Below are 56301 nucleotides of genomic sequence, written 5' to 3'. Positions count from 1 at the left end.
CGAACTGCCCTGGGTACGGGCGGTGGCGGCGCACCGCTCCGACGAGGACGGCCGCGGGCCCGCGCTCGCCGCCCTGCGCCGGCTCGGCGAACTGGCCGTCCAGGCGTTCCCCGGCACGCTGCTGCCCAACGCGCTCGTCCGCGAACTCGCGGTGCTCGCCCGCCAGTCGGGGCTCGACGCGCCGCTGGTGGAGGAGTTGGCGGCGGACATCTTCGTCGGCAGGTTCACCCCGAAGTTCCTCGCGGCGGCGGGCGTCGCCGCGGAACTGCTCGGCGGCACGCTGTACGAGCGCTACTACGGCATCGACTACGCGGCGCTGCGCGGGCTCGCGACGGCGGACGCGGGGACGGACGCGGTGACGGACGCGGTGACGGACGCGGTGACGGACGCGGGGACGGCGCGGTTCGCCGAGCTGTGCACGGGGCGCGCCGGGCGGGGCCCGGCCCGGTCGGTCGCCGCCAGCGGCAAGGTCGTCGAGCAGGCCCAGATCCTCACCACCCACAACCTCGCCGTCCTGGTGGCCCGCGTCGGCATCCGTCCGAGCCCCGGCTGGGACGACCTCGCCCGCCGTGCCTTCACCACCGTCTGCCGCCGGACGGCCCGCGTCCACGGCAACCCGCGCCCGCTCGCCGCGATCAAGGACGCGGCGTACGCGTGGCGGCAGATGGTCTTCCACCTCTCGCTGTGCGCACCGGAGGAGCGGGCCCGGACCATCGCCGGCCTGGACGCGGAGGCCGCCCGCCACCCCGCGCACGTCGCCGCCCGCCTCGCCCCGGCCCTGACCGGCCTGCGCCAGGCCGCCGCCGGGGGCCCGCCGGACGAGGGGGCGGGCCGGGTGCTCCTCGGCTGGACGACGGGCCCGCACTGGCTGCGCGCCGACCCCCGCCTGCCCGACCCCCGCCCGCCCGTCGGCCACCTGCCGCCGTCCGCCGCCGTCCTCCCATGACGTCGGGGGCGGACGACCGCCCGCCGGAGCGGGGTTGTGGCACGGCCGTTCGTATCCGCCCCCTATGATCCCGGCCCGGGGGGAAGTGCGCCGAGCTGGTACGACACAGCCGTGTCCGCTCCCTTCGGCGACGCACGCCCGCGCCGCCGATTCGACGACCGGGAGACGAAGACTCGGTGATACTCACTCAACGCCCGCGCTGCGGGCTGCTGGCCGGCGCCTCGGCGCTCGCGCTGGCGCTGCTGCCCGCGGGCCTCGCCCCCGCCACGGCCGGCGCCGCACCGGCTGCCGCCGCACCGGCCGCCGCCGCCACGGTCGGTGACGGGTCCGGGCCCACGCCGGTGGACCTCGACACCACGCGCGCCTTCGCGGACACCTTCCGGCTGGACCCGTCCCAGGACACCGACCCGATGTACGGGCTGAACGTCGGGATCGACGCCCGGCAGTCGCCGCCGGCCGGGCAGCACGGGATCTCCTACACCCGGGTCTCCGGCCGCTGGGACACCTCGGTCGCGCCCGACCAGTGGTTCGTCCAGACCAGCCACCCGGACCACCCGAACAAGCTGCTGTTCGCCAAGGGCGTCTCCGCGGTCATGCTGGGCGCGCCGGCCGTCGCGGACGGCACCGGCCACTACACCGTCTCGACGGTGATCGACCCGGTCGTCGGCGACACCACCGGCAAGGACTGGGGCTCGATCGTGCTGAGCCGCAGCCACCGCGGCAACGGCTACGTCACCGGCGGCGACGTCGACCTCGGCCTGACCGTCGACTCGCGCGGCGACCTCGCCCTCTTCCACGGCGGGGGCGGCGAGACGCCCTTCTGGACCGGTTCGGTGGCACCCACGGCGCAGTACGCCGTCTCGCTCACCGTCTCCACCGGCGCCGACCGCGCCGTCACCCTGACGGTGAACGGCACCCCGTTCACCGTCTCCGCGCCGGCCGGGGTGACCCGCTGGCCGGGCAGCGAGTTCCTCTACCTCGGCGCCTACCTCTCCGACCCGAACCGCGTCACCACCTTCGGCGACGGCGCCGGCCGCGGCCTGAACGTCAGCCGGATCGACACCAGCGCCACCCGCAGCGCCAAGCCGCTCGTCGACACCTTCGACGGCGCGCCCAACGCCACCGCCGACTTCGGGCTCAACCAGGACCTCGGCGCCCGCCAGCCGAGCCTGATCTCCGCCGACTACACCGCCGTCTCCGGTGTCAAGGGCCTGGCGCTCGACCCGCCGGCGGGCTCGGTGCAGGTCAACAGCCCGGCCCAGCCGAACGTGCTGTCGTTCCCCAAGGGCACCTCGGCGGTGCGCCTGAACAAGCCGGCCACCTCGGACGTCCGGAGCGGCGCCTACACGGTGCACGCCGTCCTGACCCCGGTCGTCGGCGCCACCACCGGCCAGGACTGGGCCTCCCTCGCCGTCAGCAACGCCTCGGGCGGCACGGGCGCCGTGGACGCCGAGGACGTCGCGCTCGGCCTGCGCGTCCAGGCCGACGGCGGGCTGACGCTCTTCCAGGGCGGCACGCCGACCGCCCTGACCGCCGTCCCGGCGGCGGGCGCCTACGAGGTGTCGGTCGCGCTGGCGACCGGCGACAAGCAGCAGGCGACCGTGCGGGTCAACGGCGCCACGGTCTTCTCCGGCCGCACCGCCGCCCAACTGCCCCGCGACGGCTACGTCTCGCTCGGCGCCCACCACTCGGCGGCCGGCCGGGTCACCACGGTGGACGACCTGCGGGTCTCCACGCTGGGCGGGCTCGGCTACTACGGTTACTTCGACATCCGGGACCCGAACGAGCCGAACTACGGCGCCAACCACGCGCCGGAGGTGGCGCAGTGGACCAACTTCAACAACTACCTGCGCGACCAGGACCCCCGCCTGGAGTTCCTGGACCAGTGCCGGCCGGCCTCCTGCGTGATCGACCTCAACCAGGAGACGGTGATCCCGCGCTCGCCGGGTGACTGGCAGGTCACCCCGAACCCGAACGCCGCGCAGAACCTGCTCGATCTGGTGCGGCGCATCGGACCGAACATCGACAAGATCGCCGCCGTCGACGTGAGCGACGAGCCCTACTCCCACGGCCTGAACGAGGACCAGGTCAAGACGCAGGCCCAGCAGATCAGGGCCGCGTTCCCGGACAAGACGCTGATCATGAGCCTCGACCGGTGGAACGCCGAGCAGACCGCGCCGATCCCGCCCGAGGTCGACATCGTCGGCTTCGACTACTACTGCGTGGGCCGCGGCGAGATCCAGTGGCGGCTGGCGAACCTGAAGACCTTCCTCTCCTCGCCCGACCAGCACCTGATGCTCTTCCCGGAGTCCACCAACGAGTACCGCGTCGCCGACGGCTGCTACTCCGGCAAGACCGACGCGGACATCGCGGCGTACAACGCCGAGTACCGCGCGATCGCCGCGCAGGACCCCCGGGTCGTCTACCTGCAGAACTTCCGCTGGCTCGGCCCGGACCAGCCGACCAAGGTGCCGCTGACCGTCGCGGCCCAGCAGCGGATCGGCAGCGCCGTGGTCAACGCCACGCCCACGCCGGCACCCGCCTCGGTGGGCGTGTACCGGCCGTCGGACGCCGGCTTCGCCGAGGCCGCCCACAACGGCTGGTACACCGGCCGGACCGGGTTCGGCGGCGGTGGCGACGCCGTCCCGCTGACCGGCCACTGGAACGGTCCCGGCACCGACACCATCGGCGTCTACCACCCCGGCACCTCGACCTTCCAGCTGTCGAACGACAACGCCACCGTGGCCGCCACCTTCCCGTTCGGGGTCCCCGGTGACATCCCGCTGGTCGGCGACTGGAGCGGACAGGGACGGACCACGGTCGGCGTCTACCGGCCCAGCGACCAGTACTTCTACCTGTCCGACGACAACTCCACCATCACGTACCGGATCAAGCTGGGCAACGAGGGCTGGAAGCCGCTGGTCGGCGACTGGGACGGCAACGGCACCACCACCGTCGCCGTCTACGACCCGCAGACCCAGACCTTCTACCTGAACGACTCCAACCGGACGGAGCACCCGCGCCCGGGCGTCAGGTTCGGCAACCCCGGCGACATCCCGATCAAGGGCGACTGGGACGGCACCGGCAAGGAGACCATCGGCGTCTACCGGCCCGGCGACCAGAGCTTCTACGGGGCCGCCGAGAACTCCGACCTGGTGATCTACAGCAAGAAGTTCGGCAACCCGGGCGACGTCCCGCTGGTGGGCAACTGGGGCTGACGCCTCCCCGCCCGCGCGTCCGACAGGGCGCCCTCCCGACCGCCCCGCGGCGACCGGGAGGGCGCCCTCGCGCCGTCTGCGGGGCGAGGGTCAGCCGTGCCCCTCGCCGACGAACGATGACATGCGCGCATTTCGGTGGACCGTCGGGCTGCTCGCGCAGAGGTCGGGGACAATCGGATAGCGTGGCGCCATGGGCGCGCTGAGCAGGCGAGAACTCGCCGCGCTGGTCGATGAGGCGACGGTCGACACGTATGACGAGTACGAGCAGGTGTCGCGTCTGTTCGCCGCCATCGAGGAGAACCTGTCGTTGCCGTTCAGCACCCTGGTGCTGGGCGTCGAGGTGACCGTTCGCAAGGTCGACCTCGCGCGGGACGGAAGGATCGTCGCCCTGTGCACCCGCGGAGGGTTCCGGCAGACGATCGGGCTCCTGGACCTTCCCCTGCCGGACCCTGCGCCGGGCGGCGCGGAGTGGGTCGCGGCCTATCGCTACTACTGGGCGCAGTGAGTGTCCGGAACCTTCAAGACCGAGAGGGCCCGCATGACTGTCGTTGTACCGAGCGTGGACGAGGAGTCGTTGAGCGGCCTGATCGAGCGAAGTTCCGAACTGAAGGGCGAACTCGTCGCCTTCGCCCAGGGATCGCGCTTCGACCGGTGGTTGACACCTCTCCTCCTGGAGGCAGCAGGTCCTGAGCGGCGGCTGGACGAGGGTGCGGCGATCCGGATCACCGACAACTTCATCCTCCGGTACCGCCTGCCGGACGGTTCGACCGTGGTGGATCGATTCGTCGAGGGGCGAAGGGACTTGACCGACGCCGACCGGGCGATGCTGCTCGGCTGGCGTGACCCGGTCGAGGGCGTCTTCGAGGTCCGGCGCAAGGACGGGGATGCCGTCGTCCTGCTGAACCTGATTGACGACCTGGAGTACCGCACGTACTCGAACGTCGGGCGGGCGGCTTTCCGCGGAGTGTCCAAGGGAGGATTCCTCCTCGTCTGCCTGGTGCCCGTCCACCCGGCCGACGGGGCGTGGCTGATCTCCGGTGCGATGTCGTACTACCCGAAGTCCAGCGCCACCGAGATCGCCCAAGCCGCAGTCCAGTTGGCCGCCAACCACCCCGAACTGGTCTTCCGCAACCCCGAGAAGATCGAACAGGGATGGCACCGGCTGCGGGAGGACCGAGCCGCCTTCATCGAGTTCTGCGGCGGCGACGAACTGGTCCTCACCCCTGCCGAGGCCGAGCGCCGGGTCAACGCCTACTACCGGCACCGGCAGGAGGCCGCCGTCGCCGAACACCCGGGCCGGGCCCGAGGCGGGCGGCTGCCGGGCCTCGATCTGCCGGCCTTCGAACTGCCCCGGGAACTCGCGGACTCGGACACCATCGGCGTCATCCACGACGAGGTCGACGGGCTCAACTTCTACGCCGACTACGGGATGCTGCGCGACCTCTTCGCCGACCCGGCTCTCGCGGGCCGCAGGCGGTACCAGGAGGTGCTACGCGCTTACCTGCGCGAGGAGTCGATCGCGCCACTGCCGATCCGTCGCTTGGCCGCCGCTCACCCGGAGACGGTCGACGCGGTGTTCCGGAAGCTGCTGCGCAAGCCCGGCTTCACCTGGAGCGAGCACGGAGAGGCCCTGCTGCGCCGGCGCAAGCCTTGGTACTACGCACAAGAGCCCCGCCCCGGCGTCTCCGTGATCGGCGAGCGCCTCAGCGAGCTCGCCGCCGGCACCGGACGGCGGAAGTCCACCAGGGCACGGCGCGTACCGCACCGGCACGACCACTGACCGAGCTGTTCGCCTCAGCTGCGTTCTGCGCCTCGACGCCGGCCGGTTCCGAGGATCGGGAGCCGGGCCGGTGTCCGGAATACCGGGGAGGCGGTGAACCGCGGGGCGCCGGTCAGCCGTGCCCCTCGCCGAGCATGATCCGCGCGATCAGCTCCCGGCGGCTGCCCACGCCGGTCTTGGTGAACACCGACTTCAGGTGGTCCTGCACCGTGTACGGCGTCATCGCGAGCAGCCGGGACACGTCCCGGGTGTCGCCGCCGCGCACCAGCAGCAGTGCCACCTCCTGCTCACGGGCGGTCAGCCCGAACGCGGCCAGGTGGAGCGGCATCACCTCGGCCGGTGTGGCGGGCGAGGCCACCACCGTCACCGCGTTCGCCGCCCCGTCGCTCCCGCGCAGGGCGGAACCGTGCAGCAGGTACCAACGGTCGTCCCGGGTCCGCACCCGTACGGGCATCTGCGGTGCGGGCAGCCCGTGCGCCACCCGGCGGGCCTGCTCGGCGGCCATCGCCACGCTGGTCGGGACGGCGAGCGAGGACGGCGTCGGGTCGGCCAGCCGGGCGAGCAGTTCCTCGGCCGGCCCGGACAGGGCCTGCAGCCGGTTGTGCCGGTCGAGCACCAGTACGGCCGGCCCGGGATCCGCCTCCACCGGCGCCCCGGCCGGTACGTGACACTGCCTCAGCGCCTGGCCCAGATGGCGGGCGGCCGCATCGGCGAGCTTCCGCTGGCCCTCCAGGTACGGGCCGCGGTCCGGGGCCCGCAGGAACGCCGCGCATCCCCACATGCCGCCCGCCGCGTCGAACACCGCCCGCAGCTCGTCCCCGAACCCGGCGGGCGCCACCTGCTCCCGGAACCGCACGCTCTCCCGCAGGAGTCCGTGCGTCGCCCGGCTCAGCGTCTCGGCCTGCACCCCGCTGCGCCGGATCTTGGGAAAGGTCGCGACGTCGTCCGCCCACACCTCGAGGCGTACGGCGTGCTCGAACTCGTCGAGGGTGAGGTCCTCGCTCTGCACCGAGTTCACCAGCCCGGTGGCGGGGTCCGCGGTGTGCCAGCACACCGCGTCGAACTCCAGCGCCGGGCGCAGCAGTTCATCCGCCCGCCGGAAGACTTCCGGCGCCGTCAGCCCCGCCCCCGCGAGTTCTCGTATCCCCTCGACCGCCGCCCGACCCGCCACCCCACGCCGCCCCATCCGGCGAAGCTAACACGCACCCGGCCCCCGCCCCCACGCCCCGAACGGCGGGGGTGCGTCTCCTCCTACGGGCGGCCCGGCGGTCCCGTCCGGTCACTTGACCAGGCGGGACCAGTCGGCCGGCTGGGCGGGGTCGAGCTGGCGGAGCTGGTCGAGGACCTTCGGGTCCTGGGCGTCGAGCCAGTCGGCGACCTGGCGGAAGGAGACGCAGCGGACGCCCTCGCGCTTGCAGACGTTCTTCATCACGTCCTCGATGGCCTGCATGTAGATGCCGCCGTTCCAGGACTCGAAGTGGTTGCCGATGAAGAGCGGGGCGCGGCTGCCGTTGTAGACGCGTTCGAAGCCGGCCAGGTAGCTCTCGCGGGTCTCCTTCTCCCAGGTGTCGTACTTCTTGGGGTCGCCGTTGGTGGTGTTCCCGGACTGGTTGGCCAGGAAGTTGAAGTCCATCGAGAGGCTCTGGGTCGACCTGCCGGGGTAGGGGAGCATCTGCAGCGGGAAGTTCCAGATGCCCTCCTTCTTCACCGGCCAGACCTGGAACTCGCCCGGGGAGCTGGCGTCGTAGCGGAAGCCCGCGGCCTTCTCGGCCGGCAGCAGGTTCTTCTGGCCCTCCAGGCAGGGGGCGCGGCCGCCGACCAGTTCCTTGGTGTAGTCGAAGGGGAGGGGCGGGACGTCCTTGAAGCCGGTGTTGGTCTTCCAGTTGGTGACGAAGGAGACGGCCTGGTCGAGCTCGCTCTTCCACTCCTCGGTGCTCCACTCGCCGCCGCCCTTGGCGTTGCAGAAGTGCCCGTTGAAGTGGGTGCCGATCTCGTTGCCGTCCTGCCAGGCGAGGCGCAGCTGTTCCAGGGTGTCCTTGATGTGGGGGTCGGTGGCGTAGTCGATGGAGGCGTCGCCGGGCTTGTGCTGCGGTGGCTTGTAGAGCGTGCTCTTGGACTTGGGGAGGGTGTAGAGGCCGCTCAGGAAGAAGGTCATCCGGGCGTTGTTCTCGACGCCGAGTTTGCGGAAGCGGGAGAACATGCGATCGTCGCCCTCCAGCGCGCCGTCCCAGGAGAAGACGACGAACTGCGGCGGCTTCTCGCCGGGCTTGAGCTTCTCGGGTGTGGGCTGCTTGGGCTGCGGGCCGGTGTAGGAGGTGGAGCCGTCGCCGAGCACCTTGACCTGGCCGTCCCAGGTGGGGGAGGGCGGTGGCGGGGCGGGGGTGTCGGTCGTGGCACTCGGGGCCGGGGTGGACGGGGTGGTGCCGGTGGCGGCCGTGGGTCTGCCCTGCGTGTCGGAGCATCCCGTCGCCAGGGCGGAGGCCCCGAGGACCCCCATCGCCAGCAGGATGGCCGAGCCGCGAGCAGTCCGCACCGGACCCCATTTCTCTGATCTTCGATCAGGCGGTGTTCAGAAGACGATCGATGGAAGTGATCATCAGAACACTTTTGATCGACCTCTGTCGAGGCGGAGCCGGTGCGGCTGCGGCGGGGGAGGGGTTCGGGGGCAACTCCCTTGTGTCAGGCGGCGGATGGCGTGACGAGGGGCTCCGGCGGAAGGTGTCGGCGGCCGCGAGGGTCCAGGGCGTGCCTGACGACCCGAGTCGATCAGGCGGCGTCCGGGTGGAGGGCGTCGAGGACGAGGGCGAGGCCGAAGGCGAACTCGTCGGCGTAGTCGTAGCCGGGTTTGAGGACGTGTTCGGTGGCCAGCTCGGCCAGGTGGGGGTAGGCGCCGGAGGGCATCCCGCTCAGGATGGCCCCCGCGACCTCGGCCGACTCCGCCCCGCCCTTGAACGGCAGGCCGACCTCCTGGAGCACGAAGCCGTACAGGTAGCTGTCGATCAGCGAGACCGCGTGTGCGGTCATCGGCACGGAGAATCCGCCGGTGCGCAGCGCGCCGATGACGGCGTCGTGGTGGCGCAGCGTCGCCGGGCCGGGCCGGGTGCGGGAGTCCATGAGGCCGATCGCCCACGGGTGGCGCAGGAGGGCGGCACGCGCGGAGATCGCGCGCCGACGCATGGCGCTCTTCCAGTCGGTGTCGTGCGGTGGGAGCTCGATCTCGCCGAACACCGCGTCCACCATGCCGTCGAGGATGTCCTCCCGGCCTGCCACATGGTGGTAGAGCGACATCGCCTCGACCCCCAGCGGCCCGGCGACGGCCCGCATGGTGAGCGCGGCGGACCCCTTCTCGTCCGCCACCTCCACCGCCGCCCGGATCACGCGCTCACGACTCAGCGGCGCGCGGGCCGGTGTCCCGCGCCGACCCTTGCCTCCCTCGGGCATGCGGCCCCTCCTCCAGCTCCATTGACTGCCTTACGGTGTAAGGCTAACGTACCTTACAACGTAAGGTTGCCTGTCCGCGAAGGGGCTGCGCCATGGGCAAGGATCACGTGGAGAAGGTCTGCATCATCGGGGCTTCGGGGAAGCTGGGGCAGTACATGGTCGGACACGCGCTGGAACGCGGCTACGAGGTGGTCGGCGTCTGCCGGGAGCGCAGCGTGCCGAAGCTGGCCGCGTTCGAAGGGCGGATCACCGTCGTCCCCGGGGCGACGAACGACCCGGAGGTGATCCGCCGGGCGGTCGCCGGGTGCGACGGGGTGCTGACGGTGCTGGTGCCCTGGGGCGTGCGGCAGTACGCGTCGGGTACGGCGCAGGCGGTCCTCGACCACGCCCGGCCGGGCGCGCGCCTGGTGTTCTCCTGCGGCTGGCACATCACCCGCGACGGCAAGGACCGGTACTCGCGGATGTTCACCCTGGGCCTGCGGATCGCCACCGTGCTGGGCAGGCTCGTCCGCGCGGTCGAGATCGACGACCAGGTGGAGGCGTGCCGACGGGTGTTCGCCAGTGACACCCGGTGGACGGTGGTGCGCGGCAGCGACCTGGAGGAGGGGCCGAGCCAGGGCCTGCCGGTATGGGGCCGGCACGTGGGTGACCCGGTGCTGGCGAGCAATCTGACGCGCCGGGTGGACTTCGCGCTGTTCATGGTGGAGGCGCTGACCACGGAGGCTCTCGTCCGGGAGGCCCCAGCGATCGTCGGCCGCCTGGCCCCCAGCGCGCTCGCCCACGCCGGCGGCAGGTGACCGGCGCTCCGCGGCCCGGACGAGCCGATCGCCGCGGAGCGCCGAGGTCGGTGACGGTGGGGCACATCGGCCCCCGGTCGGTCCCCATACCCCGAACGAACCCCCGAGCCGTGCGGCGCGGGGGTTCGTGGCGTCGGGGGGCATTGACACGAGCCTCCTGCGGTTGAATGCTAAGCAAGCGCTTAGTCAATGATCCGCTTCCCCGAGGAGCCGCCCGATGGCCGAGACCCCCGTCGACCCGCCAGGCCTGGACCTGGCCCGCCTCCGGGCCCACCTGGACCGCGAGCTGCCCGGCGTCCTCCAGGGCCAGGGCCAGGGCCGGGGCCGGGGCGAGGGCCAGGACCGGGGGCCGTTGCGGGCCGACCTCATCGAAGGGGGCCGCTCGAACCTCACGTACGTGCTGAGCGACGGCTCCTCCCGCGCGGTCCTCCGGCGCCCGCCGCTCGGGCACGTCCTCGCCACCGCGCACGACATGGGCCGCGAGTACCGGGTGATGACCGCACTGCACGGAACCGGGGTCCCCGTCCCCCGCACCCTGCTGCTCGACCCGGACACCGACACCCTCGGCGCCCCCTGGTACCTGATGGAGTACGTCCCCGGCACCGCCCACCGGGACGCCGCCCCGCTCGCCGCCCTCGGCGCACAGCGGGTGCACGCGCTCGGGCGCAGGCTGGTCGACACCCTCGCCACCCTGCACGGGATCGACCCCGCCGCCGTCGGCCTCGCCGACTTCGGCCGCCCGGAGGGCTACCTGGAGCGCCAGCTGCGCCGCTGGTCGAAGCAGTTGGAAGCCTCCCGCAGCCGCGACCTGCCCGACCTCGACCGCCTGCGCGCCGGGCTCGCCGAGCGGCTGCCGGTTTCGCCCGCGCCCGCGCTGGTGCACGGCGACTACCGGCTCGACAACGTCCTGGTCGACGCGGACGACACCATCGCCGCCGTCCTGGACTGGGAGATGTCCACCCTCGGCGACCCGCTCACCGACGTCGGCCTGCTGGTGATGTACACAGAACTCGCCGGCGTCGGCGGCGGCATCATCCCCTCCGCCATGACCGCCCCCGGCTTCCCGAAGCCCGATGAGATCGTCTCCTCCTATGCCGACGCGACCGGCCGCCGGGCGGAGGACCTCGACTGGTACGTCGCCTTCGCCTCGTTCAAGCTCGCCGCCGTCGCCGAGGGCATCCACTTCCGCTTCCGGCAGGGCCGCACCCTGGGCGCCGGCTTCGAGCGCGCCGGCGAGATGGCCCCGATCCTCGCCCGGTACGGCCTGAGCACCCTCAAGGAGAGCTGAGAACCCGATGGACTTCGCCTACGACGCCCGGACGAACGAGCTCCGCGAGCAGCTGCTCGCCTTCATGGACGAGCACGTGTACCCCGCCGAGCCCGTCCTCGCCGCCCAGCTCGCCGCCCGACTCGCCGATCCGGCCCAGCTCGCCGACCCGGCCCGAATCGCCGACCCGGCCCGCGACCGGTGGGCCGTCCCCCCGGTCGTCGCCGACCTCCAGGCCGAGGCCCGCAAGCAGGGGCTCTGGAATCTCTTCTTTGTGGACAAGCACAGCCTCCCCGGCGGGCTCGGCGCCGGCCTGACCAACCTCCAGTACGCCCCGCTCGCCGAAATCACCGGCCGCAGCATCCAGTTGGCCCCGCCCGCGCTCAACTGCGCGGCGCCCGACACCGGCAACATGGAGTTGCTCGCCCAGTTCGGCAGCGCCGAGCAGCGCGAGCGCTGGCTGCGCCCGCTGCTGGACGGCGAGATCCGCTCGGCCTTCGCGATGACCGAGCCCGAGGTGGCCTCCTCGGACGCCACCAACATCGCCACCCGGATCGAGCGGGACGGCGAGGAGTACGTCGTCAACGGCCGCAAGTGGTACATCACCGGGGCGATGAACCCCGACTGCCGGATCCTCATCGTGATGGGCAAGACCGACCCGGCCGCCGAACCCCACCGGCAGCAGAGCATGGTGCTCGTCCCGCGCGACACCCCGGGCGTGACCGTGCGGCGCGGCATGACGGTCTTCGGGTACGACGACGCCGATCACGGCGGCCACGCCGAGGTGCTGTTCGAGGACGTCCGCGTCCCGGTGGAGAACCTGATCGGCGAGGAGGGTACGGGCTTCGCCATCGCCCAGGCCCGGCTCGGCCCCGGCCGCATCCACCACTGCATGCGCGCCATCGGCATCGCCGAGCGGGCGCTGGAACTGATGTGCCGCCGGGCCGAGGAGCGGGTGGCGTTCGGGAAGCCGCTGGCCGAGCAGGGCGTGGTGCAGGACTGGATCGCCGAGTCCCGGGTGCGGATCGAGCAGTTGCGGCTGCTGGTGCTGAAGACCGCCTGGCTGATGGACACCGTCGGCAACCGCGGTGCGCACACCGAGATCCAGGCGATCAAGATCGCCACCCCGCGCACCGTCGAGTGGATCCTCGACAAGGCCGTCCAGGCCCACGGCGCCGCCGGCGTCAGCCAGGACACCCCGCTCGCCCAGCTCTGGGCCGGCAACCGCACCCTGCGGCTGGCCGACGGCCCCGACGAGGTGCACAAGCGCTCGCTGGCCAGGAGGGAACTGCGCAAGTACCGGCGCTGACCCGTAGGGGTGTCATACCCGGGTATTCAGGGACGTGTTGGCCCTCTGGTATGACGGCCGCGGCCCGTTCCCGACCGTAGTGTCCTGCGTGTTCGATCGATCGGAGCACGGAGGACATGATGGGCATTCCGGGACGGGCCGTGGCGGCGGTGGTGCTGGCGGCGGCAACGGCGGTGGGCACGATCGGTACGGCCGTGGGAGCGGTCGCGCCGGGGGACGCGAGCCCCGGGCGGCAGGCCCGGGCCTGGCTGCCCGAGCCCAGCGGGCCGTACCCGATCGGGACCACCGCGCTGCACCTCACCGACACCGGACGGGAGGACCCCTGGCACCCCGGGCAGCGGCGCGAGCTGATGATCAGCCTCTGGTACCCGACCTCCCACCCGGCCTCCGGCGACGAGCGGGCCCCGTACATGGAGCCCGCCGCCGGCCGGCACTTCGACGGCCCGGACGGCGTCGGCCTGCTCAACTACGGCACCGAGCCCGGCCGCACCGACTGGTCGGCCATCCGCACCCACGCGCGCAAGGACGCCCCGGCACTGCCCGGCGGCCCGCGCCCGGTCGTGCTGTACTCGCCCGGTCTCGGCGACCCGCGCACCTGGGGGACGGCGCTGGTCGAGGACCTCGCCTCGCGCGGCTACGTGGTGGTCACCGTCGACCACACCTACGAGGCCTCCGAAGTCGCCTTCCCCGGCGGCGACCTGGCCACCTCGGTGCTCCCCGGCATGCTCGGTCGGCCGGGCCTGGACATCGGCGCGGTGCTGCGCAAGGCGATGGACACCCGGGTCGCCGACACCCGCTTCGTCCTGGACCGGCTCGCCGGCCTGGGCGGGCGGCCGGGCCTGCCCGCCGGGGTGGCCGGGGCCCTCGATCTCGACCGGATCGGCATGGTCGGCCAGTCGGCGGGCGGCTTCACCGCGCTCCAGGCCATGCACGACGACCCGCGGATCGCGGCCGGGATCAACATGGACGGGCAGATGCACTTCCCCGGCCCCGACGGCCACACCGGCGTCCTCCTGCCCAGCGTCGCCGAGGACGGTCTGAACCGGCCGTTCCTGCTGATGGGCACCGGCGGCGAGGACTCCGGCGGCTACCGCGACCAGCCCGGCTGGAACGCCCTGTGGCAGCACAGCACCGGCTGGCACGCCGACGTCACCCTCACCGGCTCCCGCCACGGCTCGTACACCGACGCCCAGCCGCTGCTGCCGCAGCTCGCCCGCCAGGGCGTGCTCAGCGCCGAGCAGCTGCGCAAGGACGTCGGCGACATCCGCCCCGGCCGTGCCGAACTCGCCACCCGCTCCTACGTGGCGTCCTTCTTCGACCGCTGGCTGCGCGGCCAGGACGACCACCTGCTGGACGGGCCCTCGGCCCGCTTCCCCGAGGTGGCGTACGAGCGGTAGCGGGCCGGGGGAGCGGGCGGAGTTCCCGCGCCGCCCCCCTTCCGGACGGGCCGAGGGGAAAGGCCCACGCGGCGCCGAATTGCCGTCAGGGAGCCTCGCCGCACGGCCGCTCGCGGATTTCGAAGCGGCATTTCCCGTCGTATTCAGTGAATGGCTACGCGCGTTGATCCCCTTTCATCAATGTTGCTTGACCTGCTTGGACGCGCTTCTTAATCGTTCCTTACCCAACGCCGTTGACCGGTGTTCATCAGCTCTGCTTTCCTTCTTGCCACGCAGGCGGCAAAAGCCGACGGACAGTCAATTCCGGGTGTGCGAATGAATTCGACCGGAACCCGACCCGACGGAATCCGCCGCCGGCTCTTCCCCCACAAAGGGATCGTCCCCGGCCCCCGCGGCCGCGGACGATCGGCAGAAGAGAGGCACCCTCACCCATGGGTCACTCCCCCAGGACCGGACGCGCGAGGTACGCGGCGCTCACCGGAATAGCGTCGCTCGCGCTCGCCTTCGCCGGCTTGGCCGGCGCGGCCGGTCCGGCCTCCGCGCAGGACATCTCCGGCTCGCAGGGCAGCACCACCAACGAGTTCAACCCCTGGAGCCCGCAGAACGGCCACCCCTACCGGCACGGCGCGGTTCCCGGCATGTCCCAGCACGAGAACTACAAGAAGTGGCTCGCCGCCCACAACCAGGCCGCGGCGACCGGCCAGCAGACGCTGTCGTACGGCGGCGGCGTCGACGGGATCGGCGTGCAGAGCGGGCACTCCAAGGTCTACCTGGTCTTCTACGGCAACCAGTGGGGCACCCAGACCTCCGACGCCGGCGGCAACGCGAAGTTCTCCAACGACTCGGCCGGCGCCGCCGGTGCCACCCAGCAGATGTTCAAGGGCATCGGCACCAACGGCGAGACCTGGTCGGCCGACCTCACCCAGTGGTGCGACGGCCCCACCGTCGCCACCGGTGCCGTGAGCTGCCCGTCCGGCGCCAACTTCATCCCGTACCAGAGCGGCGGCGTCCTGTCCGGCGTCTGGTACGACAACGCGGCCGCCTCGCCGAGCCAGGCCAGCGGCAACCAGCTCGCCCAGGAGGCCGTCAAGGCCGCCGGACACTTCGGCAACACCACCGCCGCCGCCAACCGGGACGCGTACTACATCGTCCTGTCGCCGCACGGCACCAACCCGGACGACTACCAGAACCCGACCACCGGGTACTGCGCCTGGCACGACTGGAACGGTGACACCACCCTCACCGGCGGTGCGGCGAGCTCGCCCTACGGCGACATCGCCTTCTCCAACCAGCCGTACAACATCGACGCGGGCTCCAACTGCGGCGTCGGCTTCGTCAACTCGCCCGGCACGCTGGACGGCTGGACGATGACCCTCGGCCACGAGTGGCACGAGATGATGTCCGACCAGAACCCGGCCGGAGGCTGGACCAACCACGTCTCCGGCAGCAGCTACAACGGCCAGGAGAACTCCGACGAGTGCGCCTGGATCCAGCCCGGCAGCACCGGCGGCGCCGCCAACATCTCCTTCGGGGCATTCGGCAGCTACGCCGAGCAGGCCAGCTGGTCCAACGACACCAACTCCTGCGCGATCTCGCACGCCATCCTGACCCACGGCAACACGGTCACCGTCACCAACCCGGGCAACCAGAGCGGCACCGTCGGCACCGCGGCGAGCCTGCAGATCGGCGCCACCGACTCGGCCACCGGCCAGACGCTGGGCTACTCGGCCACCGGCCTGCCGGCCGGCCTGTCGATCAACTCCTCGACCGGCCTGATCTCCGGCACCCCGACCGCCGCCGGCACCTCCAGCGTCACGGTCACCGCCACCGACACCACCGGCGCCGCCGGCAGCACCACCTTCACCTGGACCGAGTCCACGAGCGGGGGCGGCGGCACCGCCGTCACCAACGGCACCTTCGAGACCGGCAGCCTGACCGGCTGGACCACCGCCGGCAGCACCTCCGCCACCGCCTCCGCCGCCCACAGCGGCGGCTACGGCGCCATGGTCGGCTCCACCGGCCCGACCGGGGACTCCTCGATCGCCCAGACCTTCACCGCGCCGACCGGCTCCAGCAAGCTGTCCTTCTGGTACAGCAACACCTGTGACGACACCGTCACCTACGACTGGGCCACCGCCACCCTGAAGGACAACACCACCGGCACGACCACCACGGTCCTGGCCAAGACCTGCACCACCACCGGCACCTGGACCAACAAGGCGGCGACCGTCACCCCGGGCCACTCCTACACCCTCACCCTGAGCAACCACGACGACAACTACCCGGGTGACCCGACCTACACCTACTACGACGACGTGACCGTCTCCTGACGACCGCCGCGTCGAACGCACCGGGGTGGGCCCAGCGCCCGCCCCGGTGCCGTTTCCGGTCCGACTGCCGTCCGGCGGGATCCGAACCGGCCGCCGGGGCGTCGAACCGGTACCCCGGAACAACAGCAGGAGGAACCACCGTGAACCCGAGAAGATCCGCCGCCCCAGTACTCGCCGCCGCCCTGCTCGCCCTGGCCGGCTGCGCCTCCACCGGAACGGGCCCGTCGACGCCCGCCGCCGCGTCGAGCCCGGTGACCGCGTCGAGCCCGGCGACGGTCACGGTGGACGAGCACGCCGACCGCACCACCCTGAAGGCCGCCGTCGGCACGACCGTCACGCTCGCCCTCCACAGCACCTACTGGTCCGCCGCGACCAGTTCCGCCCCCGAGGTCCTCGCCCCGGAAGGCTCCCCGACCACCGCCCCGTCCCCGTCCTGCCGCCCCGGCGGCGGCTGCGGCACCGTCACCGCCTCCTTCACCGCCCGCGCCCCCGGCACCGCCCGCCTCACCGCGACCCGCACCAGCTGCGGCGAGGCCCTCAACTGCCCGCCCGAGCAGCGCCGCTACGAAGTCACCGTCGAGGTCACCGGATGAGACCGGGCTCCTAACGGATCTCCGAGCCGGGGTTGGCCTCGTCCCACTGCCGCCGGGAGTCGACGATCGCGTCGTGGTGGCCGTACGACCAGTCCGCCATCGCCCGCACCAGGTGGGTCAGGCTGTGCCCGAGCCGCGTCAGCTCGTACTCCACCTGCGGCGGGACGGTCGGGTGGACGGTCCGCGAGACCAGGCCGTCGCGCTCCAGGCGGCGCACGGTCAGGGTGAGCATCCGCTGCGAGATGCCCGGCAGGGCGCGCTGCAGTTCGCGGAACCGCCGTACGCCCTGGGCGAGTTCGACGACGGTGAGGACCGACCACTTGTCGCCCAGGCGGTCCAGCAGGTCGCGGATCCCGCAGTCCACGCCGTCCTCGCACCAGACCACCGGGCGGGACGTGGTTACCGCGGTGTGCCCTGCTGACATGAATGTGCCTCCTTACGCCGGACGCCCAGGCTATCGAGGATGGTCGTGCAGCCGACGACCGATCACCCCTGGAGGAACCCCATGCTGCTCGTCACCGGAGTCAACGGAGGCCTGGGCGCGCTCGTCCTGGCGCGGCTCGCCGGCCGGGAGGGCGTCGTCGCCGGCTCCCGCACGCCCGGGGAGGTGCCGCACGGCGTCCCGGCCCGGCTGGTGGACTTCGACCGGCCGGACACCCTGGCGGAGGCCTTCGCCGGGGTGCGGACCCTGCTGCTGATCTCGGCCGGCGCCGCCGAGGACGACGTGGTGACCGCCCGGCACGGCGCCGCGATCGAGGCGGCGGAGCGGGCGGGCGTCGAGCACCTCGTCTACACCAGCCTGTCCGGCGACGGCGACCACCTGCCCTACGCCCTCGCCCACCGCTGGACGGAGCGGCGGCTGCGCGCGTCCGCCACGCTGCGCTGGACGGTGCTGCGCAACGGCCTGTACGCCGAGTTCCTGGGGGCGATCACCGCGCCCGGCCCGGACGGGGTGATCGGCGCTCCGCTCGGGGACGGGAAGCTCGCGGCGGTGGCCCGGGCGGACCTCGCGGAGGTGGCGGTGAACGTCGCCCTGGCGCCGGCCGGGCACGCGGGCCGCACCTACGAGCTGGTGGGGGAGCGGGCGGTGGGCGGCGCGGAGGTGGCCGAGGCGCTCGGCGCCGAGTACCGCCCGGGACGGCTGACCGAGGCCCGGGCGGCGGTGGCGGCCTCGGACGCGCGGGACTTCCAGGTGCCGATGGTGGTCGGCACCTACTCGGCGATCGCCCACGGCTTCCTCGCGGGCCCGGGCGGGCCGGGCGATCTCGCGGCCCTGCTCGGCCGCGAGCCCCGCCCGGCCCTGGAGGTCATCACCGAGGGGCGGTGACCACGCCGCTGGTGACCGCCGGTTGTGCGAGCCCCGGCGCACGGCACCGGCCCGCGCGCTCCGCGCGGGCCGGTGCCGTCGTTCTGGGGGCGCTACGTCACTCCATGGGCTTGGAGCCCCGGTCCGTGCTGACGGACAGCGGGGACCGTCCGGTTCCGGTCCGATCGGGGCCGGGACTCCTGCATCGGTGGTAGATCGGGCCTGCAACCGGGTGACCGCGCGGGCGGGGCTGCTCCATGACGCCCGGGCCGACCGGCTACCCCTTCCGCCATGACCAACACCAGCAAGTACCTGCTCGCCGGCGGCCTCACGGTCGCGCTGGCCGTCCTCTCCACCGGCCCCGCGGCCGCGGGCCACGACGAGGGGGCCGGACACGGCGAGTCCGGATACACCCTGCCCTCGGGCGCGTGCTTCAACGGGCACGGTGACGCCGACGCCGACGGCATCGCCGCGGCATCGCCGGGCGTGCTGTCCGGCAACCTGATCCAGATCCCCGTCAACCTCGAGGCCAACGTCTGCGGCAACTCCATCGACATCGTCGGCCTGCTCAACCCGGCGGGCGGCGGGGGCGGCGGTAACGGGGGCGGCGGCAACAACGGCGGCGGAAACAACGGCGGTGGGAGCGGCAACAACGGCGGGGGCGGCAACAGCAGCGGGGGCAACAACTAGGAGCGCGACGGCGTCGACCGGGGCGAGGCCACAGCCAACGGGCTGTGGCCTCGCCGCATGTCGCGGTCCGGGCCGCGCGGCGGGTCAGTCGCCGAGGACGGCGATCCGGCCGGTGCTGTGCCCGGAGGCGACGAGCCGGACGGCGTCCGGGGCGGCGGCCAGCGGCACCCGGGCGCTCACCAGGGGGCGGACGGCGCCCTGTTCGGCGAGCCTGCCGAGCTCGTCGTGGGCGGTGCGGACGGCGCGCGGGTCGTGGGTGTTGTAGAGGCCCCAGTGCAGGCCCAGGATCGAGTAGTTCTTCACCAGGGCGTGGTTGAGCGCCGGGGCGGGGATCTGCCCGGCGGCGAAGCCGACGACCACGATCCGGCCCTCGAAGGCGATGCACCGGGTGGAGCCGGTGTAGGCCTCGCCGCCGACCGGGTCGAAGACCACGTCCGCGCCGCGTCCGCCGGTGGCCTCCTTGACGGCGGCGACGAAGTCCCGCTCCCGGCGGTCCACCACCAGGTCGGCGCCGAGCGCCCGCGCCGCCTCCGCCTTCGACGGCCCGCCGACCACGGCGATCACCCGTGCCCCGGCGGCCCGGCCGAGCTGGACCGCCGCGCTGCCGACGCCGCCGGCGGCCGCGTGCACCAGCAGGGTCTCGCCGGCCCGCAGCCTGGCCCGGCGGTGCAGCGCGAACCAGGCGGTCTGGTAGCCGATGTGCAGGGCGGCGGCCTCGGCGTCGTCCAGCACCTCGGGCGCCGGGAACGCGGCGGCGGCGTCCAGCAGCGCGTACTCGGCGAAGGCGCCGTGCGGCAGCACCGGGTTGCCGATCAGCCGCTCGCCCCGCCGGGCGCCGTCCACCACCTCGCCGCACAGCTCCACGCCGGGCGTGAACGGCAGCGGCGGGCGGACCTGGTACTGCCCGCGCACCATCAGCGCGTCCGGGAAGTTGACGGCCGCCGCCCGTACCCGCACCAGCAGCTGCCCCGGGCCGGGTACCGGCCGTGCGAGGTCCTCGACCAGCCGCATCACCTCACCGGGCTCACCGAGCTCGTCGACCTGCCAGGCCCTCACAGCAGTTCACTCCTCTCCAGCCCCTGCTGGAGCCGGTTCATCCCGGTGAGCCAGCGGTCCGGGCCGGTGGCCCGGGCGCGGCAGTAGTCGGCGACCTCGGGGTGGGGCAGGAGCAGGAAGCGCTCCGCGCGCATCCCGTCCAGGGCCGCCTCGGCGACGTCCGCCGGGTCGAGCGCGGTCGGGGCCAGCAGTGCCTCGCCGACCGCGCCGGTGGAGGCGAGCAGGTCGGTGCGCACGCCCTGCGGGCAGAGCGCGTGCACCCGCAGGCCCCGGTGGCGGTAGGTCGCGGAGAGCCACTCGGCGAAGGCCAGCGCGCCGTGCTTGGTCACCGAGTACGGGGCCGAGCCCAGCATGGTGAGCAGCCCGGCGGCGGAGACGGTGGCCAGGAAGCGGCCCTCGCCGCGCTCCAGCCAGCGGGGGAGCAGCAGTTCGGCGGCCCGGACGTGGGCCATGACGTTGACCTCCCAGGCGCTCGTCCAGGCCGCGGCGGGCGCGTCCGCGCCGCCCACCGGGGCGACGCCCGCGTTGGCGCACCACACGTCGATCTCGCCGAGTTCGGCGCGGGCCCGGCCGACCAGGTCGGCGATCCCCTCGGCGGAGGCGGCGTCCCCGGGCAGTGCGGTGCCCGCGCACTCCTTCGCGACGGCGTGGGCGGCCCCGGCGTCCAGGTCGTTGACCGCCACCCGGGCGCCGGCCGCGGCGAGGGCCCGGGCCAGCGCGGCGCCGATGCCCCGGCCGCCGCCGGTCACCACCACGCCCCGGCCGTCGAACGCCCGGTTGTCGGACGCCCGGCGGTTGGACGTCCCGCCGTCGGACGTCCCGCTGTCGGCCGTCGGGTCGTCGACGTCCCCGGGGGTCACATCCCACCGCCGAGGGTGACCCCGCCGTCCACGACCAGGGTCTGGCCGGTGATCCAGCCGGCGTCCGGGGAGAGCAGGAAGGCGACGGCGCCGGCGATGTCCTCGGGGACGCCGAGGCGGCCGAGCGGGTAGGCCCTGGCGACCTTCTCCTCGCGGCCCTCGTACAGGGCCTCGGCGAACTTGGTCTTGACCACGGCGGGGGCGACGGCGTTGACCCGGATGCCCTGCGGGCCCAGCTCGGCGGCGAGTTCGGTGGTGAGCCGGATCAGCGCGGCCTTGCTGACGCCGTACATGCCGATCCCGAGCGAGGAGCGGATGCCGGCGATGGAGGCGACGTTGACGACGGAGCCGCCGTGCTCGCCCATCCAGGCGGCGTGCGCGCGGCGGGTCCAGGCCAGCGGGGCGAGCACGTTGACGGCGAGGATCTTGGCGGCGGCGGCCTCGTCGGTGTCCAGGACCGGCCCGTACACCGGGTTGATGCCGGTGTTGTTGACCAGGTGGTCGAGCCGCCCGAAGGCCTCCAGGGTGCGGGTGACGGCCTCTTCCTGGTGCGCCGGGTCGTCGGCCTTGCCCGCGACGGCGATCGCGTTGTCCGGGCCGCCCAGCTCGCGGACGGCGTCGGCGAGCGGTTCCGGGTTGCGGGCGGTGAGGCAGACCTTGGCCCCGCGGTCGACCAGCTCGCGGGCGATGCCGAGGCCGATGCCCCGGCTCGACCCGGTGACGACGGCCACCCGGCCCTTGAAGGAGTGCACCACGGAGCGTCCTGCCTTTCGTGCGAGGATCTCTGCCAGCAGCTGACTAAGCGCTTGCTCAGCATGCTGTCGGTGCGGGAGCCTGTCAACACTCCGCCGACCGTCCGTCCCCGGCCCGAACGGTGGCCGGCGCTCGGGCCGGGCGGCCGGTCGGAGGGAAAGCCTGTACGAGTTCTCTGGGAGGATGACGCCATGACCAGCACCCCGCTCGCCGACCTCTGGCCGACCCTGCCCGGCGCCGACGCCCGCCCCGAAGCGGCGTACCGGCTGCTCCAGGCCGCCGTCGAGTCGTTCGCCGAGCGCGGCTTCCACGCCACCACGACCCGGGACATCGCCACCGCGGCGGGGATGAGCCCGGCGGCGCTGTACATCCACTACCAGTCGAAGGCCGCGCTGCTCGCCGAGATCAGCCGGGCCGGACACGCCGCCACGCTGACCCTGGTCCGGAACGCGGCGGCCGGCGAGGGCGGCCCGGCCGAGCGGATGCGGCGGCTGGTCGAGCAGTTCACCGCCTGGCACGCCCGGGCCCGGACGGTCGGCCGGGTGGTCAACTACGAGCTGCACGCGCTGCCCGAGGACGCCTACGCCGTGGTCGCGGCGCTGCGCCTGGACATCGAGCGCGAGGTCAGCGCGCTGATCGGGGCCGGCGTGGCCGCGGGGGACTTCCAGGTGGCGGAGGTGCGCACGGCGGCCCGCGCGGTCACCTCGCTGGGCATCGACGTCTCCCGCTGGTACACCGACAACTCGACCGAGGCGCCGGAGGAACTCGGGCGCCGCTACGGCGAGTTGGTGCTGCGAATGCTCGGCGCCCGGCTCTGACGCGGGAGGCCGCCCGGTCCGCCCTTGACCTGCTCACGGAGTGCGAGCAGACTCGTATACGAAGTACGTGTGCCTCGTAGGCGTACAGCGCACGGGACGGGACGCGGACGACCCGCGATCCCCTCCCGGCCGCACTCCCACCGCAGCTCCGACGCTGCGGATCGAAGCAGATCACCTCCCGCGGCGATCACGCCCCCGACCGGCGGCGCCGAAGGGAGCAGACCCCCGACCCGGGCCGGCCCGGCCGGGCCGTGCCGCCGCCACGCGCGGCGGCACGGGAACGGCGCGCGCTGCGTCGCGGCGCGGCCCGGGCGGTTGGAGAAGGGGAGGCGCAGTGATGCCCTTCCGGCAAACGAATCCGGTCCGTCCCCGCTTCTGGCTGGAGACGGCCCTCGGCGGACTGTCCGGACTGCTGTTCGTGCTCACCCTGGTGTGGCCGCAGTGGATCGAGACGCTCCTCGGCGTCGACCCGGACGCCGGCAGCGGTGCGGCGGAGTGGCTCGTGGTCGCACTGGCGGCCGCCGTCACCGCCGCCTGCCTGCTCGGCGCGCGGATCGAGTGGCGCCGGGCGCACCCTTCCTCGGCCCGCGCGCTGCGGTGAGCGGAGAGGAGGACCGTCATGACCGACATGTCACCCGTCAAGCACGAGGAGCTCACCGACCTCGTCCGGCGCACGCAGCTGAGCTTCGTGGGCACGGTCACCCGGGTCGGCGGCACCTCGCTCGCGGCCGTTCCGGCCGAGGCCAGGAACGACCGGACGGCCGTGGTCAGGGTCGACCAGGTGCTGCACGCGCCGGAAGCGTTCCGGCAGCTCGCGGGCAGTGAGGTCACCGTCCAACTGTCGCCCGACGCGGGTCTGATGGGCGTCGGCGACCGGGCCGCGTTCTTCACCCAGGGCATGGTGTACGGGGAGGGCCTGGGCGTCACCGAGGTGGGCCGGCTGCCCGCCGGGGCCGTCCAGCACCATGTGTCGCTCGCCGCCACCACGGCCGACGAACAGCCGTTCACCTCGGTGCAGCGGGAGATCCGCCACCAGGATCTGGCCGCGCACGCCGCGGAGGCGGACGCCGTGGTCGTCGGCACGGTGGTCGGCCTGGAACGGGCCGGCGGCGCCGACCGCCGGTCCGAGCACTCGCCGGACTGGTGGCGGGCGTCGATCGCCGTCACCCAGGTCGAGAGCGGCCGGGTGAACGACGCGACCCTCGCCGTGCTGTACCCCAACAGCCGCGACACCCACTACTACCGGGTGCCCAAGCCCAGGGCCGGCCAGGAGGGGCTGTGGCTCCTGCACGCCACCCAGGACGACCAGCGCGAGCTCGCCCCGTACGAACTGATCCACCCCGAGGACTACCAGCCGGTGCACAAGCTCGCCGTGCTGCGCGAACGGAGGTGAGCCGACATGCCCACCCTCAAGGTCGTCAACATCACCCCGAAGGCGCTGAGCGGCACCGCGACCCAGGACTCCGAGCCGTTTCTCGCGGTCAACCCCGAGACGCCCACGGAGATGGTCGCGACCGCCTTCACCCCCGACCCGATGGGCGGTCCGCTCGCCCCGGTCTACGTGTCCACGGACGGCGGCGACAGCTGGGTGCTGCACACCATCGTCCCCGGCGCCGCGCCGGGGCTCGGTACCGCCGACATCACGGTGGCCTTCGCGGCCCAGGGCGGTGCCCTGTACGCGGGCATACTGAACGGCCTGGCCGCACTGCACCGGCCCACGCCGATCACCAGGATGCAGATCCTTCGAGCGCCGAGCATCGCCTCGACCGCGCCCATGGAGATCCTGGTGAGCCGGGACCAGGAGGACCAGCCGTGGGTCATCGCCGACACCGTGACGGCCGGCGGCGCCGGCCGCGACCGGGTCTACGTCGGCAACAACGGTCCGGGCCCGCGGACCGCCGTCGTGGACGTCTCGGGCGACGCGCGGACGGCGCCCGCACCGGCCGGATTCGTGCCCACGGTGATCGAGAACCGTGACCCGGCGAATCAGGACGGGCCGCCGGTGCGCCTCGCCGTGCACCCCGACGGCACCGTCTACGCGGCGTTCGAGAGTTGGCGGACCAATGACCAGGGCGACCCGATCACCAACGTCACCTTCGACGTCGTGGTGACCCGGGACGACGACGGAGGCGTCGGCGCCCACCCGTTCCAGGACCTCAAGGACGCCACCGACAGCGTCCCCGGGCAGCGGGTCGCGACCGACCGCTTCGTCGCGTTCAACTCGACGATGGGGCAGGAGCGGCTCGGCGGCGACCTGACGATCGCGGTGGACCCGACCGGCGCCGACCGCGTCTGGATCGCCTGGTGCGACCGCGTGGGCGGCCCGGGCGGTGTCGACAACACCCTGCACGTCCGGCACTCGCAGGACCGCGGCCAGACCTGGCAGCAGGTGCGCGACGACATCACCGACGTCAAGAACCCGTCGCTGGCCGTCAACGAGGACGGTCTGGTGGGCTTGGTCTACCAGCAGTTCGCCAGCAACCAGTGGACGACGATCCTCGAGGTCACCGCCGACAACTGGAGCACCGCGCCGGAGTCCGACGTCCTGCACCAGGCGCCCGCGAACGTGCCCCGGGCCGCGGGACTGCCCTTCCTCGGTGACTACATCCGGATGCTCGCGGTCGGGAAGGACTTCTACGGCGTCTTCGCCGGCAACAACACACCGGACCGGGCCAACTTCCCGGTGGGCGTGACGTACCAGCGCAACGCCAACTTCACCGTCCACCAACTGCTCAGCACCGACGGCGTGACCCGGGTGCCGCCGTCCATCGACCCGTTCTTCTTCCACCGGGCCGCCTAGCGTTCCACCGGGCCGCCCGAGTGCGCGCCCGGGGCGCCCGCCACGATCCTTCGTGGCGGGCGCCCCGCTGTCGGGCACTGTGGTTCGGGGGTTGTTCAGGCGGTGGCCAGGCAGAGCTGCACCAGCCCGGCGTCCACGTCGCGGATGATCTGTTCCATCTCCGCCCACCGCGGGTGGAACTCGGTGCCCCACTCGACGGTGAAGCCGAGCACCTTGCCCTGGTCGGGGTCGGCGAAGGTGCGGGAGTAGACGTAGTCGTCGCTGGTCCCGCTGGTCGGGTACAGATGGAAGCCGCTCATCGGCTTGTACGACAGGCCGCGCACGCCGTTGACGCCCTTGCAGAACGCCTCGGCGAGCAGCACGGCGGTGTCCTCGTCGTCCTTGGGGATGTACTCGGCGTACGTGAGGTCGCCGGGCAGGCCGCGCTTGCCGTCGTAGTCGGAGTTGCGGAAATTCATGTCGGGGTCGACCGACTGGTTCTCGTCGTCGCCCCAGTTGTAGAGCATGTCCTGCGAGTAGCTGTGCACGTCGACGAACCACCGGGTCAGCGGGAGCTGGTCCAGCAGCCACTGGACGTTGCGGGTCTCCGGCTCGGAGAACGGGCTCGGGCCGGCGTAGACCTGCTGGTCGCACGGGTCGTTCGACACCTGGGGGTTGGCGCCCGGGGCGAAGGCGGTGACGAAGTCGAAGAGGAAGTCGTAGTTGCGGTTGAGGTCGACGCCGACGCAGTCCGGGGCCGGGTTGCCGCCGGCGTTCGCCGGGTTGCGGTTCTTGCGCCACATGGGCCTGACGGTCTGGCTGTAGTGCCGGCCGTCGGGGTTGACCAGCGGGTAGAGCACCAGGTCGAGCCGCTGGAGCAGGCCGCTGACCTGACCGGCGGTGAAGGCGGTGCCGCCGTAGCCGAGGCCGGTGCCGTCCCGGTGGGCCTCCAGCAGGTCGGCGGCGAGGTGGACGAGGATCTCGCAACTGCCCCACTCACGGGCGTGGACACCCCCGATCATCATGACGCACGGCTTGGGGGCCGGCGCGGGTTCGCTGATCACCAGGGCGTGGGCGGTGCGGCCCTCGAACGAGGGCTCGGGCAGGGTGACGAGTTGGGTCAGGTCGGGGAAGGCGGTGGCCAGGCTGGTCACGGCGGACTCGACCTCGGTGACGTTCAGGTACGGCATGGCGGGCCTCCCGGGTCAGCCGGAGAGCTTGGCGGCCAGGCCGCGCGGGACGGCGTCGGCGGGGGCGAAGCGGTCGCCGCTGCCGACCTCGGCCTGGGCGGCGCGCCCGGCCTCGCTGGCGTTTCCGGTCATGGTGACCGTGACGCCCTCGCGTTCGAGGGCCGGGATCCGGTCGGCCGGGACGTAGACGTCGATGCCGATGCGGCCGTCCTCCTCGACGTGCGGCCGTCCGCCGACGTCGGGGCGGGTGTCGCGCAGCAGGGCGCGCAGGGTCTCCGGGTCCTTGGCGGTGACGCGGAGGCGCAGGATGTCATCGGGGGGTGACGTGTCGGGTGCGGAGGACATGGGGACCTCTTCCGGGCGCCGTCAGCGGGCTGCCGCGGTGGTGCCGGGCGGCGCGGCGGCGCCGATAGGAGCGGATATGTCCGACGTGTACCTCGTATCCTCAGGATCCGCCGTCACGGTAGAAGTCGTCAAGGGGCGGCTCGGGCATCCCGTCGAGCAGGCTGTCCAGGCCGCTCAGCATCTCGGCCTCGTGGTCGAAGTCGGCGAACCGGGGCACCAGGGCGCGCAGCCTGGGGTAGTCGGCGGCGGGCAGCCGGTGCAGGCCGAGCCGCAGCGCCGGGTCCGGCTCGCTCGGGTTGTCGACCACCTGGCGCTTGTCCACCAGCAGGCAGCCGAGGTTCCAGGCGACGAAGGTGCGGTAGACGGTCAGCGAGCCGGCGTCGTCGAAGCCGGCCCGGCCGAGCACGGCCAGGATGTGCTCGGTGAGGTCCAGCACCGAGGCCGGGCGGCGGGCCACCGGGACGGCCAGCGGGCGGGTCGCGACCAGCGGCAGGATCTCGGGGTGGGCGTGCGCGGTGGCGGCGAACGCCCGGGCGATCCGGCGCAGTTCGGCGCGCCAGCCGTCCGGGTGGGAACCGCCGGTGGAACCGGCCCGCAGCCGGGCGTTGATCTCGTCGAAGTAGGCCTCGACCAGGCCGTCGATCAGGGCCTCCTTGCCCGGGGTGTAGCGGTACAGGGCCATCGACTCCACGCCGAGCTCGGCCGCGAGCCTGCGCATGGTCAGCGCGCCCAGGCCCTCGCGGTCGACCAGGGCCACGGCGGCGCCCAGCACCAGCGGGCGGCTCAGCCGGCCCCGCTTCTCGGGGGCGTCCTGCTCGGCCATCTCCGCACTCCTCCGGGTCGGTGGCAGCGTTCCCGGTCGCGCCCGGGCCGTTCGGACGGTCCGGCGGACCGGCCGTGGCGCGGGGCCCGCTGCCTGGGCTGGGGTTCGGCGTTTTCGGCGGATGTCACTCAGCGGATACAGAACCAGGATACAAGGTAGGAATCGGACGTAAACGGGTCAACAGGATTTACCGGGTCGGTTCGCCGATCCCGCTGGTCAGCCGACCGGCGGTGGAGCGGCGGGGGCGACCGGCACGGCGACCGGGGCGGCGGGGTCGGTTGCGGAGGGTGGCCGACGCGGCGGTGGCGGACCGGCGCCGCGGAGTTCGGTGGGCGGTGGTGAGCAGGCGTGGGGCGGGTTTCCGGACGGCGGGCCGGTGACCGGGGCGGTCGGTCCGGTTGCGGTGCGTGGTCGGCGGGGGTGGCCGACGGCGCGGGTCCCGGGCCGCCAACCCGGGACCCGAGCCCCGGATTCGGCGCGGATTCGATTCAGCCCCGGGACTCAGTCGAGCAGCAGCCGGACGGCCAGGGCGACGACGAGGGCGGCCGAGCCCAGCGCGGTGAGCAGCCGGCCGCGCGGGCCGGTCAGCGCCCGGCCGAGCAGCGCGCCGCCGGAGGCCAGCAGCAGTTGCCAGCAGGCCGAGGCCGTGAAGGCGCCGACGGTGAAGGCGGCCCGGGCCGGCGCGCCCTCCTGGCTGCCGCCGCCGAGCACCAGGGCGGCGAAGTAGAGCACGGTGAGCGGGTTCAGCAGGGTGATGCCCAGCAGGGCGAGGAAGGCCCGGGCGGGGGTGGGCGGCGCGGCCCGCGGCCCGGCGGCGGTGCCGGGACGGCCGCGCACCGCGGTGACGGCCGTCCGGGCGGCCAGGGCCAGCAGCACCAGGGCGGAGACGATCCGCAGCGGCCGGGCGACCGGTTCGACCAGCGGTGCGAGGCCGGTGCCGCCGGCCGCGGCGAGCAGCGCGTAGAGCCCGTCCGCGGTGGCCACCCCGAGCGCGGCGCAGGCGCCGGTGCGCAGCGAGGTGCGCGCGGTGAGCGACACCAGGTAGGCCCCGACGGCCCCCACCGGGACGGCCACGCCGAGCCCGGCGAGCAGCCCGGCGGCCAGCGCGGCCCTCATGGGCGGGCGGCGTCGGGCCTCCGGGGACGGCCGGGCTGCTGTCGGCCCGGGGCCGGGTGGGCGGCGGGCGTAGGCAGCGGGCGGGCGGCGGAGTCGGTCATGGGCCGATGGTGACGGCCCGGGGAGGGGGGCGGCAAACGGTTTTCCGGGAGCCCGGGATAGCGTGGGGAGACCCCGTGATCACCATTCCGAGGAGAGCCGATGAGCAGTCAGAACGACCCGGTGCGCGCGCTGTTGGCGGAGGCCTGGGTGTCCTGGGCGGAGCGGGGCGCGGCCCTGGCCGCCGAGGACTGGGAGCGGCCCACCCGGCTGCCCGGGTGGACCGTACGGGAGTTGTACGCGCACGTGGCGCCGGTGCCGGAGATGTTCACCGGGCTGCGCGCGGCCGTCCTGGACGGGCGGCCCGAGGTGGTGGACGGGGCCGGAATCCTGCGTGTCTACAACCGGCCCGGCGGCATCGCCCACACCGCCGCCGACCAGGTCGCCGAGGCGGCGAAGCAGGTCGCCGAGGTGGCCGAACCCGCTGTGCTGATCGCCCGGTTCGGCGTCGAGGGGCCGGCCGCGCTGGACGGCCTCGCGGACCTTCCGCCGGGCACCGCGGTGGCGCACCCGCTGCTCGGCAGCGTGACGGTCGGCGCGCTCGGCGAGGTGGCGCTGATGGAGGCGACCGTCCACCTGCTCGACCTGATCGCGGCCGTCGGCGGCCCGCCGCCCGCCGAGGGGGCGCTGGACTTCACCCGTGCGCTGCTGGCGCGGGTCGCCGACCCGGTGGACTTCATCGAGGCGGCGACCGGCCGCGGCGCGGCGGTGGTGCTGCCGGTGGTCCGCTAGGGCGAGGTGGCCCCTCGGCGGGCCGGTCCCCCGAGGGGCCGGCCCGCCGGGTGAGGCGTATGCGTCTCATGTCATGAGCCTTTCAAAGGCGCGGGTTTGCTGTCACTCTGCTGCTCCCGGCCCGATCCCCACGAGAGGCTCCGATGAAAAGACTCCTGCCTGCCCTGACCGGCGCCGCGCTGTTCGCGGCGACCGGCCTCGCGGCGCTCGCCACCCCCACCGTGGCGAGCGCCGCGGACTGCACGCCCGCCCAGGTCGTGGCCAACGGCGGCTTCGAGTCCGGCAGTTCGCCCTGGACGGCGCCGAGCGGCGCGATCACCGCCGACAGCGGCCAGAGCGCACACTCCGGCAGCTCCTACGCCTGGCTCGACGGCTACGGCTCCAGCCACACCGACACCCTCTCGCAGTCCGTCACCCTCCCCGCCGGGTGCGGCACCGCGACGCTCGGCTTCTGGCTGCACGTCGACACCGCCGAGACGACCGCCAGTACGGCCTACGACAAGCTGACCGTCAAACTCGGCTCCACCACGGTGGCCACCTACTCCAACCTGGACGCCGGGAGTGGGTACGTGCACAAGACCGTCGACGTCTCCGCCTTCGCCGGCCAGACCGCGACGCTCGCCTTCACCGGCGTCGAGGACGCCAGCCTGCAGACCAGCTTCGTGCTGGACGACGTCACCCTGGACGTCTCCGGCGGCGGGACCACCCCCCAGCCCGGCGACCCGACCCGCACCCCGGCCGCGCCGGCGTACACCGTCGACCTCAGCAGCGATGCCTCCGGCGGCAGTTGGACCGGGCACGAGAGCGTGACCTTCAGCAACGCCTCGCCCACCGCGCTGAACGAGGTGTACCTGCGGCTGTGGGACAACGCCCACGGCAGCTGCCCCAGCACCCCGATCACGGTCACCAACGTGACCGGCGGCACGCCCTCCCCGCTCACGGTGAACTGTACCGCGCTCAAGATCACCCTGCCGGCCCCGCTCGCCCAGGGCCAGAGCGGCACCGTCGGCTTCGACCTCGGCATCACCGTGCCGAGCGGCGCGGACCGCTTCGGCCACGACGGCGCGTACAACTTCCTCGGCAACGCCCTGCCCGTCCTGGCGATACGGGACGCGGCCGGCTGGCACCTCGACCCGTACACCAACAACGGCGAGTCCTTCTACTCGGTGGCCTCGGACTTCACCGTCACCCTGGACCACCCGACCGGCCTGCTGGTGCCCGCGACCGGCACCTCGGTGGACACCCCCGGCACGACCGGCCGGACCGTCACCAAGGCGACCGCGAGCAAGGTGCGCGACTTCGCCTGGGGCGCCGGACCGTTCACCAGGATCTCCGGCACCTCGGCGGCCGGGGTGAAGGTCAACGTCTACTCGGTGGCGGGCATCAGCGCGGCCGACTCCAAGTCGATGCTCTCCACCGCGACCTCGGCGGTCGACGCCCACGCCCAGCGCTTCGGTGCCTACCCGTACGGCGAACTGGACGCGGTGATCGACAACAACTTCTGGTTCGGCGGCATGGAGTACCCGGGCTTCGTCCTCGACCTGGTCAGCACCACGGCGCTCACCCACGAGATCGGCCACCAGTGGTGGTACGGCATCGTGGGCGACGACGAGTACAACAGCCCCTGGCTGGACGAGTCCTTCACCGACTACGCCACCGACCTCGCCCTCGGCAAGACCGGCAACGGCTGCTGGAACAGCGTCTCCTGGGCCTCCTCGGCGGAGAAGATCACCAACTCGATGGCGTACTGGGACGCCAACTCCTCGCGCTACTCCACGGTCGTCTACGGCTACGGCAAGTGCGCCCTGCACGACCTGCGCCGGACGATCGGCGACACCGCGATGACCACGCTGCTGCGGAACTACGTGCAGGCGCACTGGAACGGCGTCTCCACCACCGCGGAGTTCAAGGCCGCGGCCCAGGCCGCCACCACCGTGGACCTGACCTCCTTCTGGAGCCAGCACCGCATCGACGGCTGAGCCCGGGCAGCCCGTGGCGCCGCCCCCGGCATCGGCCGGGGGCGGCGCCCGTCGGTGTCCCGCCGCGTTCCTGTTCGCGTCCACTTCGCGTCCCCCGGCGGCCCCTTGACGGCGCCGGGGGCCGGGAGGACGCTGTACGTGTACGACATAAGCGTGTGCCGTACACGGACAGTCGAAAGCACACGACCAAGAGTCGCGAGGCTCCCGGCGCTGACCCGACCGCTGGAGCGATCATGTCGACCAACCACTACGTGGCGCTGCCGGACAGCTCCCGCGTTCCGCTCGACGGAGCGCGGGTCATCGGACCGGCCGACCCACGGGCACCCCTGACCGTCACCGTCTACCTGCGGCGCGACCCCGACGCGCCCCCGCGGCCGGACCTGTACGAGCTGGCGCTCCAGCCGCCGACCCGCCGGACCGTCCCCACCGACGGCGAGTACGCCGCCGTCCACCGCTGGCGCGACACCGACCTGAAGGCCGTCGAGACCTTCGCCGCCGAGCACCGCCTCGCCGTCTCCAACGAGAACCCGCTGGCCCGCAGCGTCCAGCTGACCGGCACCACCGGGGACGTCGCGGACGCCTTCCGGGTCACCCTGGCCCGCTACCGCTACCACGACGCCCGCGACAACCCCCGCGTCTACCGCGGCCGCGAGGGCGCCGTCCACGTCCCCGAGGAGCTGAGCGGCGTCATCACCGGCGTGTTCGGCCTGGACGACCGGCCGATCGGCGCCAACCTGCTGATCCACCGGACGGACGTCAGCCTCCCGATCACGGCGAAGGCCGTACCGGCCCTGCCGACGGGAGTCTTCTTCCCGCACCAGCTCGCGAAGCCGTACACCTACCCGGCCGGTCTCGACGGCACCGGCCAGTGCATCGCCGTCCTCGCCTTCAACGGCGAGACGTCGCCCGGTGTGCCCTCCGGCGGCTACTCGTCGGACGCGTTGCGCACGTACTTCACCGCACTGGGGCTGCCCGTGCCGGACATCACCAATGTGGTGATCCAGAACGTCGGATCCCCCGGCAACGACCCGGGCCCGGGCGACGCCACCGCGGACCCGTTCGACAGCACCGACGAGATCATGCTCGACCTCGCGGTGGTCGGCTCCCTCGCACCCGGGGCGAAGATCGTCGTCTACTTCAGCAAGTTCACCGAACAGGGCTGGACCGATCTGGTCAACCAGATCGCGACCGACACCGTCAACCGGCCCGCGGTGATCTCCAGCAGCTACGGCAACACCGAGGACGGGGGACCGCGTTGGACCCCCGCGGGCGTCGCCAACGTCGACGGCGTCTTCATCAACGCCGGTACCAAGGACATCAGCATCTGCTGCGCCTCGGGCGACGACGGCTCCCGGGACGTCCACATCGGCGAGCGCGCCCACGCCGACTTCCCCGCGTCCAGCCCGCACGTGCTCGGCGTCGGCGGCACCCACCTGGTGGTCCAGGGCGGCGCGGTCGACCAGGAGATCGTCTGGGACGACGGACCGGGGGCGCGGACCGGGGGCGGCATCAGCAGGATGTTCCCGGTGCCCCCCTACCAGGTCGGCCTCACGATGCCGGTCGCCGCGAACCCGCCGCACGTGCACGGCCGGGGTGTGCCCGACGTGTCCGCGGTCGCCTCCCGGAACACCGGCGTGGTCGTCCCGAACGTGGACGGCGTGCACGTCGACCTGGTCGGCGGCACCAGCGCGTCGGCCCCGATGTGGGCCGCCCTGCTGGCCCGGATCAACCAGGGGCTCGGCCACCGGGTCGGCTTCCTCAACCCGCTGCTGTACGCGCACTTCGCGACCGGCGTCCTGCGGGACATCACCGTCGGCAGCAACGGGGCGTACCCCTCCGGGCCCGGCTGGGACCCGTGCACCGGCCTCGGCAGCCCGGGCGGCCAGCAGCTGATGGACGGCCTCAAGGCCCTGTGAACCCCCGCTGGTCCGACACCGGCCGGTGCGGGACGCCCTGCGGCGCCCCGCACCGGCGCGGGTGCGTCGGCCCTCGGCCCTCGGCCCTCGGCCGTCAAGCCGTCAAGCCGTCGGCTCTCGGCCGTCAGCCCAGGGCGAGGGCGCGGAGGCGGTCGGCCGCGCCGTTGAAGTAGTTCTGGTCACCGGGGAAGGTGCCGGAGTCGGCGAACTGCCAGAAGGTCTGGTAGCCCCACCCGTTCGGCAGGGTGCCGACGGAGGAGGCGTAGCGGGCTATCCAGAGCGGGTTGGTGGTGCCGAAGCCGCCGTTGTTGCCGGTGCACTGGGTCCACCAGTTGGTGGTGGTGTAGATGGTGGGGTAGCGGCCGGTGCGGGAGTGCACGGTGTTGCTGAAGTCCCGGATCCAGCCGACCATGGCGCTCTGGCTGAGGCCGTAGCAGGTGGCGCCGTAGGGGTTGTACTCGATGTCCAGCGCGGGCGGCAGGGTCTTGCCGTCGGCGGACCAGCCGCCGCCGTGGCTGACGAAGTAGTTGGCCTGGGTGGCGCCGGAGGAGGCGTTCGGCAGCGCGAAGTGGTAGGCGCCGCGGATCAGCCCGGCGTTGTAGGAGCCGTTGTACTGCTGGGCGAAGGACGGGTTGGTGTAGCCGGTGCCCTCGGTGGCCTTGACGTAGGCGAACCTGGCGCCGTTGGCGGCCACCGAGGACCAGTTGACGTTGCCCTGGTAGCTGGAGACGTCCAGCCCCGGGGTCTGGGTGGCGGCGAGGGAGGCGAGCGGGGCGGCCGCGCTGCGGCCCTCGCGGGCGGCGACGGTGGAGCCGGCGAAGTCCTGCTCGGGGTGGAAGCCGGGGCGGCCTTCGGCGACGGGGGCGACAGGGGCGGGGTCGGCCGCGTAGGCGGGGGCGGCCGCGCCGGCGACCAGGGCGGTCGCGGCGGCGAGGGCGGCGAGCGCGGGCAGACGGCGGCGGGCCGGTCTGTCGCTGCCGGTGGTGCGGGCGGAGCGGGAAGAGCGGGGCATGGGCACTCCTCTGGTCCGAGCAGGGGGAGGGTCGAATTGACCCGGTTCGGCCGGGGCCTGACCGGCCGTACCGCAGAGTAGCCATGTACCTGGCACCGCCACCAGGCATCTTTTTTCACATAGTGAACGCACGTCAGATATGCCGGAACACCGCGACCGGCAACCGGCGTTGCCGGTTCTGCCGGTCCGGTCGGCCGGGGGCGGGAACCGGAACCGGGGAGGGGAGCGGGCCGCGGTCGGCACCGGAGGGGCTCCGGGGCGGCTCCGGGTGCGCCCGGCGCGCTGTGGCACGATGCCCGCGGGCCGGCCACCACGGGCGGCCCCGCACGTGAGGAGAGGACCAGCCATGACCGAGACCGCCACCGATTCCGCCCGGCCCGACGGGGAGCCCGTGTTCCGGCCCGCCACGCCCGCCGACGTACCGGCGCTGGTCGCCCTGGTCGAGTCCGCCTACCGGGGCGACTCCAGCCGGGCCGGGTGGACCACCGAGGCGGACCTGCTGGACGGCCGGCGCACCAACCCGGAGGCCGTCACGGAGGCCGTGGGCCACTCCGAGGGCCTGGTGCTGCTGGCCGAGCGGGACGGCGAGCTGCTCGCCTGCTGCCAGCTGGAACAGCGCGGCGAGCGGGCGTACTTCGGGATGTTCTCGGTGCGCCCGGGTCTCCAGGGCGGCGGGATCGGCCGGGCCGTGCTGGCCGAGGCGGAGCGGCTGGCCGTCGAGCGGTGGGGCGTCGGCGCGATGGAGATGACGGTGATCGAGCAGCGCGCCGAACTGATCGCCTGGTACGAGCGGCGCGGCTACCGGCGCACCGGGGAGTTCAGCCCGTTCCCGTACGGCGACGAGCGCTTCGGCATCCCGCTCCGGCCGGACCTCCGGTTCGCCCACCTCGTCAAGGACTTGAAGGCGGATTCCTGACGGAATGGACGTCCGTGTACGGAAGTTGACGGCTGCGGAGGTGCTGGAGCCATGACCGGCCGGGGAGTTGACGACCCCCGGAACGGCTCTGGCTCGGGGTCCGGTTCAGTTCCGCTGGACCGGATCTCCGCAGGTGACGCACGGTCAAGTCACTGAGCTGGGGCGATGCGGAGATGTCATACCTCGTTCATTATTGGTCTAGGCCAATGTGAGAAGCTGAGCGCGAACGGCCACGCTCCGTCCGCTGCCCAGGGGGGCCATTTCCGCATGCCCGTACTCCATGGCACCGCCATGCCCGCATCCGACACCGGTCCGCGCCGGACACCCGCGGACCCGGACGACCACCGCCTGCCCAGCCCGCCCGACGACGAGGAGCTCTACTGGTACTTCGGCCCGCAGCGCCGCTGGGTGCTGCTCTGCGCCACCCTCTCCTACGCGGGAGCCACCGCCACGCTCGGCCTGTTCGCCCTCAGCAAGCCTCTGCTCTGGCCCTTCCTGGTGCTCACCGTGCTCAACGCGGCCACCTGGCTGCTCTCGCTCACCGACGGCCAGCGCGCCCGGCGCTTCACCCGCGACTCCCACGACCTGCTGCTGCGCGCCTGGAACCCCGACCGCGCCCCGAGCGTCGACCTGCTGCTGCCGACCGCCGGTGAACCACTGGCCGTCCTCGACAACGCCTACCGGCACACCGCGGCCGTCCAGTGGCCCGGCGAGCTGACCGTGCTGGTCCTCGACGACGCCGGCCGCCCCGAGGTGCGCCGACTCGCCGAGTCCTACGGCTTCCGGTACCACGCCCGGCCCGACCGGGGCCGGTTCAAGAAGGCCGGCAACCTCAACCACGGCCTGGCCGAGGGCACCGGCGAGATCGTCGCCGTCCTGGACGCCGACTTCTGCCCCCGCCCCGACTTCCTGCACCACCTGGTGCCCTACCTCGACAACCCCGAGGTCGGCATCGTGCAGAGCCCGCAGTGCTTCGACACGGACGCCGACATGTCCTGGCTCGAACGCGCCGCGGGAGCCACCCAGGAGATCTTCTACCGCTGGATCCAGCCCTCCCGGGACGCGCAGGACGGCACCGTCTGCTGCGGCACCAACGCCCTCTACCGCCGCGCCGCGCTGAAGCGGATCGGCGGCTTCGCCGAGATCGACCACAGCGAGGACCTCTACACCGGCCTCGCCCTCGCCCGCGCCGGATGGGCCACCCGCTACGTCCCCGCGCTGGTCGCCAAGGGCATGTCGCCCACCGGCCTGCCCGCCTTCATCAGCCAGCAGTACCGCTGGTGCCTCGGCTCCCTGGCCCTGGTCCGCGACCCGGACTTCCGCAAGGGGCCGCTCCCGCGGTCCGCCCGGCTCTGCTTCTGGAACGGCATCCTCGGCTACGTCACCAGCGCGGTGAACGTCTTCGCCGTGCCGCTGCCCGCCCTGATCATGCTGTTCTTCCGGCCCGAGGAGATCCAGCCCTGGCAGGTGCTGCCGTTCCTGCCGCCGATCTGGGTCGCCCTGGTGCTGCTGCCCGCGATGTCCCGCACCCGCTGGCGCTTCGAGGTCACCCGGGTCCAACTCCTCGGCGGGCTCTGCCACGTGGTCGCCATCGTGCACGCGCTGCGCCGCCGCTCCGCCGACTGGGTGCCCACCGGCGCCGTGTCCGGCGGCAGCTCGCTCGCCCGTGCCGTCGCCCGGATCGGGGTCGGCTGGCTCGGCTTCGTCGTCCTCGCGGGCGCCGCCGGACTGGTCCGGGCCGCGCTGCTGCACGGCTGGCGGCCGTACTGGGCGCTCGCCGGGCTGCTCGCACTCACCGCCTACACCATGATCCCGCTGATCCGGGAACTGCGGCCGCTGCTCAACGGCACCGGCGGCGGCAAGGGAGCCGCCGTCGGCGAGGTCGCCGCGCCCGCACCGGGCCGCTCCGACCTCGGGTTCGGACGCGCCGAGGCCGTCGCCGTCACCGCCGTGCTGCTGCTGTGCGGGCTGATGGCCTCCGGCTGGGCCGACCCGCTGATCTTCTGACGGACCGTCACACCACCTCTGTCCCACCGAGTTTCCTTGCGCGTCGCCCCACCGGCGCGGACACCGCCCGGCCGCCCCATCGGCCCGGCGGGCCCGACAAACCGCTGCCAGCCCTGCAAGGAGCACCGCCGTGTCAACGGCCGTACCATCGTCCTCAGCCTCGTCCTCCTCATCCGCCTCGGCCCCGTCCCCGTCCCCGTCGTCCTCCTCGGCCTCGTCGCCGCCGGCCGCGCCCGCCGCGACCGACACACCCACCGACCTGCTGCCCGGCGTCGTCCGGGTGGGCCGGGAACCCGCCGCCCCGCAGGGCGCCGCTGTCGCCGAGAGCGGGCAGACCCGCCGGCGCACCGCCTTCCGCCCCGACATCGAGGGGCTGCGCGGCGTCGCCGTGCTCTCCGTCCTCGCCTTCCACTCCGCCGTCCCGGGCCTGACCGGCGGCTTCGTCGGCGTCGACGTCTTCTTCGTCGTCTCCGGCTTCCTGATCACCGGCCTGCTCGTCGGACGCCCGCTCGGCCTGTGGGACTTCGCCGCCCGCCGCGCCCGGCGCATCCTGCCCGCCGCCGCCACCGTGCTGGTCGCCACCGCCGTCGCCGGCGGCGCCCTGCTCGACCCGCTGCGCGGCACCGACCTCGCCCGCGACCTGATCGCCTCCGCCGGCCAGTTCGCCAACTGGCGCTTCGTCGGCGAGCAGACCGACTACCTGGCCGCCGAACGCGACCCCAGCCCGCTGCAGCACTTCTGGTCGCTCGGCGTGGAGAACCAGTTCTACCTGCTCTGGGGCGTGCTGCTGCTCGGCCTCGCCCGCTACCTCCACGGGCGCCGCCGCACCCTGGCGATCACCCTCGCCACGGTGGCCGTCGGCGGGATCTCGCTCGTGCTCTGCCTGCGCTGGACGGCCACCTCCGCGCCGCTCGCCTACTTCTCCACCGGCAGCCGGCTCTGGGAGTTCGCGGCCGGCGCCTGCGCGGCGCTGGCCGGCCCGGCGCTGGCCGCCCGCGCCGAGCGGCGCCCGGTGCCGCGGACGCTGCGGGTGCTCGGTTGGCTCGGCCTCGCCGCCGTGCTCACGCCGGTGTTCCTGTACGACCGCAACACCCCCTTCCCCGGCACCGCCGCGCTGCTGCCCGTCCTCGGCACCGCCGCCGTCCTGCTCGCCGGGCACGGCACCCCCGGCGCCGCCGACGCCGGACGGCTGCTCGCCACCCGCCCGCTGCGCGCCGCCGGACGGCTCTCGTACGCCTGGTACCTCTGGCACTGGCCGGTGCTGACCATCGCCCAGGCCCGCTACGGCCCGCTGCCCTGGACCACCCTGCTCGCGCTCACCGCCGCCGCCGCGCTGCCCGCCTGGCTCACCCTGCGGCTGGTCGAACAGCCGCTGCGCTACGGCAGCAGCCCCGCCCCCCGGCGCGGGCTCGCGGTCGGCGCCAGCGCGCTGGTCATCCCGCTGATCGCCGCGCTCACCCTCGGCGGCGGCACCGTGCGCGCTCTCGGCGACCCCTCCGCCGGGCCCGTGGCGGCCCCCGCCGGAGCCCCCGACGGCCCGAGCCTGCTCGCCCCCGGCGCCCGGGTGCTCACCCTGACGCCGTCGCTGGCCCGGGCCCGGGAGGACTTCCCGCCCGGCAAGGGCTGCGAGATCCCGCTCAACGCCGACAGCAGCCCGCGCTGCCTCTTCGGCGCCGAGGACAGCCCCGACCGGATCGTGCTGCTCGGCGACTCCCACGCCGGGCAGTGGATCTCTGCCGGCCTCGCCCTGGCCGAGCAGCGGCACTGGGCCCTGGAGGTCCTGGTCAAGCCCGGCTGCCCGCTGGCCACCCTCACCGTGCGCAACAACGTGCTCGGCCGCACCTTCGACGAGTGCGACCGCTGGCGCGAGAACACCCTCACCCGGCTGACCTCCGGCCCCAAGCCGCGCCTGGTCCTGATGGCGGGGCTCAACCGGTACGGCAGCCAGGAGGAGCGCGCCGAGGGCTGGACCCGCACCCTGGACCGGCTCACCGCGCTCGGCGCCCCGCTCGCCTACCTCGGCGACACCCCGATGCCCGGCAAGGACATCCCGACCTGCCTGGCCGCCTCCGACGGGCGCTCGGACGCCTGCTTCTTCCCCCGCGACACCGCCTTCGAGCCCGACCCGGTGCTGGACGGCGGGCTCGCCGCCCGCTACGGGGTGCGGACCCTCGACCTCGGCCCGCTGCTCTGCCCCGGTGCCGGGCCCTCCTGCCCGGCGGTGCTGGAGGGCGTGGTGCTGTACCGGGACACCGGGCACATCACCGACACCCTGGCGCGGGTACTGGCGCCCCGGCTGGACAAGGGACTGCTGGGGACGGCGGGAGCCCCGGGCGCACCGGCCGGTTCTGCCGCGCCGACCGGATCGACCGCGCCGGCCGGCCCCACCGGGTAGGCCGGCCCGACCGGTTCGGTGATTCCGACCGGCCCGACCGGTTCGGCCGCGTCCATGGCTCCGGGGCCGCCCTCGGCTCAGCCGTGGATTCAGCCGTAGATGCTGTGGCAGAGCCGGGCCGACTCCGACCCGGCCGGCCAGTGGCCCGCCCGCTCGGCCTGGTCGCAGATGCTGTTCCGGCCCCCGCCCGCCCCGGCACCCGCCGGGGTGGGCGCGGCCGACTGGCCGCGGGCCGGAGCCGGGGCGTGCGGGCTGTGCCCCGGCTTGGGGCGCGCGCTCGCCGAGGCGTGCGCGGCGTCGGTCGTCGCACCGGCCCCGGCACCGGGCGCGGCCGCCGTCGTACCCGGCCCGCCCACCGGGATCACCGCGCCCGGAGTGGGCGGCGGCAGCGGGGACGGTGCCGGCACGGCCGGTGAGGGGGAGACCGGCAGCAACTGCGCCGCCGGGTCCGAGGCGGAGGGCGAGGCGTCCGGCAGCGCCGCCACGCTCAGCTCGTCACCCGCCCCCGGCCCGCACATCACCAGGACGGAGGCCAGCACGGCGCCCGTCCCGACCATCGCGGCCGTCCAGGCCCTGCGTGACAGACGCCTCGGCGGCGGCGTGGCGGTGGACCACGGCGGTAGCGGATTCGTCGGGACCGGCGGCGGCTGCCAAGCGTTCTGCGGCCACTGCCACTGCCCTCCGGTGGGCTGCCCAGTCATGTGCTCGTCCTTCCAGCGGCCCCCCTCAGAACCTTTCCGTGCTCAACGAGCGCGCCGACGCCGGGACATGACCCGGAAGAGGGGTCTGGACGGGCGTTGATTGCCACCGCGCCACATGCTGGGGGACATGGAGACCAACAGCACGTCCAAACCCCTGGTCGAGGTGGCCGAGTTCCGGACCGACAGCCGCTACCGCCTCATCCACTTCGAGGGCCACGGCTGGGAACCGCTCGCACAGGAGGAGTTCGAGCCGCGCGTCCACCAGCTCTTCCCGGACCTCGACCCGCGCGACCCGCAACGGGTCCACTGGGCCGACCGCCCCTGGGAGTGGCCCGCCTGGCACCCGGGCGAAGCCTGAACGCACCGCCCGAACGCACCGCCCGAACACACGGTCCGGGCGGTCCGGGCGGGTTCCGGGCGGCCCGGAGCGGTCCGGTATGTCCCGGCCTGAACGGATGTGGCGCGGTGCGATGCGACCCGAACCGCTCGGTGCAGGAGTGACGGACCCGTTCCTTCGTTACGCTGAGCGGGTGAGAGTGGATCACTTCTGGCACCGCCTGCCGGGCCGGGCCGTGGGCGCCTGCTCGCCGGAGCAACTCGGCGAACTCGTGCCCCGCGACCGCGACGTCCGGTACGACCGGCTGGCCGCCGCCGGCCTCGCCCTCGGCGTGCGGCGCACCGCCGTCCTGATGGAACTCGCGCTCACCGAGAACGGCCTGCATCCCGACCCGGCCGCCCGACTGCCCGTCTACGGCGGCGGCCCGCACCAGCCGGACGGCGCACTGCCGGACGGCGCCGTGCCCGTGCTGCGCCCCGAACAGGTCGCGGCGGCCTCCGCGTTCCTGCGCGACTCGGCGCTCGGCGAACTCGTCCGCCAGCAGAACAGCGTGCTCGCCCGTACGGCCGTGCACCTCGGCTACCCGACGCCGTGGTCCGAGGCCTGGGCGACGCTCGTCGTCCACGACCTGCGCGAGCTGCGGGACTTCTTCGCCCGCGCGGCCGCCGCCGGGGACGCGGTGGCCGTCCGGGAGGCGCAGTGATCACGCCCGCGGGGACCGCCGGGTACGGCGCGGCGGCCGAGCAACTCGCCGTCCAGTACGAGAGCGTGAGCTTCACCGAGGTGCACCGCGAGCTGCACCACCTGTACCCGGCCCCGCCCGCGTCCGTCCTGGACGTCGGAGCCGGCACCGGCCGTGACGCCGCCGCCCTCGCCGCCCTCGGCCACCGGGTGGTCGCGGTCGAGCCGACCCCCGAACTCCGGTCCGTCGGAGAGCGGTTGCACGCCGGCTCGGACGTGCGCTGGGTCGCCGACGCGCTGCCCGAACTGCCCGCGCTCGTCGCCGAGGGCACGAGCTACGACCTCGTCCTGCTCACCGCTGTCTGGATGCACCTCGCCCCCGCCGAGCGCCCACCCGCGATGGCCGCCCTCACCCGCCTCCTCGCCCCCGCGGGACGGCTCGCCCTCACCGTCCGCCACGGCCCCGTCCCGCCGGGCCGCCACATGTTCGACCTCCCGGACGAGGCCACCGTCACCCTCGCCGCCGACTGCGGGCTGCGCCTCCTCCACCGCGCCACCCGCGCGGACCTGCACGGCCGGGGCGAGGTCCACTGGACGCTGCTGCTCTTCGAGCGGGAGGCGTAGGCGCTCGGCCCGGGGCGGTAGCGGCGGGCAGGCGACCCCTCCACGGCGAGGTGCGCCAACGCCTCGGGCGGCTCGGGCCCGTCCCGTACGGCCGGCAGGTACGCCCTGGCCTGCCGGAGGTTCAGCCGCGCCGTCGCAGCGACCGCGCCGTCCGTCCGCGCGAGCGCGCGCGCCTCTGCCGCCAAGGGGTCGGGCGGCCGGACGCCCTGGATCCGCTCCCGGTCGTCGCGGGCGTTCGCCGAGCCTCTCTCCGTCGTCGTGGCGACCGGCCCGGCGGACCGTTCGCCGGTCGGCCCGGGGCGTGTTCCCCGGCGGCGGAGGAGGGCCGCTACGGCGATCGACGGTCGGTGGGGGCGTCCGATCGACGCAGCTTCGTCCGGCGGTGGCCGGAGACCGTTGTCAGGCGGTACGGGCGACCGGTAGACGGGAGGCTCCGGGCGCCGATCCTCCGAGTACCGGGAGTGCCGTGAACGCCCTGAGACTGCTCGCCGTGCCCGCCGCCGCCCTCGCCCTGACGCTGAGCGGCGCGACCGCCGCACCCGCCGCACCAGCGGCGGCTCCCGACCCCGCGCCCGCCACCGTCACCATCTCCGGTCCGGCCAACGGAACGACTGTCCAGGCGCACGTGGGGGACACCGTGCAGGTGGAGATCCTCGCCGTGCGCGACTACACGGTGACCTGGTACTGGTACGCCCTGGGCACCTCGACGCCCGCCCTGCTCTCGCAGACGGCGGGCAGTGCCGAACCCAACGGCGACTCCCACGGCACCTTCTCGGTGACGGCCGCCGGGACGGCCGCCATCACCGCGATCGGCCGCTGCGTGCCGGACCGCGGCACGATCTGCCCGCCGTGGGCCATCAACTGGAAGGTCACCCTGGCGGTTTCCTGACCGGACCCGGGACGCACCGCCGCCCCGGGCACCGACGACGGCGCTCAGTGGCAGGTGCTGAACTTCTACCAGCAACCGCCGCTTGAACACGCCGGATGACAAGGGTTCTTGTCATCCGGCCCTCAAGCTCTGGCTCAGGTCAAGCGGCAGGTGCGCCTAGCCGGTCCCACGAAGCCTGGCCGGGGATGCTGTCCGCCGCGCTGCCGCTGTAGCCGCACTTGCGTTGCCACTTCGGGTACTTCTCGGGCCGCATCACGCTCGGCAGCGCCCGACAGCTTCGGTCCAGGCAGTGCAGCGAAGTCGGCCGTATCGTCACGCACGGGTGAAGGCCCGGCACATCCGGGCAGGAGCAGGAACGCACCTGTTCCACGAACGGCTCAAGCTGATCGGTGCCGGCTGGTGACGGTACGATCCGCGGGGATGTGCCGGTCCGCCGCGGCCGCCGGAAAGGAATGATTCCGTGAAGAAATTCATACTCTTCGATCATGACGGTGTCCTGGTCGACACCGAGTTCTGGTATTTCAGATCCGCGGAACGCGCCCTGGCGGAGGCCGGTTTCACGCTGGACAAGGACCAGTACCTCCGGGACATGGCCCTGGGGGCGGGCTCCTGGGTCCAGGCCAGGGCAGCCGGCATCGACGACCTGACCCTCACTCGGGTTCGCGAGGCCCGTAACGGCTACTACCAGGAGTACTTGCGGACCGAGGCCATCGAGATCGACCGCGTCGTCGACACTCTCGCCGAACTGTCGGGGTTTGCCCGGATGGCCATCGTGACGACCTCGAAGCGGGCCGACTTCGACATCATCCACGAGAAGCGCCAGATCAGGCAGTTCATGGACTTCGTCCTTGTGCGCGAGGACTACGAACTCGCCAAGCCGAACCCGGAACCGTACCTGGCCGGGCTGAAGCGCTTCGGCGCCTCCCCGCAGGAGACCCTGGTCGTGGAGGATTCAGCCAGGGGACTGGCCTCGGCGGTGGCCGCCGGCATCGACTGTGCCGTTGTCCACAACGAGTTCACGAAGGCAGACGACTTTTCCCGGGCAACTTACCGGATCGACAGCCTGAGCGAATTGAAGGAAATCCTTCTCACGGAAAGCTGACGCCGCTTTGGCGCAGAGCCCGCAGCTGGTGCGCCGGGTGAGGGCCGACAGTAGGCAGACGAGTGATCGGCGTGCCTACCGGCTCGAAGCCGAGGCCAAAACGAAAAGCTCACACCGAAAACCGCCCATGGCCCCCGCGCGGAACCGGACGGGACGTACGCCGAGATTCGCCAGGAAATCCGTGAACTCGCCTGCGCCTCCCCCTGATTGAGACGGTCGCGCATCGGCGCGGCATCGATGGCTGTTGGAGTTGTGGGTGGCGCCGTGGCGCGTGGGAAGTCGGCCGGGCCGACTTCCCACGCGGGCGTCACGGTGTGCCGAATCCCTCCTCGACCAGGCGGGTGGCCCAGCGGGTCAGGGCCGGGGCGAGGGGCGGGTGGGTGAGGCCGGCGTCGGCGGCGAGGCGATCGGCGGAGCCGGTGTCGTAGCGGTCCTCGGAGAGGAAGGTGAGGGTCTCCGGGGCGGCGCCGGTGAGGACGCGGGGGAGGCGGCGGACGAGGGGGACGGGGATCAGGGCGCGGGGCGGGCGGACGCCGAGGTGGCGGGCGAGGAGGGTGATCAGCTCGGGGAGGCAGGGGGTGGTGGGGTCGAGGACGGTGTGGGCCGCGAGCGGGTCGCGGTCGTGCTCGGGCACGGCGGCGAGGAAGCGGGCCAGATGGTCGACGGTGACGACGGGGAGGAAGGTCTGCCGGGTGCCGGGCAGCAGGGGGAGTCGCCCGCGGTGGAGTTGCCGGACGAGCTGGGCCGGGCCCAGGTACTGGCCGGCCTCGCCGGTCCGGGAGTGGCCGATGACGCTGCTGGGGTTGACGGTGGTGAGCGGGACGCCGAGGCGGGGTGCGGTGACCCGGACGGCGGCGTCGCCGAGGTGCTTGGAGGCCTCGTAGGCGCCGAGGCGGGTGTAGAGGGTGGCGGTGGCGGAGGGGTCGAGGGGGTATCGCGGCCGCGGGTCGCGGCCGACGCGGTAGCCGGAGAGGTGGACCAGGCGGCGCAGCCCGGGTCGGGTGGCGGACCAGTGCAGGGCGTGCAGCGCGCCGTGGACGTTGGCGGGTTCGGCCTGGGCGCGGGTGAGGCCGAAGGCGTAGCGGGCGGCGAGGTTGTGGACGTCGCGGACCTCGCCGAGCCGGGCGTCGTCCTCGGGGGAGAGTCCGAGGCCGGGGCGGGTGAGGTCGGCGGTGACGGTGGTCGGTGCGGTGCCGTCCGCGCCGTGGTCGTGCAGCCACCGGCGCAGGGTGTCCGCGCCGGTGGTGTCGCGGACGGCGGCGGCCACCGGCTCGCCGCGGCCGAGGAGTTCGAGGACGAGCCAGCGGCCGAGGAAGCCGCTGGCGCCGAGGACGAGGGTCCGGGGCGGTGGGGCGGGGGTCACGGTGAACTCCAGAGATCCAGAATCAGTAGACCGGTCTGCATATTTTTCGGGCGCGGGCGGGCGGCGGCGCGGAACGGCCCGCCGCCCGCGCTCCGGCTACCGGCTGCCGAGCAAGTGCCGGACGGCGTGCCGGGCGTGGTCCAGTGGCTCGCGGCTGCGCCGGACGGAGGCGAGCAGGACGGCCCCCTCCAGCAGGGCGAGCGCCTGCCCGGCGGCGGCCGCGGCCTGCTCCGGGCCGAAGCCCTCGCGCTCCAGGCGGTCGGCCAGGACCTGCTGCCAGCCCGCGTACAGCCCGGCGCAGACCGTCCGCAGGGTCTCGTTGGTGCCGGCCACCTCCAGGGCGACGGTGGCGATCGGGCAGCCGCTGGTGTAGTCCGAGCGCTCCAGGCGCTCGGCGAAGGCCTCGATCAGCTGCTCGGCGAGGGTGGCGGTGTCGGCGCCCTCGCCGGCCAGGGCCGTGAGCAGCGCCTCGACCTCCTGGCCGGCCTGGGTGAGCGCGGCGGCCACCAACTGGTCCTTGCCGCCGGGGAAGTGGAAGTAGAGCGAGCCGCGCGGGGCGCCGGTGGCGGCCACGATCCGGTTGAGTCCGGTCCCGAAGTAGCCCTGCGCCTCGATCAGTTCCCTGGTGCCGGCGATCAGCCGGGCCCGGGTCTCCTCGCCCTTGACTCCCATGCGGCGATAGTAGACCGGTCTGCATATTTTTGTCGACGGGCCGTCGGGCCGCTCCGACGGTCCTCCGACGGTCCTCCGGCGGCCTTCCGGCGATCCTTCGGGGGTCCCTCGGAGAGGCGCTCGGGCCCTTGTCAGAAGCGGAGTTGGGGAGGGTAGCCGGTCCAGTGCAGCTCCTGCGGCAGGTGGCCCTGGTCGTTCAGCAGCAGCACGGCGGGCGGCCGGCCGGGGGTGTAGCGCAGGACGGTCAGCGCCGCGTTGGCCGCGTTGACGCCGAGCCAGCGCCAGGCCGGGGCGTCCAGGGCGTGCCGGACCAGCCAGCCGACCAGGAAGGCGTGGGTGACGACCAGCTCGTGCCGCTCCTCGCGGCCCGGCACCGGCCCGGTGAACCGCTCGACGGCCCGCCGCGCCAGCGCGGCGCCCTGCTCCCGCTCCTGCGCCGTGGTGGAGGAGAGGAAGTTCAGCAGGAACTCGGCGCTGTCCTCGGGAAGTTCGTCCCGCTCGGGCACGTACGGCACGAAGTCCCCGGCCTCCTCGCACTGCTGCGGCCGCACGCCGGTCAGCTGCTCCGCGACCAGCCGCGCGGTCTCGGCGGCCCGGGGCAGCGGGCCGTGGTGCAGCACCGAGACCGGACGGCCGGCCAGCCGCCGGCCCAGCAGGGCGGCCTGCCGGCGTCCGGCGGCGGTGAGCCCGGTGCCGTCGCCTTCGGAGGCGGCCTCGCCGTGGCGGGCCAGGTAGAGATAGCGGGTGGCGAGGTCGGTCATGCTCGGGGGCTCCTCACGGTGGACGAAGATCGATTCGCCCCGGAGTGACGCGCCGCGGGCCGTGCCCGGTTCCGGATCAGGTCGTGCCCGTTCCGGCCCGGGCCGTGCGCGGTTCCGGCTCGGGCCGTGCCCGGTTCTGCCTCAGCCCGCGTGGGCCTCGTCCAGCAGCGCCAGCTCCTCGGCCGACAGCCGCAGTGCCCCGGCGGCGATGTTGTCCTCCAGGTGCGCCACGTTGCCGGTGCCCGGGATGGCCAGCACGTGCGGGCCGCGGTGCAGGGTCCAGGCCAGCCGCACCTGCGCGGTGCTCACCCCGCGCGCCTCGGCCACCGCCCGGACCTGGGCGGGCTCGGCCTCGCCGGCGCCGCCCTCCCGCCCGGCCCCGGCGATCGCGTAGAAGGGGACGAAGGCGATGCCCTGCTCCCCGCAGATCCGCAGCACCTCGTCCTGCGCCGGCGTGGCTCCGATGCCGTACGGGTTCTGTACGCAGACCACCGGCGCGATGGTCTGCGCCTCGGCGAGCTGGTGCGGGTGGACGTTGGACAGGCCCAGTCGGCGGATCAGCCCGGCCCGGCACAACTCGGCCAGCGCGCCGAAGCGTTCGGCGACCGAGTCGGTGCCGAGGACGCGCAGGTTCACCAGGTCGAGGTGGTCACGGCCGAGCTGACGCAGGTTCTGCTCCACCTGGGCGCGCAGCCGCTCGGGGGTGCGGGCGTGCTCGACCCACTCGCCGTCGAGGCCGCGGCCGGGGCCGACCTTGGTGGCGATCACCAGGTCGTCGGCGTACGGCGCGAGCGCCCGGTTGATCAGCTCGTTGGCGGAGCGCAGCGGCGAGAAGTAGAAGGCGGCGGTGTCGATGTGGTTGACGCCCAGCTCGACCGCGCGGCGCAGCACCCGCAGCGCCTGCTCGCGGTCGCGGGGGACGGCGTGCGGGACGAGTGCCGGGCCGGTCTGGGGCAGACGCATCGTGCCGAAGCCGATCCGGTGGACGGTGCGGTCGCCGAGCTTCCAGGTGCCGGAGGCGGCGGCCGTGACGGGGGTGACGGGCGTGACGGGGGTGTTGGCAACTGCGCTCGAAGTCATGCCCATGATGATCACGGCTGCACCGGCCTGAGCGCCAACGATTCGACCATGCGTGAATCCACGGGGGTGGGGCTCGGCGGCCGGACTGCCGTTCACGGCGGGTGACCTGGCGCGGATGCGCTTCGCGGTCTCCCCGATGCGGGAGGTCGGGCCGAACCCGCGGCTGCGCCACCGCACCCGCCCGCTGCCGGGGCCCACGGCCGGGGCGGGCCTCCCGCTGGTGCCGTCCGCCTTCAAGGGCCCGGCGCTCTGCACCCGTCCGGCCCCGCCCGGACCTGTTGCAGCTCGCCTGTCCGGCGCGCGGCACCGGCTGTTGCTCCGTGCGCCGGCGTGTCGCCCCGGATGCCGGTGTCATCGGGCCGCAGGCGCCGGACAGCCGTAATGTGCGGGACATGACACCCAATCGCGGTCCCCGGCAAGGCCCCCGGCACCCCCGGCAGCGGCGCCGTCGGACCGTTCTCGTCGCCGCGCTGCTGGGGGCCGCCATCGGCGCCGTCGCGCTCGCCGGGGCGCCGGTGCGGTCGGCCGCCGCACCCGCCGCCGCCCCGGCCTCCGCCGCACCCGCCGCCGACACCCGGCTCCGCCCGGCCGGCGCACCGCCGACCGTGTACGCGCACCGCGGCGCCGCCTCCGCCGCGCCGGAAAACACCCTGGTGTCGGACGAGGTGGCCCGCCGGGCGGGCGCCGAGTGGGTCGAGAACGACGTCCAGCCCAGCAGGGACGGCGTCCCGTACGTGCTGCACGACGACACCGTGGACCGCACCACCGACGGCACCGGCCGGATCCGCGAGCTGACCGCCGCCCAACTGGACGCGCTGGACGCCGGCTCCTGGTTCGCCCCGGCCTACGCGGGCACCCGCCTGCCGACCCTGGCTGTCCAACTGGAGGACCTGCGCATCCGCGGCGGCAGACTGCTGCTGGAGATCAAGGGGCCGCACAGCCGTGACGAGGTCGCCCGGATCGTCCGCGAGGTGCGCGACCACGGCATGGCCGACCGGGTCATGGTCCAGAGCTTCGAGGTCGACGCCCTGCGCCACACCCGCGAACTGGCCCCCGAACTGCCCCTCGCACTACTTCGCTCCACCCTGGACGCCGACCCGGTCGCCACCGCCCGGGACCTCGGCCTGACCGCCTACCACCCCTCGGACGACGCGCTCTCCGCCCGCCCCGGCGCGGTCGGGGAACTGCACGCCGCCGGGGTGGCGGTCAACGTCTGGACCGTCGACCTGCCCGCCCGCTGGAGGGCCCTCACGGCGGCGGGCGTGGACGGGATCATCACCAACCGCCCGGCGGAGCTGGCCGGTTGGGCCGCGGCCTGGTCGGCGTCGGGCGCCGCCGGTTAGGCTGCCCGGCGTGGAGCAGGAGAACGCGCCGGGCGCCCGGCCGACGGGCGAACGGGCTGCCGACGACCGGGCCGCCGAGGAGTGGGTCCGCAGGCACTTCGGCCTGGTCCCGGAGCCGCAGGGCTCGCTGACCGCCTTCGACGGTCGCCTCGTCGTCGACCTGGACACCCGGCTCGTCACCGTGGACGGCCGCGAGGTGCAGCTCGCCCGTGCCGACGTCAGGCTGCTGCGCGGCCTGATCGAGCTGGGCGAGGGCGTGCACCAGGCGTACTCGATCATGTGGAAGGTCTACAACGCAGCCCTCCACCCCCATGAGCTGACGTTCCCGATGACGCGGCTGAGGTGGAAACTCGGCGAGCCCTCCTGGATCGTGCGAACCGAGGAGGGCTACGGCCTGCGGCCCCCCGAGCTGCCGTAGCGGACGGTGCCCGCGCTCGACCCGACCCGACCGGGCCCGACCCGCCGCGCCGGGGGGCGGAGGCCTCTGCGAGAGTGCGGGCATGACGCCTCCGATCCTCAGCTGCGCCGTCCTGGACGACTACCAGGGCGTCGCCACCAGCAGCGCCGACTGGTCCCCGGTGGCGGGCCGGGTCTCGGTGACGGCCTTCCGCGAGCACTTCGGCTCGGAGGAGGAGCTGGCCGCCGCGCTCGCCGGGTTCGACATCGTGGTCACCCTGCGCGAGCGGGTGCCCTTCCCGGCCTCGCTGTTCGCCCGGCTGCCGCGGCTCCGGCTGCTGGTCGCCTCCGGGATGCGCAACGCGGCGATCGACCTCGCGGCCGCGCAGGCGCACGGGGTGACGGTCTGCGGCACCGCCAGCTCGGGCACCCCGCCGGTCGAGCTGACGTGGGCGCTGCTGCTCGGACTGGCCCGCGGCATCGTCCAGGAGAACACCGCGCTGCGCGAGGGCGGCCCCTGGCAGAGCACCGTCGGCGCCGACCTGCACGGCCGCACGCTCGGGCTGCTCGGCCTCGGCCGGATCGGCGGCCGGGTGGCCCGGGTCGGCCTGGCCTTCGGCATGGACGTGGTGGCCTGGAGCCGGAGCCTGACCGACGAGCGGGCCGCCGGGGCGGGCGTGCGGCGCGCGGCCGACAAGGAGGAGCTGCTCCGCGAGAGCGAATTCGTCTCGATCCACCTCGCCCTCAACCCGGGCACCCGGGGGCTGATCGGCGCGGCCGAGCTGGCTCTGATGAAGCCCGGGGCGTATCTGGTCAACACCTCCCGGGCGGCGATCGTCGACCAGGACGCGCTGCTCGCCGCGCTCACCGGCGGCCGGATCGCGGGTGCGGGCGTCGACGTGTTCGACATCGAACCGCTGCCCGCCGATGACCCGATGCGCACCGCTCCCCGGCTGCTGGCCACTCCGCACCTGGGGTACGTGTCGCAGGACAACTACCGGCGCTACTACGAGGAGGCGGTGGAGGACATCGCGGCTTTCCTGGCGGGCGAACCGGTCCGTCGGCTGGGCTGACGCCTCCTGCGCCCGGGAGTGCTCCGCCGCATACTGACGGCATGACGGGTGGAGACGGCGGCCGGGCCGCGGGCCGGCGCGGGGTGCTGCGGGCGGGCGCGGCGGCGCTGGTGCTGGGTGCGGCGGGGTGCACGAGCGGGAGCGGGCCGCGGGCCGCGACCACCGGCCCGGCCGCCACGACGCCCGCCGCCACGACGTCCGTAGCTACGACGCCCGCCGCCACGAGCAGTGCCGGAGCGCCCGCGCGGACACCGACCCCGTTGCCCCGGCCGCCCCTCTGGCAGCCCGGCCCTGGCGAGATCCAGCCCGACGTCAAGCGCCGCGCCGTCGAGCTGGTCGCCGCGCTCGGAGCTTGGCCGCCCGGCGGGCAGGGCACGGAGGCGGCCCGGGCCCGGGTGGCGGCGCTCGGCCTGCCGCCCGCGCTGGCCGACGCCGCGGGTCCGCTCGCCCCGGCGGCGGCCGAGGCGAGCCTGGAGGTGATCGTCGCCCAGTACGGCGGCATCCTCGACGACTCGGCGAGCGTGCTCGTGGTCTGCCGTCAGTGGACGCGCGGTCCGGACGGTTCGGTGGCCGAGGGCGGCACCACGGTGGACGTCCGGCTGAGCCGGGCCGAGCCGCGCTGGACGGTCACCGAGCTGCACCCGGGAGTGGCGGGCCCGGCGGCCGCCGCACCGCCGCCCGCGGTGGCCCGGGTGCTGGCCGAGCCCCGGATCGAGCTGCCGCCCGAGGCCGCCGCAGACCTGCGCAGCGGCACCGTGCACGACAGCGTGCTGGAGGCGATGCTGCGGCTGGCCGGCCCGTACACGCTCTCGGTGAGCGTGGTGCGGACCGGCCACCCGCTGGACGTCTTCGGGACGACCCGGCCCAGCGACCATCCGCTGGGCCGGGCCTTCGACGTCTGGCGGATCGACGGGCTGGCCGTGGTCGACCCGGGTACGTCCCGGCAGCTGGTCGAGTCCTTCATGCTGGACGCGGCCGCCGCCGGTTCGTACAACGTGGGCGGGCCGGTGGCGATCCCGGGTGCCGGCAACCGGTTCTTCACCGACGACACCCACCACGACCACTGCCACGTGGGGTTCTACCACTAGGCATTCAGCTGACGTTGACGCCGCTCCAGGCCGCCGCGACCGCGTTGTACTCGGTGCTGGAGGCGCCGTACAGGTCGCGGGCCGCGTTCAGGGAGGCGGCGCGGGCGCCCTTGTAGTTGGTGGTGGAGGTCATGTAGACGGTCAGCGCGCGGTACCAGATCTTGGCGATCTTGTCGTGGCCGATGCCGGTCACCGTGGAGCCGTTGCAGGTCGCGCTGTTGTAGGTGACGCCGTTGATGGTCTTGCTGCCGCTGCCCTCGCTGGCCAGGTAGAACCAGTGGTTGCCGACGCCCGAGGAGTAGTGCACGTCGAGCTTGCCGACGCTGCTGCTCCAGCAGTCGGCCGAGGAGCCGTCCAGCGAGGGCTTGTCGAAGCGGCGCAGCCACGGCGGGGTGGACTGGTCGCTGAACAGGTAGTCGCCGGTGTCGACGCTGTTGTTGGCGTACCACTCGACCATGGTGCCGAAGATGTCGCTGGTGGACTCGTTGAGGCCGCCGGACTCGCCGCTGTAGCGCAGGTTGGCGGTGGCGCTGGTGACGCCGTGGGTCATCTCGTGGCCCATGGTGTCGAGGTCGACCTGCTCCGGGTCGCTGCTGCCGTTGCCGTCGCCGGTCATCATGCAGAAGCAGCTGTCGGACCACTGGGCGTTGTCCCAGTTGGTGCCGACGTGGACGAAGACGGTGGCGCCCTTGCCGTCGTTCTTGATGCCGCTGCGGCCGTGGACGTTCTTGTAGTAGTCGTACGTCCAGGCGGTGTTGGCGTGGGCGTCGACGGCGGCGGTGGAGCGGTCGGTGGAGAACTTCTTCCCGTCGCCCCAGACGTTGGTGGTGCTGTTGAACGCGGTGCCGGAGGTGGCCTTGAGCGAGCTCGCGGAGAGGTTGTTGGCGTCCTTGGTGACGTGGCCGCGGACCGGGTCGGTCAGGGTGTAGCCGCCGCCGGTCTTGGCGGTGGTGTCGATGCCGATCCTGCCGGTGTACTCGGAGTTCCCGGTGCCGGTGGCCTGGTGCTCGGCGTCGTAGGACTCGATCTGCTCGCCGGTGGTGGCGTCGGTGACGACGATCTTGCCGGCCGGCTCGCCGTGCGCGCCGGTGCCCGCGACGGTGGTGCGCCAGGCCAGCCGGGGCGTGCCGTCGGCGGCCCAGACGACCAGCTCGGGGGTGCTGACGGCGTCCTGGACGCCGGGGGCGGCGGCGAGCGCGCCGGCCGCGCCGGACTGCGCGGTCACCTTCGGGACGGTCGACTTCACGGCGGCGTCATGGGCGGCCGCGCGGGAGGAGTCCTTGAGCCTGCCCTTGGCGTCCTGGTGGACGACCAGGTCGCCGCCGACCACCGGCAGGCCCTGGAACGTGCGGTCGAAGCGGACGTGCGAGGCGCCGTCGGCGTCCAGCACGACGTCCTTGAGCACGAGGTCCTGGCCGGCGCCGAAGCCGAACACCGCCGCGTTGTGGGTGACGTTGGCGCGGGCCTGGGATATCGCGGCCTCGCGCGGGGCGGTGGCGGCGGAGGCCGTGGCGGCCGGGACGGTGGCGCCGGCGAGGGCGGCGACGACCGCGACGGCTCCGGCCACGCGGGCACGGCGGGAGGAAGGCGTGGGGGTCACTCTGACTCCAGTGGGGGTAGCTGTGCAGGGAAAGGAGCTGCGTCAGAGATTGACCGGGGTCAGTCAGATTCAGCTAGAGGGAAGGTCATAACTTTGCCAAGTCGTGTCCTTCGTCGATAAAAAATGATCAGAACTTAACAATGGCTCTACAGTGCCGTCGTGACGATCGACTACCTGTGGCGCGGCCCGCTCACCGACCCCGAACTCGACACCCTGCACGCCGAAGGCTTCGGCCACCCCGGGGAACCGGGCGACCGGATCGGCCGCCTGGAACGGCACAGCCTCGGATGGGTCACCGCCCGGCGCACCACCGGCGACGCCCTGGTCGGCTTCGTCAACCTGGCCTGGGACGGCGGCGCCCACGCCTTCCTGCTTGACACCGTGGTCGCCCCGGACGCCCGGCGGCAGGGCATCGCCACCCGGCTGGTCGCCGAGGCCGCCGACGGCGCCCGCGCGGCCGGCTGTACCTGGCTGCACGTCGACTACGAGCCCCACCTGCGCCCCTTCTACCTCGACGCCTGCGGCCTGCGCCCCACCGACGCCGGGCTGTTGGCGCTCTGACCCCGGGGCCCGGGCCCGCGCCCCACCGACGCGGGGCTGTCGGCGCTCCGACCCCAGGGCCTAGGCTTCCGCCCCATGGACGGATGGGTGGGGGCCTGGACCGGTGGCCGGGCGGCGGTCCACGTGGGCGACGTGGCGGACTTCAACGCGCAGTTCTTCGCACCCGGCATGGACCAGGCCCAGCGCCTGCGCCGGCTGCGGCAGGCGCACCACTACGCCTGCCTGGCCGTCTGCTACAGCCCCGAACCGGCCCTGCTGGTCCTGCCCGCCGAGGTCGCCCCCGAGTGGACCGACTGGCTGGCCCGGGAGTTGGCCTGGGGCCCGGTCGAGGTGCACAGCGGTGTGGCGCCGGAGCGGACGGTGGCCGAGGCGCTCGCCGGCCGCCCCGCGCTGGCCGCCCGGATCGCCGACTCCGGCCGCCCGGTGGTGAGTTGGGGGCGGAACGCCGCGCAGGGCGAGGGGCCCGAGCTGGCCGCCGTGCGCCGCTACGAGTCCAAGGCCGCCGCCCACGAGCTGTTCACCGCCCTCGCCCCCGGGCACCCGGGGATCGTGGTCCCGGACCAGGAGCGCCCGGCCGGCCGCCGCCGGGCCGCCCGTCGGCTCACCGCCCGCGCCGTCCGGGGACAGACCACCGTACTGAAGAGCCCGTACGGCGTCGGCGGCTACGGCACCGTGGTGGTCGAGCCCGCCGAGCTGTTCGCGGCGGGCGGCGGCAGGGCGCTGCTGCGGCACCTGGTCCGGACCGAGATCCTGCCGCCCGAGGGTGAGTTGCTGCTGGAGGAGTACGTCGACCCGGGCCCGGCGGCCCGGCTGCGCGACCTCACCTACGACGCCCTGGTCGGCCCGGACGGCACCGTCCACCCGGTCGGCGCCGGGGCCATGGACGTGGCCGGCACCCGCTACCAGGGCGTCACCGTCGGCCCCGGCGCGGTACCGCGCGCCGCCGCCGACACCGCCCGCCGGTTCGCCCTGGCGGTGGGGGAGCGGCTGGCCGCCGAGGGCTACCGCGGCTGGTACGACGTCGACTTCGTCACCGACCGGGAGCGCCGGCTCGCCCCCACCGAGATCAACCTGCGGCTCACCGGCCCGGCCGTCGCCTTCGTGCTGGCCGCCCGCCTCGACCGGGTGCGCGGCCCCGGCCACCTGGTGCGCACCCTGGACGGGATGCCGCTCGGCGCCCGGCTCGCCCCGGCCGCGCTGCACGACCACCTGGAACGGCTGCGCCCGCGCTGCGCCCGGCTCGGCGTCACCCTGCTGCCGCTGATCCCGACCGCCTGCCACGACCCGGAGCCCGTCGTCGGCCTGGCCCTCGCCGGGCCGGACGCCGAGGCGCTGGACGCGGCCGAGGCGCTGGTCGAGGCCGCGAACCGGGGGCTGACCGGGATGTTCGAGGCGCTCAGGTGACGGTCGAGGGGCTCAGAGATGCCGGCCCTTCCTGTCGGCCCCTCCGGGCTTCTCGCCCCCTCCGGCCGGAGGCTGCCAGAGCACGAACCGGATCAGCACCAGCGCCGCGAGCATCAGCGAGACGTTGAACGTGAACACCATCACGGTCTCGCGCAGCCAGTCCGTGGCCTTGGTGAGCCGGTACAGGTTGTCCTGCGGCCACCAGTTGACCAGCAGCCAGGTGATCGCCAGGTGGGCCAGCGCCGAGAGCCGGACCGGCCTGCCCTGCCGCAGGACGGCCTCGAAGCCGGCACCGAACCAGACGAGCCCGGCGCCGAACGCCAGGTTCTCGCACAGGTAGAGCAGCCGGAACCAGCCGCTGTACGGGGAGGGGACGCCGGTGAGATCGGTCGAGCCGGGGAAGAGCACATCGGTCATCGCCCACGCGCCCGCGGCGAAGATCAGCACGCAGAACACCGCGCCGCAGCCGCTCCCGAAGTCCGAGTTCCCGGAACCGCCGCCCGCCTTGCCGCCGCTCCGGCCGCCGCCCCCGGTCTTGCCGCCGCTCCGGCCGCCACCGGCCTTGACGGAGTGCCGGGCGGCGTGGCCCGGCGGGGCCGGCAGCGGCAGGGCCGCGCGGTTCAGCTTGCCGGCCCGGGTGCGCGGCAGCTCGGGAACCGGGATGACGGCGGCGGGCACCGACTGGCCCCTGAGCGCGGTCCTCAGGTACTGGGAGAGCGACCAGCCGTCAGCGCCGTCCGTACCCGGCTCGGTCAC

Annotated in this window: 52 protein-coding genes (2 of these 52 running past the window's edge); 33 read left to right on the top strand and 19 right to left on the bottom strand. The window is 73.7% G+C overall.

All coding sequences use genetic code 11. The annotated features are described in order from the left end of the window. From ACFVUY_RS19245 to ACFVUY_RS19230, 4 genes are all read left to right on the top strand, one after another. Window positions 1-946 carry the end of a hypothetical protein gene (locus ACFVUY_RS19245; RefSeq protein WP_387731283.1) on the top strand. It extends 1493 nt beyond the left edge of the window, so the window shows 946 of its 2439 coding nt (coding positions 1494-2439); its start codon lies off the left edge, out of view; it ends in the stop codon at window positions 944-946. A gap of 176 nt (window positions 947-1122) precedes the next feature. Further along, complete coding sequence (locus ACFVUY_RS19240; RefSeq protein ID WP_387731281.1) at window positions 1123-4164, top strand: hypothetical protein; 3042 nt, start codon at window positions 1123-1125, stop codon at window positions 4162-4164. A 190-nt stretch (window positions 4165-4354) separates the two neighbouring features. Further along, complete coding sequence (locus tag ACFVUY_RS19235; RefSeq protein WP_387731278.1) at window positions 4355-4669, top strand: hypothetical protein; 315 nt, start codon at window positions 4355-4357, stop codon at window positions 4667-4669. A gap of 33 nt (window positions 4670-4702) precedes the next feature. Continuing rightward, complete coding sequence (locus ACFVUY_RS19230) at window positions 4703-5944, top strand: hypothetical protein (protein WP_387731276.1); 1242 nt, start codon at window positions 4703-4705, stop codon at window positions 5942-5944. A gap of 112 nt (window positions 5945-6056) precedes the next feature. On the opposite strand, the gene ACFVUY_RS19225 is transcribed toward ACFVUY_RS19230, so the two are convergent. The 3 genes from ACFVUY_RS19225 to ACFVUY_RS19215 all read right to left on the bottom strand — a co-directional run bounded on the left by ACFVUY_RS19225 (window position 6057) and on the right by ACFVUY_RS19215 (window position 9385). Next, window positions 6057-7130: a helix-turn-helix transcriptional regulator gene (locus ACFVUY_RS19225; protein WP_387731274.1), complete on the bottom strand. Its 1074-nt coding sequence runs from the start codon at window positions 7128-7130 to the stop codon at window positions 6057-6059. 93 nt (window positions 7131-7223) lie between these two features. After that, window positions 7224-8441, bottom strand: coding sequence for a hypothetical protein (locus ACFVUY_RS19220; protein ID WP_387731633.1), 1218 nt, complete (start codon window positions 8439-8441; stop codon window positions 7224-7226). A 269-nt stretch (window positions 8442-8710) separates the two neighbouring features. After that, complete coding sequence (locus ACFVUY_RS19215; RefSeq protein ID WP_387731272.1) at window positions 8711-9385, bottom strand: TetR/AcrR family transcriptional regulator; 675 nt, start codon at window positions 9383-9385, stop codon at window positions 8711-8713. A gap of 92 nt (window positions 9386-9477) precedes the next feature. Here ACFVUY_RS19215 and ACFVUY_RS19210 point away from each other — a divergent pair, with 92 nt between their 5' ends. The 6 genes from ACFVUY_RS19210 (at window position 9478) to ACFVUY_RS19185 (ending at window position 17078) form a co-directional block, all read left to right on the top strand. Continuing rightward, window positions 9478-10182, top strand: coding sequence for an NAD(P)-dependent oxidoreductase (locus ACFVUY_RS19210; protein WP_387731269.1), 705 nt, complete (start codon window positions 9478-9480; stop codon window positions 10180-10182). 217 nt (window positions 10183-10399) lie between these two features. Then, window positions 10400-11470, top strand: a complete 1071-nt coding sequence (locus tag ACFVUY_RS19205; protein WP_387731267.1) for a phosphotransferase family protein — start codon at window positions 10400-10402, stop codon at window positions 11468-11470. Window positions 11471-11477: 7 nt separating this feature from the next. Next, window positions 11478-12758: an acyl-CoA dehydrogenase family protein gene (locus tag ACFVUY_RS19200; RefSeq protein WP_387731265.1), complete on the top strand. Its 1281-nt coding sequence runs from the start codon at window positions 11478-11480 to the stop codon at window positions 12756-12758. Between the two features lie 116 nt (window positions 12759-12874). Beyond that, entirely contained in the window at window positions 12875-14155 is a 1281-nt protein-coding gene (locus tag ACFVUY_RS19195; protein ID WP_387687293.1) for an alpha/beta hydrolase family protein, read from the top strand. 431 nt (window positions 14156-14586) lie between these two features. Beyond that, on the top strand, window positions 14587-16485 hold the full coding sequence (locus ACFVUY_RS19190; protein WP_387731262.1) for a putative Ig domain-containing protein: 1899 nt from the start codon (window positions 14587-14589) through the stop codon (window positions 16483-16485). 140 nt (window positions 16486-16625) lie between these two features. Next, window positions 16626-17078: a hypothetical protein gene (locus tag ACFVUY_RS19185; protein WP_387731260.1), complete on the top strand. Its 453-nt coding sequence runs from the start codon at window positions 16626-16628 to the stop codon at window positions 17076-17078. Window positions 17079-17088: 10 nt separating this feature from the next. Here the strand turns inward: ACFVUY_RS19185 and ACFVUY_RS19180 are convergent, their stop codons facing one another. Beyond that, the gene (locus ACFVUY_RS19180) at window positions 17089-17502 is read right to left on the bottom strand and encodes a winged helix-turn-helix transcriptional regulator (protein WP_387687299.1); all 414 of its coding nucleotides are present in this window, start codon (window positions 17500-17502) and stop codon (window positions 17089-17091) included. Between the two features lie 81 nt (window positions 17503-17583). On the opposite strand from ACFVUY_RS19180, the gene ACFVUY_RS19175 reads away from it, so the two are divergent. Together ACFVUY_RS19175 and ACFVUY_RS19170 are read left to right on the top strand one after the other, a co-directional pair. Further along, window positions 17584-18405 (top strand): NAD(P)H-binding protein, encoded by an 822-nt coding sequence (locus ACFVUY_RS19175; protein ID WP_387731258.1) that lies wholly within the window; start codon window positions 17584-17586, stop codon window positions 18403-18405. A 270-nt stretch (window positions 18406-18675) separates the two neighbouring features. Next, on the top strand, window positions 18676-19074 hold the full coding sequence (locus ACFVUY_RS19170; RefSeq protein WP_387731255.1) for a chaplin: 399 nt from the start codon (window positions 18676-18678) through the stop codon (window positions 19072-19074). A gap of 84 nt (window positions 19075-19158) precedes the next feature. On the opposite strand, the gene ACFVUY_RS19165 is transcribed toward ACFVUY_RS19170, so the two are convergent. The 3 genes from ACFVUY_RS19165 to ACFVUY_RS19155 form a co-directional block, all read right to left on the bottom strand. Then, window positions 19159-20130 (bottom strand): NADPH:quinone oxidoreductase family protein, encoded by a 972-nt coding sequence (locus ACFVUY_RS19165; protein WP_387687307.1) that lies wholly within the window; start codon window positions 20128-20130, stop codon window positions 19159-19161. Next, window positions 20127-20885 carry an SDR family oxidoreductase gene (locus ACFVUY_RS19160; RefSeq protein ID WP_387731630.1) on the bottom strand — a complete coding sequence of 253 codons (759 nt, stop codon included), beginning with the start codon at window positions 20883-20885 and terminating at the stop codon, window positions 20127-20129. Before ACFVUY_RS19160 ends, ACFVUY_RS19165 begins: the two co-directional genes overlap by 4 nt. Before the next feature lie 101 nt (window positions 20886-20986). Then, the gene (locus tag ACFVUY_RS19155; RefSeq protein WP_387687309.1) at window positions 20987-21745 is read right to left on the bottom strand and encodes an SDR family oxidoreductase; all 759 of its coding nucleotides are present in this window, start codon (window positions 21743-21745) and stop codon (window positions 20987-20989) included. A 189-nt stretch (window positions 21746-21934) separates the two neighbouring features. On the opposite strand from ACFVUY_RS19155, the gene ACFVUY_RS19150 reads away from it, so the two are divergent. From ACFVUY_RS19150 to ACFVUY_RS19135, 4 genes are all read left to right on the top strand, one after another. Then, window positions 21935-22561 (top strand): TetR/AcrR family transcriptional regulator, encoded by a 627-nt coding sequence (locus ACFVUY_RS19150; protein ID WP_387731252.1) that lies wholly within the window; start codon window positions 21935-21937, stop codon window positions 22559-22561. 337 nt (window positions 22562-22898) lie between these two features. Further along, window positions 22899-23162 (top strand): ABC transporter permease, encoded by a 264-nt coding sequence (locus tag ACFVUY_RS19145; RefSeq protein WP_387731249.1) that lies wholly within the window; start codon window positions 22899-22901, stop codon window positions 23160-23162. Between the two features lie 18 nt (window positions 23163-23180). After that, window positions 23181-23954, top strand: a complete 774-nt coding sequence (locus tag ACFVUY_RS19140; protein WP_387731246.1) for a hypothetical protein — start codon at window positions 23181-23183, stop codon at window positions 23952-23954. 6 nt (window positions 23955-23960) lie between these two features. After that, window positions 23961-25361 carry a hypothetical protein gene (locus ACFVUY_RS19135; protein ID WP_387731244.1) on the top strand — a complete coding sequence of 467 codons (1401 nt, stop codon included), beginning with the start codon at window positions 23961-23963 and terminating at the stop codon, window positions 25359-25361. A 95-nt stretch (window positions 25362-25456) separates the two neighbouring features. Here ACFVUY_RS19135 and ACFVUY_RS19130 read toward each other — a convergent pair whose 3' ends face one another. From ACFVUY_RS19130 to ACFVUY_RS19115, 4 genes are all read right to left on the bottom strand, one after another. Next, a complete protein-coding gene (locus ACFVUY_RS19130) occupies window positions 25457-26530 on the bottom strand; it encodes a M14 family metallopeptidase (RefSeq protein WP_387687319.1) in 1074 nt (357 codons plus the stop codon). A gap of 15 nt (window positions 26531-26545) precedes the next feature. After that, on the bottom strand, window positions 26546-26875 hold the full coding sequence (locus ACFVUY_RS19125) for a hypothetical protein (protein ID WP_359909239.1): 330 nt from the start codon (window positions 26873-26875) through the stop codon (window positions 26546-26548). A gap of 100 nt (window positions 26876-26975) precedes the next feature. Further along, window positions 26976-27698 (bottom strand): TetR/AcrR family transcriptional regulator, encoded by a 723-nt coding sequence (locus ACFVUY_RS19120; protein ID WP_387687321.1) that lies wholly within the window; start codon window positions 27696-27698, stop codon window positions 26976-26978. Between the two features lie 501 nt (window positions 27699-28199). Then, window positions 28200-28814: a LysE family transporter gene (locus ACFVUY_RS19115; protein WP_387731241.1), complete on the bottom strand. Its 615-nt coding sequence runs from the start codon at window positions 28812-28814 to the stop codon at window positions 28200-28202. Window positions 28815-29015: 201 nt separating this feature from the next. Here ACFVUY_RS19115 and ACFVUY_RS19110 point away from each other — a divergent pair, with 201 nt between their 5' ends. The 3 genes from ACFVUY_RS19110 to ACFVUY_RS19100 all read left to right on the top strand — a co-directional run bounded on the left by ACFVUY_RS19110 (window position 29016) and on the right by ACFVUY_RS19100 (window position 33540). Continuing rightward, window positions 29016-29645, top strand: coding sequence for a maleylpyruvate isomerase N-terminal domain-containing protein (locus ACFVUY_RS19110; RefSeq protein WP_387731239.1), 630 nt, complete (start codon window positions 29016-29018; stop codon window positions 29643-29645). A gap of 143 nt (window positions 29646-29788) precedes the next feature. Beyond that, entirely contained in the window at window positions 29789-31624 is a 1836-nt protein-coding gene (locus ACFVUY_RS19105; RefSeq protein WP_387731236.1) for a M1 family aminopeptidase, read from the top strand. A gap of 233 nt (window positions 31625-31857) precedes the next feature. Next, window positions 31858-33540 (top strand): protease pro-enzyme activation domain-containing protein, encoded by a 1683-nt coding sequence (locus tag ACFVUY_RS19100; protein ID WP_387731233.1) that lies wholly within the window; start codon window positions 31858-31860, stop codon window positions 33538-33540. A gap of 124 nt (window positions 33541-33664) precedes the next feature. Here ACFVUY_RS19100 and ACFVUY_RS19095 read toward each other — a convergent pair whose 3' ends face one another. Beyond that, complete coding sequence (locus ACFVUY_RS19095; protein WP_387731231.1) at window positions 33665-34552, bottom strand: lysozyme; 888 nt, start codon at window positions 34550-34552, stop codon at window positions 33665-33667. Window positions 34553-34898: 346 nt separating this feature from the next. Between ACFVUY_RS19095 and ACFVUY_RS19090 the strand changes: the two genes are divergently transcribed. The 3 genes from ACFVUY_RS19090 (at window position 34899) to ACFVUY_RS19080 (ending at window position 39870) form a co-directional block, all read left to right on the top strand. Then, window positions 34899-35468, top strand: a complete 570-nt coding sequence (locus ACFVUY_RS19090; protein WP_387687333.1) for a GNAT family N-acetyltransferase — start codon at window positions 34899-34901, stop codon at window positions 35466-35468. Between the two features lie 267 nt (window positions 35469-35735). Beyond that, the gene (locus ACFVUY_RS19085) at window positions 35736-37475 is read left to right on the top strand and encodes a glycosyltransferase (protein WP_387731228.1); all 1740 of its coding nucleotides are present in this window, start codon (window positions 35736-35738) and stop codon (window positions 37473-37475) included. A gap of 130 nt (window positions 37476-37605) precedes the next feature. Next, the gene (locus ACFVUY_RS19080) at window positions 37606-39870 is read left to right on the top strand and encodes an acyltransferase family protein (protein WP_387731226.1); all 2265 of its coding nucleotides are present in this window, start codon (window positions 37606-37608) and stop codon (window positions 39868-39870) included. Window positions 39871-39959: 89 nt separating this feature from the next. Here the strand turns inward: ACFVUY_RS19080 and ACFVUY_RS19075 are convergent, their stop codons facing one another. Continuing rightward, a complete protein-coding gene (locus ACFVUY_RS19075; protein WP_387731223.1) occupies window positions 39960-40571 on the bottom strand; it encodes a hypothetical protein in 612 nt (203 codons plus the stop codon). 127 nt (window positions 40572-40698) lie between these two features. Between ACFVUY_RS19075 and ACFVUY_RS19070 the strand changes: the two genes are divergently transcribed. The 5 genes from ACFVUY_RS19070 to ACFVUY_RS19050 all read left to right on the top strand — a co-directional run bounded on the left by ACFVUY_RS19070 (window position 40699) and on the right by ACFVUY_RS19050 (window position 44204). Beyond that, complete coding sequence (locus ACFVUY_RS19070) at window positions 40699-40929, top strand: hypothetical protein (RefSeq protein WP_359911059.1); 231 nt, start codon at window positions 40699-40701, stop codon at window positions 40927-40929. 172 nt (window positions 40930-41101) lie between these two features. Then, window positions 41102-41611 (top strand): DUF1877 family protein, encoded by a 510-nt coding sequence (locus tag ACFVUY_RS19065; RefSeq protein WP_387731221.1) that lies wholly within the window; start codon window positions 41102-41104, stop codon window positions 41609-41611. Beyond that, a complete protein-coding gene (locus ACFVUY_RS19060) occupies window positions 41608-42213 on the top strand; it encodes a class I SAM-dependent methyltransferase (protein ID WP_387731219.1) in 606 nt (201 codons plus the stop codon). The genes ACFVUY_RS19065 and ACFVUY_RS19060 overlap by 4 nt, the downstream gene beginning before the upstream one ends. A 466-nt stretch (window positions 42214-42679) precedes the next feature. Continuing rightward, window positions 42680-43102 carry a hypothetical protein gene (locus ACFVUY_RS19055; RefSeq protein ID WP_387731217.1) on the top strand — a complete coding sequence of 141 codons (423 nt, stop codon included), beginning with the start codon at window positions 42680-42682 and terminating at the stop codon, window positions 43100-43102. 460 nt (window positions 43103-43562) lie between these two features. Next, window positions 43563-44204, top strand: a complete 642-nt coding sequence (locus ACFVUY_RS19050; RefSeq protein ID WP_387731215.1) for an HAD family hydrolase — start codon at window positions 43563-43565, stop codon at window positions 44202-44204. 307 nt (window positions 44205-44511) lie between these two features. Here the strand turns inward: ACFVUY_RS19050 and ACFVUY_RS19045 are convergent, their stop codons facing one another. The 4 genes from ACFVUY_RS19045 to ACFVUY_RS19030 all read right to left on the bottom strand — a co-directional run bounded on the left by ACFVUY_RS19045 (window position 44512) and on the right by ACFVUY_RS19030 (window position 48080). After that, on the bottom strand, window positions 44512-45567 hold the full coding sequence (locus ACFVUY_RS19045) for an SDR family oxidoreductase (protein ID WP_387731213.1): 1056 nt from the start codon (window positions 45565-45567) through the stop codon (window positions 44512-44514). Between the two features lie 96 nt (window positions 45568-45663). After that, on the bottom strand, window positions 45664-46239 hold the full coding sequence (locus ACFVUY_RS19040) for a TetR/AcrR family transcriptional regulator (RefSeq protein ID WP_387687353.1): 576 nt from the start codon (window positions 46237-46239) through the stop codon (window positions 45664-45666). A gap of 131 nt (window positions 46240-46370) precedes the next feature. Further along, entirely contained in the window at window positions 46371-47000 is a 630-nt protein-coding gene (locus ACFVUY_RS19035) for a histidine phosphatase family protein (protein WP_387687355.1), read from the bottom strand. Between the two features lie 141 nt (window positions 47001-47141). Continuing rightward, window positions 47142-48080, bottom strand: a complete 939-nt coding sequence (locus ACFVUY_RS19030) for an aldo/keto reductase (RefSeq protein WP_387731210.1) — start codon at window positions 48078-48080, stop codon at window positions 47142-47144. A gap of 392 nt (window positions 48081-48472) precedes the next feature. Between ACFVUY_RS19030 and ACFVUY_RS19025 the strand changes: the two genes are divergently transcribed. The 4 genes from ACFVUY_RS19025 to ACFVUY_RS19010 all read left to right on the top strand — a co-directional run bounded on the left by ACFVUY_RS19025 (window position 48473) and on the right by ACFVUY_RS19010 (window position 51980). Further along, the gene (locus tag ACFVUY_RS19025; RefSeq protein ID WP_387731207.1) at window positions 48473-49423 is read left to right on the top strand and encodes a glycerophosphodiester phosphodiesterase; all 951 of its coding nucleotides are present in this window, start codon (window positions 48473-48475) and stop codon (window positions 49421-49423) included. Between the two features lie 10 nt (window positions 49424-49433). After that, window positions 49434-49841, top strand: a complete 408-nt coding sequence (locus ACFVUY_RS19020; protein ID WP_387731205.1) for a hypothetical protein — start codon at window positions 49434-49436, stop codon at window positions 49839-49841. Between the two features lie 82 nt (window positions 49842-49923). Then, on the top strand, window positions 49924-50892 hold the full coding sequence (locus ACFVUY_RS19015; RefSeq protein ID WP_387731202.1) for a D-2-hydroxyacid dehydrogenase family protein: 969 nt from the start codon (window positions 49924-49926) through the stop codon (window positions 50890-50892). Window positions 50893-50933: 41 nt separating this feature from the next. Beyond that, window positions 50934-51980: a hypothetical protein gene (locus tag ACFVUY_RS19010; RefSeq protein WP_387731199.1), complete on the top strand. Its 1047-nt coding sequence runs from the start codon at window positions 50934-50936 to the stop codon at window positions 51978-51980. Window positions 51981-51984: 4 nt separating this feature from the next. Here the strand turns inward: ACFVUY_RS19010 and ACFVUY_RS19005 are convergent, their stop codons facing one another. Beyond that, entirely contained in the window at window positions 51985-53580 is a 1596-nt protein-coding gene (locus ACFVUY_RS19005) for a M4 family metallopeptidase (protein WP_387731197.1), read from the bottom strand. Between the two features lie 159 nt (window positions 53581-53739). On the opposite strand from ACFVUY_RS19005, the gene ACFVUY_RS19000 reads away from it, so the two are divergent. Beyond that, window positions 53740-54141, top strand: a complete 402-nt coding sequence (locus tag ACFVUY_RS19000) for a GNAT family N-acetyltransferase (RefSeq protein ID WP_387731194.1) — start codon at window positions 53740-53742, stop codon at window positions 54139-54141. 75 nt (window positions 54142-54216) lie between these two features. Continuing rightward, window positions 54217-55545, top strand: a complete 1329-nt coding sequence (locus ACFVUY_RS18995; RefSeq protein WP_387731192.1) for a hypothetical protein — start codon at window positions 54217-54219, stop codon at window positions 55543-55545. 12 nt (window positions 55546-55557) lie between these two features. On the opposite strand, the gene ACFVUY_RS18990 is transcribed toward ACFVUY_RS18995, so the two are convergent. Then, window positions 55558-56301 carry the 3' end of an amino acid adenylation domain-containing protein gene (locus ACFVUY_RS18990; protein ID WP_387731190.1) on the bottom strand. 1449 nt of this gene lie beyond the right edge of the window, so the window shows 744 of its 2193 coding nt (coding positions 1450-2193); its start codon lies off the right edge, out of view; it ends in the stop codon at window positions 55558-55560.

Origin of the sequence: Kitasatospora sp. NPDC058063, from assembly GCF_042885395.1 — a bacterium.
In the GTDB taxonomy this organism is placed as follows: Bacteria; Actinomycetota; Actinomycetes; order Streptomycetales; family Streptomycetaceae; genus Kitasatospora; species Kitasatospora lactacystinica.
Note: the sequence above shows the minus strand (reverse complement) of the source record. Positions and strands in the feature narration are given on the sequence as shown.

Bases quoted from the DNA above. Each gene is read 5' to 3' on its own strand.
- ACFVUY_RS19015 (WP_387731202.1), top strand. From the start codon at position 49,924: ATGACGCCTCCGATCCTCAGCTGCGCCGTCCTGGACGACTACCAGGGC.
- ACFVUY_RS19030 (WP_387731210.1), bottom strand. From the start codon at position 48,080: ATGACTTCGAGCGCAGTTGCCAACACCCCCGTCACGCCCGTCACCCCC.
- ACFVUY_RS19195 (WP_387687293.1), top strand. From the start codon at position 12,875: ATGATGGGCATTCCGGGACGGGCCGTGGCGGCGGTGGTGCTGGCGGCG.
- ACFVUY_RS19180 (WP_387687299.1), bottom strand. From the start codon at position 17,502: ATGTCAGCAGGGCACACCGCGGTAACCACGTCCCGCCCGGTGGTCTGG.
- ACFVUY_RS19215 (WP_387731272.1), bottom strand. From the start codon at position 9,385: ATGCCCGAGGGAGGCAAGGGTCGGCGCGGGACACCGGCCCGCGCGCCG.
- ACFVUY_RS19235 (WP_387731278.1), top strand. From the start codon at position 4,355: ATGGGCGCGCTGAGCAGGCGAGAACTCGCCGCGCTGGTCGATGAGGCG.
- ACFVUY_RS19210 (WP_387731269.1), top strand. From the start codon at position 9,478: ATGGGCAAGGATCACGTGGAGAAGGTCTGCATCATCGGGGCTTCGGGG.
- ACFVUY_RS19145 (WP_387731249.1), top strand. From the start codon at position 22,899: ATGCCCTTCCGGCAAACGAATCCGGTCCGTCCCCGCTTCTGGCTGGAG.
- ACFVUY_RS19095 (WP_387731231.1), bottom strand. From the start codon at position 34,552: ATGCCCCGCTCTTCCCGCTCCGCCCGCACCACCGGCAGCGACAGACCG.
- ACFVUY_RS19105 (WP_387731236.1), top strand. From the start codon at position 29,789: ATGAAAAGACTCCTGCCTGCCCTGACCGGCGCCGCGCTGTTCGCGGCG.
- ACFVUY_RS19115 (WP_387731241.1), bottom strand. From the start codon at position 28,814: ATGAGGGCCGCGCTGGCCGCCGGGCTGCTCGCCGGGCTCGGCGTGGCC.
- ACFVUY_RS19125 (WP_359909239.1), bottom strand. From the start codon at position 26,875: ATGTCCTCCGCACCCGACACGTCACCCCCCGATGACATCCTGCGCCTC.
- ACFVUY_RS19025 (WP_387731207.1), top strand. From the start codon at position 48,473: ATGACACCCAATCGCGGTCCCCGGCAAGGCCCCCGGCACCCCCGGCAG.
- ACFVUY_RS19120 (WP_387687321.1), bottom strand. From the start codon at position 27,698: ATGGCCGAGCAGGACGCCCCCGAGAAGCGGGGCCGGCTGAGCCGCCCG.
- ACFVUY_RS19150 (WP_387731252.1), top strand. From the start codon at position 21,935: ATGACCAGCACCCCGCTCGCCGACCTCTGGCCGACCCTGCCCGGCGCC.
- ACFVUY_RS19170 (WP_387731255.1), top strand. From the start codon at position 18,676: ATGACCAACACCAGCAAGTACCTGCTCGCCGGCGGCCTCACGGTCGCG.
- ACFVUY_RS19040 (WP_387687353.1), bottom strand. From the start codon at position 46,239: ATGGGAGTCAAGGGCGAGGAGACCCGGGCCCGGCTGATCGCCGGCACC.
- ACFVUY_RS19140 (WP_387731246.1), top strand. From the start codon at position 23,181: ATGACCGACATGTCACCCGTCAAGCACGAGGAGCTCACCGACCTCGTC.
- ACFVUY_RS19205 (WP_387731267.1), top strand. From the start codon at position 10,400: ATGGCCGAGACCCCCGTCGACCCGCCAGGCCTGGACCTGGCCCGCCTC.
- ACFVUY_RS19010 (WP_387731199.1), top strand. From the start codon at position 50,934: ATGACGGGTGGAGACGGCGGCCGGGCCGCGGGCCGGCGCGGGGTGCTG.
- ACFVUY_RS19035 (WP_387687355.1), bottom strand. From the start codon at position 47,000: ATGACCGACCTCGCCACCCGCTATCTCTACCTGGCCCGCCACGGCGAG.
- ACFVUY_RS19070 (WP_359911059.1), top strand. From the start codon at position 40,699: ATGGAGACCAACAGCACGTCCAAACCCCTGGTCGAGGTGGCCGAGTTC.
- ACFVUY_RS18995 (WP_387731192.1), top strand. From the start codon at position 54,217: ATGGACGGATGGGTGGGGGCCTGGACCGGTGGCCGGGCGGCGGTCCAC.
- ACFVUY_RS19130 (WP_387687319.1), bottom strand. From the start codon at position 26,530: ATGCCGTACCTGAACGTCACCGAGGTCGAGTCCGCCGTGACCAGCCTG.
- ACFVUY_RS19200 (WP_387731265.1), top strand. From the start codon at position 11,478: ATGGACTTCGCCTACGACGCCCGGACGAACGAGCTCCGCGAGCAGCTG.
- ACFVUY_RS19100 (WP_387731233.1), top strand. From the start codon at position 31,858: ATGTCGACCAACCACTACGTGGCGCTGCCGGACAGCTCCCGCGTTCCG.
- ACFVUY_RS19110 (WP_387731239.1), top strand. From the start codon at position 29,016: ATGAGCAGTCAGAACGACCCGGTGCGCGCGCTGTTGGCGGAGGCCTGG.
- ACFVUY_RS19220 (WP_387731633.1), bottom strand. From the start codon at position 8,441: ATGGGGGTCCTCGGGGCCTCCGCCCTGGCGACGGGATGCTCCGACACG.
- ACFVUY_RS19225 (WP_387731274.1), bottom strand. From the start codon at position 7,130: ATGGGGCGGCGTGGGGTGGCGGGTCGGGCGGCGGTCGAGGGGATACGA.
- ACFVUY_RS19175 (WP_387731258.1), top strand. From the start codon at position 17,584: ATGCTGCTCGTCACCGGAGTCAACGGAGGCCTGGGCGCGCTCGTCCTG.
- ACFVUY_RS19085 (WP_387731228.1), top strand. From the start codon at position 35,736: ATGCCCGTACTCCATGGCACCGCCATGCCCGCATCCGACACCGGTCCG.
- ACFVUY_RS19230 (WP_387731276.1), top strand. From the start codon at position 4,703: ATGACTGTCGTTGTACCGAGCGTGGACGAGGAGTCGTTGAGCGGCCTG.
- ACFVUY_RS19090 (WP_387687333.1), top strand. From the start codon at position 34,899: ATGACCGAGACCGCCACCGATTCCGCCCGGCCCGACGGGGAGCCCGTG.
- ACFVUY_RS19075 (WP_387731223.1), bottom strand. From the start codon at position 40,571: ATGACTGGGCAGCCCACCGGAGGGCAGTGGCAGTGGCCGCAGAACGCT.
- ACFVUY_RS19190 (WP_387731262.1), top strand. From the start codon at position 14,587: ATGGGTCACTCCCCCAGGACCGGACGCGCGAGGTACGCGGCGCTCACC.
- ACFVUY_RS19135 (WP_387731244.1), top strand. From the start codon at position 23,961: ATGCCCACCCTCAAGGTCGTCAACATCACCCCGAAGGCGCTGAGCGGC.